The 48,088-nt window shown below is 46.8% G+C and carries 43 protein-coding genes, 1 pseudogene and 1 riboswitch; of the genes and pseudogenes, 24 read left to right on the top strand and 20 right to left on the bottom strand.

Annotation, left to right across the window (positions count from 1 at the left end; genetic code table 11):
* Positions 1–268: ISAs1 family transposase (locus tag QUA13_RS18345; RefSeq protein WP_333200725.1), on the top strand; the 268-nt coding region annotated here is incomplete at its 5' end.
* 306 nt (positions 269–574) lie between these two features.
* On the opposite strand, the gene trmD is transcribed toward QUA13_RS18345, so the two are convergent.
* Both trmD and QUA13_RS18335 read right to left on the bottom strand, forming a co-directional pair.
* Positions 575–1,249 carry a tRNA (guanosine(37)-N1)-methyltransferase TrmD gene (trmD, locus tag QUA13_RS18340; protein ID WP_172192804.1) on the bottom strand — a complete coding sequence of 225 codons (675 nt, stop codon included), beginning with the start codon at positions 1,247–1,249 and terminating at the stop codon, positions 575–577.
* Positions 1,250–1,409: 160 nt separating this feature from the next.
* Positions 1,410–1,583, bottom strand: coding sequence for a hypothetical protein (locus QUA13_RS18335; RefSeq protein WP_333200723.1), 174 nt, complete (start codon positions 1,581–1,583; stop codon positions 1,410–1,412).
* Here QUA13_RS18335 and QUA13_RS18330 point away from each other — a divergent pair.
* The 4 genes from QUA13_RS18330 (at position 1,582) to QUA13_RS18315 (ending at position 9,294) form a co-directional block, all read left to right on the top strand.
* Complete coding sequence (locus QUA13_RS18330; protein ID WP_333192946.1) at positions 1,582–2,475, top strand: cyanophycinase; 894 nt, start codon at positions 1,582–1,584, stop codon at positions 2,473–2,475. The genes QUA13_RS18335 and QUA13_RS18330 overlap by 2 nt on opposite strands.
* A 337-nt stretch (positions 2,476–2,812) precedes the next feature.
* The gene (gene cphA / locus QUA13_RS18325) at positions 2,813–5,533 is read left to right on the top strand and encodes a cyanophycin synthetase (protein WP_333200721.1); all 2,721 of its coding nucleotides are present in this window, start codon (positions 2,813–2,815) and stop codon (positions 5,531–5,533) included.
* A gap of 165 nt (positions 5,534–5,698) precedes the next feature.
* A complete protein-coding gene (locus QUA13_RS18320; protein WP_333200719.1) occupies positions 5,699–5,821 on the top strand; it encodes a hypothetical protein in 123 nt (40 codons plus the stop codon).
* Positions 5,822–5,853: 32 nt separating this feature from the next.
* The gene (locus tag QUA13_RS18315; RefSeq protein WP_333200717.1) at positions 5,854–9,294 is read left to right on the top strand and encodes a DNA methyltransferase; all 3,441 of its coding nucleotides are present in this window, start codon (positions 5,854–5,856) and stop codon (positions 9,292–9,294) included.
* A gap of 17 nt (positions 9,295–9,311) precedes the next feature.
* On the opposite strand, the gene QUA13_RS18310 is transcribed toward QUA13_RS18315, so the two are convergent.
* The 5 genes from QUA13_RS18310 to QUA13_RS18290 form a co-directional block, all read right to left on the bottom strand.
* The gene (locus QUA13_RS18310) at positions 9,312–9,737 is read right to left on the bottom strand and encodes a type II toxin-antitoxin system VapC family toxin (protein WP_333200715.1); all 426 of its coding nucleotides are present in this window, start codon (positions 9,735–9,737) and stop codon (positions 9,312–9,314) included.
* Positions 9,734–10,120, bottom strand: coding sequence for a DUF433 domain-containing protein (locus QUA13_RS18305; protein ID WP_333200713.1), 387 nt, complete (start codon positions 10,118–10,120; stop codon positions 9,734–9,736). Before QUA13_RS18305 ends, QUA13_RS18310 begins: the two co-directional genes overlap by 4 nt.
* A 287-nt stretch (positions 10,121–10,407) precedes the next feature.
* On the bottom strand, positions 10,408–11,616 hold the full coding sequence (gene cbiE, locus QUA13_RS18300; RefSeq protein ID WP_333200711.1) for a precorrin-6y C5,15-methyltransferase (decarboxylating) subunit CbiE: 1,209 nt from the start codon (positions 11,614–11,616) through the stop codon (positions 10,408–10,410).
* 20 nt (positions 11,617–11,636) lie between these two features.
* On the bottom strand, positions 11,637–12,134 hold the full coding sequence (locus tag QUA13_RS18295; RefSeq protein ID WP_333200709.1) for a GNAT family N-acetyltransferase: 498 nt from the start codon (positions 12,132–12,134) through the stop codon (positions 11,637–11,639).
* A gap of 167 nt (positions 12,135–12,301) precedes the next feature.
* Positions 12,302–12,706 carry a hypothetical protein gene (locus QUA13_RS18290; RefSeq protein WP_333200707.1) on the bottom strand — a complete coding sequence of 135 codons (405 nt, stop codon included), beginning with the start codon at positions 12,704–12,706 and terminating at the stop codon, positions 12,302–12,304.
* A gap of 204 nt (positions 12,707–12,910) precedes the next feature.
* Positions 12,911–12,990: riboswitch (adenosylcobalamin-variant (AdoCbl-variant) riboswitch) on the top strand.
* Positions 12,991–13,032: 42 nt separating this feature from the next.
* On the opposite strand from QUA13_RS18290, the gene cobG reads away from it, so the two are divergent.
* The 4 genes from cobG (at position 13,033) to psbA (ending at position 17,280) form a co-directional block, all read left to right on the top strand.
* Positions 13,033–14,484: a precorrin-3B synthase gene (gene cobG / locus QUA13_RS18285; protein WP_333200705.1), complete on the top strand. Its 1,452-nt coding sequence runs from the start codon at positions 13,033–13,035 to the stop codon at positions 14,482–14,484.
* A gap of 148 nt (positions 14,485–14,632) precedes the next feature.
* The gene (locus tag QUA13_RS18280) at positions 14,633–15,262 is read left to right on the top strand and encodes a precorrin-8X methylmutase (RefSeq protein ID WP_333200703.1); all 630 of its coding nucleotides are present in this window, start codon (positions 14,633–14,635) and stop codon (positions 15,260–15,262) included.
* Positions 15,259–15,969, top strand: a complete 711-nt coding sequence (locus QUA13_RS18275) for a precorrin-2 C(20)-methyltransferase (protein ID WP_333200701.1) — start codon at positions 15,259–15,261, stop codon at positions 15,967–15,969. Before QUA13_RS18280 ends, QUA13_RS18275 begins: the two co-directional genes overlap by 4 nt.
* Before the next feature lie 228 nt (positions 15,970–16,197).
* Complete coding sequence (gene psbA / locus QUA13_RS18270; RefSeq protein WP_172186093.1) at positions 16,198–17,280, top strand: photosystem II q(b) protein; 1,083 nt, start codon at positions 16,198–16,200, stop codon at positions 17,278–17,280.
* A 282-nt stretch (positions 17,281–17,562) separates the two neighbouring features.
* Here psbA and QUA13_RS18265 read toward each other — a convergent pair whose 3' ends face one another.
* The 3 genes from QUA13_RS18265 to QUA13_RS18255 all read right to left on the bottom strand — a co-directional run bounded on the left by QUA13_RS18265 (position 17,563) and on the right by QUA13_RS18255 (position 19,714).
* A complete protein-coding gene (locus tag QUA13_RS18265) occupies positions 17,563–18,213 on the bottom strand; it encodes a DUF3226 domain-containing protein (RefSeq protein WP_333200699.1) in 651 nt (216 codons plus the stop codon).
* A gap of 5 nt (positions 18,214–18,218) precedes the next feature.
* A complete protein-coding gene (locus QUA13_RS18260) occupies positions 18,219–19,367 on the bottom strand; it encodes an AAA family ATPase (protein WP_333200697.1) in 1,149 nt (382 codons plus the stop codon).
* Between the two features lie 197 nt (positions 19,368–19,564).
* Positions 19,565–19,714, bottom strand: a complete 150-nt coding sequence (locus tag QUA13_RS18255) for a hypothetical protein (RefSeq protein ID WP_333200695.1) — start codon at positions 19,712–19,714, stop codon at positions 19,565–19,567.
* An 81-nt stretch (positions 19,715–19,795) separates the two neighbouring features.
* Here QUA13_RS18255 and QUA13_RS18250 point away from each other — a divergent pair.
* From QUA13_RS18250 to larB, 6 genes and pseudogenes are all read left to right on the top strand, one after another.
* Positions 19,796–20,244 (top strand): annotated as a pseudogene (locus QUA13_RS18250) (IS1 family transposase); the annotation flags it as partial.
* Positions 20,245–20,378: 134 nt separating this feature from the next.
* Entirely contained in the window at positions 20,379–20,858 is a 480-nt protein-coding gene (gene ispF / locus QUA13_RS18245) for a 2-C-methyl-D-erythritol 2,4-cyclodiphosphate synthase (RefSeq protein WP_006635867.1), read from the top strand.
* 44 nt (positions 20,859–20,902) lie between these two features.
* Positions 20,903–21,421 (top strand): hypothetical protein, encoded by a 519-nt coding sequence (locus tag QUA13_RS18240; protein WP_333200692.1) that lies wholly within the window; start codon positions 20,903–20,905, stop codon positions 21,419–21,421.
* The gene (locus QUA13_RS18235) at positions 21,396–22,004 is read left to right on the top strand and encodes a PIN domain-containing protein (protein WP_333200690.1); all 609 of its coding nucleotides are present in this window, start codon (positions 21,396–21,398) and stop codon (positions 22,002–22,004) included. The genes QUA13_RS18240 and QUA13_RS18235 overlap by 26 nt, the downstream gene beginning before the upstream one ends.
* A gap of 40 nt (positions 22,005–22,044) precedes the next feature.
* Entirely contained in the window at positions 22,045–23,805 is a 1,761-nt protein-coding gene (locus QUA13_RS18230; protein ID WP_333200727.1) for an ABC transporter substrate-binding protein, read from the top strand.
* 144 nt (positions 23,806–23,949) lie between these two features.
* Positions 23,950–24,756, top strand: coding sequence for a nickel pincer cofactor biosynthesis protein LarB (larB, locus tag QUA13_RS18225; RefSeq protein ID WP_333200688.1), 807 nt, complete (start codon positions 23,950–23,952; stop codon positions 24,754–24,756).
* A 112-nt stretch (positions 24,757–24,868) separates the two neighbouring features.
* Here larB and QUA13_RS18220 read toward each other — a convergent pair whose 3' ends face one another.
* Entirely contained in the window at positions 24,869–25,480 is a 612-nt protein-coding gene (locus QUA13_RS18220; protein WP_333200686.1) for a hypothetical protein, read from the bottom strand.
* A gap of 329 nt (positions 25,481–25,809) precedes the next feature.
* Between QUA13_RS18220 and QUA13_RS18215 the strand changes: the two genes are divergently transcribed.
* From QUA13_RS18215 to QUA13_RS18205, 3 genes are all read left to right on the top strand, one after another.
* The gene (locus QUA13_RS18215) at positions 25,810–26,022 is read left to right on the top strand and encodes a chlorophyll a/b-binding protein (RefSeq protein WP_172191937.1); all 213 of its coding nucleotides are present in this window, start codon (positions 25,810–25,812) and stop codon (positions 26,020–26,022) included.
* Positions 26,023–26,164: 142 nt separating this feature from the next.
* Positions 26,165–26,704: a photosystem II reaction center PsbP gene (psbP, locus tag QUA13_RS18210; protein WP_172191939.1), complete on the top strand. Its 540-nt coding sequence runs from the start codon at positions 26,165–26,167 to the stop codon at positions 26,702–26,704.
* A 116-nt stretch (positions 26,705–26,820) separates the two neighbouring features.
* Positions 26,821–27,468 carry a nucleoside triphosphate pyrophosphatase gene (locus QUA13_RS18205; protein ID WP_333200685.1) on the top strand — a complete coding sequence of 216 codons (648 nt, stop codon included), beginning with the start codon at positions 26,821–26,823 and terminating at the stop codon, positions 27,466–27,468.
* A 90-nt stretch (positions 27,469–27,558) separates the two neighbouring features.
* On the opposite strand, the gene QUA13_RS18200 is transcribed toward QUA13_RS18205, so the two are convergent.
* Positions 27,559–28,470 carry a calcium-binding protein gene (locus QUA13_RS18200; protein ID WP_333200684.1) on the bottom strand — a complete coding sequence of 304 codons (912 nt, stop codon included), beginning with the start codon at positions 28,468–28,470 and terminating at the stop codon, positions 27,559–27,561.
* A gap of 298 nt (positions 28,471–28,768) precedes the next feature.
* Between QUA13_RS18200 and eno the strand changes: the two genes are divergently transcribed.
* Positions 28,769–30,049, top strand: a complete 1,281-nt coding sequence (eno, locus tag QUA13_RS18195; protein WP_333200682.1) for a phosphopyruvate hydratase — start codon at positions 28,769–28,771, stop codon at positions 30,047–30,049.
* A gap of 346 nt (positions 30,050–30,395) precedes the next feature.
* Here the strand turns inward: eno and argC are convergent, their stop codons facing one another.
* A complete protein-coding gene (gene argC / locus QUA13_RS18190; protein ID WP_333191790.1) occupies positions 30,396–31,454 on the bottom strand; it encodes an N-acetyl-gamma-glutamyl-phosphate reductase in 1,059 nt (352 codons plus the stop codon).
* Positions 31,455–31,898: 444 nt separating this feature from the next.
* Here argC and QUA13_RS18185 point away from each other — a divergent pair, with 444 nt between their 5' ends.
* On the top strand, positions 31,899–32,915 hold the full coding sequence (locus QUA13_RS18185; protein WP_333200680.1) for a sulfate/molybdate ABC transporter ATP-binding protein: 1,017 nt from the start codon (positions 31,899–31,901) through the stop codon (positions 32,913–32,915).
* A 120-nt stretch (positions 32,916–33,035) separates the two neighbouring features.
* Here QUA13_RS18185 and QUA13_RS18180 read toward each other — a convergent pair whose 3' ends face one another.
* Both QUA13_RS18180 and hisF read right to left on the bottom strand, forming a co-directional pair.
* Positions 33,036–33,377, bottom strand: coding sequence for a low temperature-induced protein (locus QUA13_RS18180; protein WP_333200678.1), 342 nt, complete (start codon positions 33,375–33,377; stop codon positions 33,036–33,038).
* A 441-nt stretch (positions 33,378–33,818) separates the two neighbouring features.
* Entirely contained in the window at positions 33,819–34,610 is a 792-nt protein-coding gene (gene hisF, locus QUA13_RS18175; protein ID WP_172191953.1) for an imidazole glycerol phosphate synthase subunit HisF, read from the bottom strand.
* Positions 34,611–35,124: 514 nt separating this feature from the next.
* Between hisF and QUA13_RS18170 the strand changes: the two genes are divergently transcribed.
* From QUA13_RS18170 to nadB, 3 genes are all read left to right on the top strand, one after another.
* Positions 35,125–36,114: an adenylate/guanylate cyclase domain-containing protein gene (locus QUA13_RS18170; RefSeq protein WP_333200675.1), complete on the top strand. Its 990-nt coding sequence runs from the start codon at positions 35,125–35,127 to the stop codon at positions 36,112–36,114.
* 251 nt (positions 36,115–36,365) lie between these two features.
* Positions 36,366–36,800: a photosystem II complex extrinsic protein PsbU gene (psbU, locus tag QUA13_RS18165; protein ID WP_172191957.1), complete on the top strand. Its 435-nt coding sequence runs from the start codon at positions 36,366–36,368 to the stop codon at positions 36,798–36,800.
* A gap of 322 nt (positions 36,801–37,122) precedes the next feature.
* The gene (gene nadB / locus QUA13_RS18160; RefSeq protein WP_333200673.1) at positions 37,123–38,787 is read left to right on the top strand and encodes an L-aspartate oxidase; all 1,665 of its coding nucleotides are present in this window, start codon (positions 37,123–37,125) and stop codon (positions 38,785–38,787) included.
* A gap of 10 nt (positions 38,788–38,797) precedes the next feature.
* On the opposite strand, the gene QUA13_RS18155 is transcribed toward nadB, so the two are convergent.
* The 4 genes from QUA13_RS18155 to btpA all read right to left on the bottom strand — a co-directional run bounded on the left by QUA13_RS18155 (position 38,798) and on the right by btpA (position 44,528).
* A complete protein-coding gene (locus tag QUA13_RS18155; protein WP_333191781.1) occupies positions 38,798–39,034 on the bottom strand; it encodes a hypothetical protein in 237 nt (78 codons plus the stop codon).
* A 569-nt stretch (positions 39,035–39,603) separates the two neighbouring features.
* Positions 39,604–41,742, bottom strand: coding sequence for a CHASE2 domain-containing protein (locus QUA13_RS18150; RefSeq protein ID WP_333200671.1), 2,139 nt, complete (start codon positions 41,740–41,742; stop codon positions 39,604–39,606).
* Positions 41,743–42,401: 659 nt separating this feature from the next.
* Positions 42,402–43,328, bottom strand: a complete 927-nt coding sequence (locus QUA13_RS18145; protein ID WP_333200669.1) for a vitamin K epoxide reductase family protein — start codon at positions 43,326–43,328, stop codon at positions 42,402–42,404.
* Positions 43,329–43,640: 312 nt separating this feature from the next.
* Positions 43,641–44,528 carry a photosystem I biogenesis protein BtpA gene (gene btpA / locus QUA13_RS18140; protein ID WP_333200667.1) on the bottom strand — a complete coding sequence of 296 codons (888 nt, stop codon included), beginning with the start codon at positions 44,526–44,528 and terminating at the stop codon, positions 43,641–43,643.
* 407 nt (positions 44,529–44,935) lie between these two features.
* On the opposite strand from btpA, the gene QUA13_RS18135 reads away from it, so the two are divergent.
* Positions 44,936–45,922 carry a GDSL-type esterase/lipase family protein gene (locus QUA13_RS18135; RefSeq protein WP_333200665.1) on the top strand — a complete coding sequence of 329 codons (987 nt, stop codon included), beginning with the start codon at positions 44,936–44,938 and terminating at the stop codon, positions 45,920–45,922.
* 358 nt (positions 45,923–46,280) lie between these two features.
* On the opposite strand, the gene QUA13_RS18130 is transcribed toward QUA13_RS18135, so the two are convergent.
* Positions 46,281–47,333 carry a Gfo/Idh/MocA family protein gene (locus tag QUA13_RS18130; protein ID WP_172192820.1) on the bottom strand — a complete coding sequence of 351 codons (1,053 nt, stop codon included), beginning with the start codon at positions 47,331–47,333 and terminating at the stop codon, positions 46,281–46,283.
* Between the last annotated feature and the right edge of the window lie 755 nt (positions 47,334–48,088).

Genomic DNA, 48,088 nt, shown 5'->3' with positions numbered 1-48,088 from the left:
GAGGCTAAAGCGGAATGGTCGTGCAGTTCGCCAACATTGGGGCATTGAAAACCAACTGCATTGGAGTTTAGATGTGAGCTTCAATGAAGAGAAATGTCGCATTCGTTCGTTGAATAGCCCCCAGAACTTCGCTTTGGTAAGACGGCTCGCACTTAATGCGGTCAACCAAGAAACAACTCTGCAACGTAGTTTGCGACAAAAAATCAAACGGGCTGCGATGAACAATGACTATATGATGCAGATTCTCAAATGCTTTTGTCAAGCATGATTGAGATGCTCTTACCCTGAGACTAGAAGAACTAGAACGGCTAGGCGAGGTAATGCTAGAGCGACTGGAACGATAACTACAACTAGAAGAAGACGATCGCGCGCTGCTCCTTCCTCCGCTGCTTCTTGCCAAAGCTTTCCGGTTAATATTTTACCATTTACCACTACTGCCAGCCGTTAAATTTACAGTAAATTCACCGGCTATCAAAAAAGCGATCGCCCCACAGCACAAAAGTTGATTGTTTAGCATAATTGAGTCGGTCAAAAATACGATGCTCAACCAAGACTATTAATAGTCAAGAGTTAACTAATCCGCTAGCAAATCCGGTCGGCGCGATCGAGTTCTTTCAATTTGCTGTTCCCTGCGCCAGCGAGCAATTTCTGCGTGATTACCAGACAGCAACACGTCAGGCACCTTCAATCCGCGAAAATCCGCCGGTCGAGTGTACTGCGGATAATCCAAAAGTCCGTCTTCAAAACTCTCAAACTTCAGCGAATCTTCCTTCGCCACAGTTCCCCGCAGCAATCGCAAAACCCCATTAATCAAAGCCAAAGCCGGAATTTCGCCCCCCGTGAGCACAAAATCCCCCAAAGACACTTCGCGAGTGACCAAATGCAGCACTCGATCGTCCACACCCTCATAATGACCGCAAATCAAAACCAACTGATCGCGATCGGCCGCCAACTGCCGAAACATCTCCTGCTGCATCGGTTCCCCCTGGGGAGTCAGCAAAATCACCTCCCGCCGCGGCAAAACCGGCAGCGACTCCACCGCAGCAAAAATCGGTTCCGGCTTCATCAGCATACCCACTCCGCCCCCGTAAGGCTCGTCATCGACTCGCTGGTGCTTGTCTGTGGTAAAATTGCGGGGATTGACAAAATTCACCTCAGCAATCTTTTTAGCTAAGGCTTTGCCCATCAGTCCCGACTCCAGGGGAGCCCGGAAAAATTCTGGAAATAATGTAACTACGTCAAATCGCACAATTATTGGAATTTATTGATACATCACCTCTAGTTTGACCCTTAGAGGGAGTTCAGTTTTCAGTAATTGCTTTATTCTTTATAATTTCTTATAATTTCTGAGAATTTTTGCAAGTTAAATTCTCTTCCTTTGTCGGCGGGCCCGTTTTGTACAACAATAATCAGTTTTTCATGACAGCGACTGCAAGTAAACTCGCCGCCAAACAACTGCGAGCGAGGTGATATCGGCGATCGCACCTCGCTGGCACAAACAAATATTTATTCTTAAAAAGCCCTATTGTACCCACAGCCACGGCAAAATTGAATTTCACATCCAACAGAGGAAGACACACCATGCAGCAGTTGACATCTCAAGCCCTCGAACACAATATTCCCCAGCGCACAAAAACCTCGATTATGGTGATCGGCGGAGCCGAAGACAAAGTTCACGGACGAGAGATTTTGAACACCTTTTTTTGCCGCGCTGGGGGTGCAAACGCTCGGCTGGCGATCGTTCCCTGCGCTTCGCGAGATCCCGAAGGAATTAGCAACCGCTACCGCACTATATTTGACGAAATGGGCGTTAGCGCCGTCAAAGTAGTGGACATCCGCGAACGCGAACAAGCTGAAAACCCCGTCTGGAAAGATTACTTAGAAGATTGTACGGGCGTATTCATCACAGGCGGCGACCAACTGAGGCTCTGCGGACTGCTGGCTGACACCCCGCTGATGGAGAAAATTCGCAAAGAAACTCTCGAAGGCAAGATTACCCTCGCCGGTACCAGCGCTGGTGCTGCGGTGATGGGATATCACATGATTGCCGGCGGCGGGAGTGGCGCGTCACCGAACCGGTCTTTAGTAGACATGGCAAACGGACTTAACATTATTCCTGAGATCATCGTAGACCAGCATTTTCACAACCGTAACCGCATGGCTCGCTTGCTGTCGGCTGTGGCTTGCCATCCCGATCGCATCGCTATTGGTATTGACGAAGACACTTGCGCCTTGTTTGAGGGAGACGATACTATGAAAATTCTCGGTAAAGGCACTGTGACTATTGTTGATTCTAGGGAAAATTTTTATACCAATGAGTCTCTGGTAGGAGCGACAGAACCCTTAAGTCTGTTCAATATGCGCTTGCACGTTCTTTGTCACGGAGATTGCTACAATATGCCCCTAGGCAAACCAATGCCATCGGCAGCCTGCTCCGAGTCTGGCTGGCCACCCGAATGCCGCACAGCCAACTAACGCAGAAAATATCTTCTCATTGATTCGGCAGATACTAGGCGGCATTCCGGCCGAATCATGGATACAACAATATAATAGATTGCGAAGCAGCCACGGCTGACGCCAGAAGGCAGAATCACAGAAAATTCTACCTTCGGGCTTCTAGTTTTTGCGTGCCATTGACCTGTACTTGTTTCTAGCCGATCGCTGGGAGATGAATTTTCTATTGGGTAGCCCATAACTGGAAATTCAGTCCCAAACTGTTCGCTGCGAACAGTCGATCGAGCAATCTAGATCGAAATTGAATAAATGCTTCAATTATCTATAAGATTTCGCGCCCCATACCCCTCTAACTGCCATGAAAATACTTAAAATCCAGACATTACGCGGCCCCAACTACTGGAGCATCCGACGCCACAAACTCGTCCTGATGCGTCTGGATTTAGACGAATTGGCAGATAAAACCACATCTGAAATTCCTGGCTTCTACGAAGGATTGACCGCCGCGCTCCCGAGTTTGGACGAGCATCACTGTTCTCCAGGCCATAAGGGAGGCTTCCTGCAACGTCTCAAAGCAGGCACGATGATGGGACACGTAATCGAACACGTAGCCCTAGAACTTCAGCAAATGGCAGGAATGCCGGTCGGGTTCGGTCGCACCCGCGAGACTGCGACCCCAGGTATTTACCAAGTAGTAATCGAGTATCAACACGAACAAGCAGGTCGCTATGCCGCCCGGGCGGGCGTGCGGATGTGCCAGAGCATTGCGGATACAGGCACTTATCCAGCAGCAGAATTAGTCCAAGATTTGAGAGATCTTAGAGAGTTTGCTGCGTCGGCGGCCCTGGGGCCGAGCACGGAAACACTGATCAAGGAAGCAGAATCTCGCGGCATTCCTTGGATACCTTTGAGCGCCCGGTTTATGATTCAACTCGGCTACGGGGTTCACCAAAAGCGGATTCAGGCAACTCTGAGCAACCGCACGGGAGTTTTGGGGGTAGAACTAGCCTGCGATAAGGAAGGTACTAAAAATATCCTCGGCAGCGCCGGCGTGCCGGTTCCTAGAGGAACGGTGATTAATTATTTGGACGAATTGCGCGGGGCGATCGAAGATGTCGGCGGTTATCCGATCGTCCTCAAACCCCTAGACGGCAACCACGGCCGCGGCATTACGATCGACATCAATTCCTGGGAAGCAGCAGAAGAAGCTTACGACTTAGCCAGCGCGGCATCAAAAACAAAAAGCGTGATAGTCGAGCGCTATTACGTCGGCCGCGACCACAGAGTATTGGTAGTCAACGGGCAAGTCATAGCAGTCGCAGAACGAGTCCCCGCTAACGTCGTGGGTAACGGCAGGTCTACAGTAGAACAGCTTATTGAAGAAGTAAACCGCGACCCGCAGCGGGGAGACGGACACGACAACGTGCTCACCCGGATCACGATCGACAAATTGTGCCTGGATTTGCTGCAAAAACAAGGATACGCCATGGACTCCGTAGTACCTGCAGGCGAAAGAGTATTCTTGCGCGCGACAGCAAACTTGAGTACCGGTGGAATTGCAGTCGATCGCACCGACGAAATCCACCCGGAAAACGTCTGGCTGTTTTCCAGAGTCGCCAAAATTATCGGTTTGGACATCGCCGGCATTGACGTAGTAACTCCCGACATCTCCCAACCCCTGCGCGATGTCAACGGCGTCATCGTCGAAGTCAACGCAGCACCGGGTTTCAGAATGCACGTCGCCCCGAGTCAAGGTTTACCCCGCAACGTCGCCGGCGCCGTCTTCGATATGCTTTTCCCTTCGCCTCAACCCAGCCGGGTGCCGATTTTAGCGGTAACGGGAACCAACGGCAAAACTACAACTACTCGCCTGCTGGCCCACATTGTTAAGCAGACCGGTCAGATTACTGGCTACACGACTACCGACGGCACTTACATCGGCGATTATTTGGTAGAAACCGGAGACAATACCGGGCCGCAGAGCGCTCAATTGATTTTGTCTGACCCGACGGTAGAAGTGGCGGTGCTGGAAACGGCTAGAGGCGGAATTTTGCGATCGGGCCTGGGCTTCGATCAGTGCGATGTCGGCGTCGTATTGAATGTCGCGGCCGATCACTTGGGAATTGGCGACATCGACACCGTGGAACAGCTCGCCAAACTCAAGAGCGTCCTCGTTGAGTCGGTAATGCCCAAAGGCTATGCAGTTTTGAATGCAGACGATCGACTGGTAGCACAAATGGCGCAGCGTGTCAAGGCTCAAATTGCCTATTTTTCGATGAACCCGGACAACGAACTGGTTGCCAAACATACCGCTGCGGGCGGGCTGGCAGCGATTTACGAAAACGGGTACTTGTCGATCTTGAAAGGTGATTGGACGCTGAGAATCGAGCAAGCCGTGAACGTGCCGCTGACGATGGGCGGGCGCGCGCCGTTTATGATTGCTAATGCTTTAGCAGCTTGTTTGGCGGCTTTTGCCCAAGGATTGAAAATAGAAGATATTCGATCGGCTTTGTCAAGCTTCCAAGCATCGGTGGGTCAAACTCCCGGACGGATGAATTTGTTTAAATTGGGCAGCTATCACGCTTTGCTCGACTACGCCCACAACCCCCACAGCTACAAGGCTTTGGGTTCTTTTGTGCTCAATTGGCCGGGAATGCGGATCGGGGTTGTCGGCGCCCCCGGAGACCGGCGAGATGAAGATTTTGTCACGCTGGGCAAACTTTCGGCCGAGATGTTCGATCGTATTATTGTGAAGGAAGATGCCGATCGGCGCGGGCGAGAACCCGGTGTTGTGGCACAGTTAATTTGCCAGGGAATTGCAGAGGCGATTTCTGCAGGAACCGCAAACAAATCTCAAGTTGAATACGAGTTGATTCTCGACGAAACAACGGCTGTTAACAAGGCTTTAGATGAGGCGCCGGCCGGCAGTTTGGTCGTGATTTTACCTGAAAGCGTGAACAAAGCTTTGAGTTTAATTGAAGCCCGGAAACCGATTAAGGAATCTGTGGAAGTTCAAAATGGTTTAGATCGATCGAAGTCACAGGAAAGTTTAAAACCGACTGTTGTGAATCAAGGCTAAACTCTTAAGTCTCATTTAATTGATAGGTTGGGTTTACTTGTGTTAAACCCAACCTATTTGTTTTAAAATTAATACTGTTTTTGAAAAATTTTTTGTGCATTGCATTGAACAAAGGGTAAAGAGATCGATCGACTTACTGACCAAATAGCTGATTGCGTTGAATCATTGTCATGCACTAGCAGCCTGTTTTTAGAGCCGAAAAAAGATAGAATATTTTTGAGATTGGTGGCGATCGCTCTCATGCCCGATCGCTCTCTCGATCGGCAATTCAAACCGATAGAAGTATAGAATCAGGAAAAAGCAAGCAGCAGGATTGAAGCATGAATGAGGCCGATCGGGCGCGAGTCGAAACATTCATCACGCGCTGGGCAGGTTCTAGCGGTAACGAACGGGCAAACTACCAGTTGTTTTTTGCGGAAATGTGCGATGCGCTGGGAGTCGATCGCCCTTTTGATAAAGGCAGAATTCCCAACGATCCCTACTGCTTTGATAAAGATGTCAAAATTTTTCACCCCAGCGGCAAGGTGACTCCGGGGTTTGTTGATTTTTACAAAGCCGCGCATTTTTTGATAGAGGCAAAACAGGGCGGAACAACGAGCAAAAAGGGAACAGCAAAGCGGGGGACAAATACCTATTTGCGAGAGATGGAAAAAGCGTTTGTGCAGGCGATCGCCTATACCCGCAGTCTCAGCAGCAAACCGCCGTTTTTGTTAACTTGCGATATTGGCGATCATTTTGAATTATGGATGGGTTTTAGCGGCGATTATGGCGGCTATGGGGCGCGGCGAGAAATCGGGCTAATCGAGTTGCGGAAAGCCGATGTTTTCGATTTGTTTGTCGATATTTTTAGCAATCCGCAGCAGCGCAATCCAGAGAAAATTGCGGCGCGGGTGACGCGGGAAGTGGCGGCGGATTTGGCAGAGTTGGCAAAGCGGATGGAGGCGAATGTCGATCCGCAGCAAGTCGCCCAGTTTTTGATGCGCTGTATTTTCACCATGTTTGCTGAGGATGTGGGGTTGCTGAAGGAACATTTGTTTACGCAGGCGCTGGAAACGCGATGGATTCTCAACCCGAAGACGTTTAAGCCGGAGGTAGAGGCGCTGTGGGAGGCGATGAATGAGGGGACGAGTTTTGGCTTTCATGGCAAACTGTTGCGGTTTAATGGCGGATTGTTTGCCGAGTCGCAGGCGTTTGCTTTGACAAAGGCGCAGTTGGAAGTGTTGTTGCAGGCGGCGAAGCGGGATTGGTGCAATGTGGAACCGGCGATTTTTGGGACGCTGTTGGAAAGGGCGCTGGATTCGAGGGAACGGAGTAAGTTGGGGGCTCATTATACGCCGCGATCGTATGTGGAAAGGTTGGTAAAGCCTGTGGTGATGGAACCTTTGGGCGATCGCTGGATTGCGGTACAAGCCGAGATTAAACAGTTGCTCAACGCGGGGGAATCGGAACCGACTGCAAATCAAAGGAAAAAAGCGAGCTCAGTTTTAGAAGCATTTCTGACGGAGTTACAACAGGTGAAGATTCTCGATCCGGCGTGCGGATCGGGTAATTTCCTTTATGTCACGTTGGATTTGTTGAAAGGGTTGGAGTCGGAGGTGTTGCGGCGCTTGGAAGATGTCACCGGGGCGGCGCAGTTGCGGTTAGATATTGCTCAAGTCAATCCCAGTCAGTTTTTGGGAATTGAGTTCAATCCTAGGGCAGCGGCGATCGCAGATTTGGTGATTTGGATTGGGTATTTGCAGTGGCATTTTCGGCGGTTTGGCGATATTCCGCCGATCGAACCGGTGTTGCGGGAGTACAACAATATTGAATGCTATGATGCGGTGTTGGCCTATGACAGGATGGAGCTTTTATATGATGATGAAGGAAATCCAATAACTCGTTGGGATGGTATTAGTTTTAGTAGCCATCCAGTAACGGGCAAGAAAGTTCCCGATGAGACAAAGAGAGTTCAGGAGAAGAGTTATATTCAACCCAGGAAAAGAGTTTGGCCTAATGCTGACTATATTATTGGCAATCCTCCTTTCATTGGAAAAATAAATATGAGAGATCTTCTGGGAGATGGATACGTCAAATCTCTTAGAAAAGTCTACAAAGAGATTCCTGATTCTGCAGACTATGTGATGTATTGGTGGCACCAATCTGCCGAACTACTGAAAAATCGCACAGTTAATCGATTTGGCTTAATTTCGACTAACTCATTGAGGCAGATTTACAATCGCAAAGTTATACAACTACATATTGATCCTAAGAATAATAAGGGTAATGTCTCTATTATTTTTGCTGTTCCCGATCATCCTTGGGTTGAGACTTCTGATGGTGCGGCAGTTAGAATTGCGATGACGGTCGCGACTTTGGGGGCTATGAAAGGGAAACGAGCAACTGTACACCAAGAAAGTTATAGTGACGATGATTCGGGAGAAGCTCAACTCATTTTTAATGAGATGTATGGAATAATTAAAGCCGATTTATCAGTAGGAGTTCCTATTCTTGATGCGCTACCATTAAAATCTAATATATTGCTTGCTAATACAGGATTAACTCAAGGAAGTCGAGGATTTATTCTTGACAAATCCGAACGAGATAAAATCGTTGCTGCCAACTCTAGGAGCCAGGACTTACTGTTCAGAATTTTAAACGGTAGAGACATTACAGAGAGAAATCGTAACCTATTTACTATTGATACATTCGGATGGTCTCAAGAAGATTTACTAAATCACGTTCCCGAAATATACCAACACCTTTTTGACAATGTTTATCCAGATCGACAAGTCAATCCCGATCCCAAGCTCCGTAAATTTTGGTGGTTGCCAAGAAGGAGCAATGAAAAGTTGAGAAATGCTATCTCAGGATTGAATCGTTACGTGGCTACTTCCTTAACGGCCAAGCATCGCGTATTTGTTTTCATAGAGACTGGTATCCGCTCTGAAATTAGCATTGCTATTATCGCTTCTGAAGATGCTTATCATTTAGGTGTGCTTTCTAGCCGAGTTCATGTTACTTGGTCGCTGGCAGCAGGCGGAAGATTGGGTGTTGGTAACGATCCGCGTTACAACAACTCCGTTTGCTTCGATCCCTTCCCCTTCCCCGACGCCACGGAAACCCAAAAACAAACCATCCGAGAACTCGGAGAACGCCTCGACAGCCACCGCAAACGAGTCCAAACCACTCACCCCGAAGTCACCATCACCGGGATGTACAACCTCCTCGAAAAACTCCGCCAAGGCGAACCCCTCAACGACAAAGACAAAGCCTTCAACCAAAAAGCCCTAGTCTCCACCCTCAAACAAATCCACGACGAACTCGATGCCGCCGTATTTGCCGCCTATGGTTGGGAACCCACCCTCACCGACGACCAAATCCTCGAAAACCTCGTCACCCTCAACGCCCAACGCGCCGAGGAAGAACGCAACGGACTGATTCGCTGGCTGCGTCCCGACTACCAAGCCCCAGGCGAAACCTACGTGCAACCATCCCTTGCAGGCATCACCACCGAAACCGAAACCCCGATCGCCCCCACGGAACAACAACCTTTCCCCAAAACCCTCAAAGAGCAACTTTCCGCCATCCGCGACTTATTCCGCACCCAAACCGGCGAATGGACAGCCGCCCAAGTCACCGCCCATTTCAAAGGGGCCAATCGCAAACAAAAAGTCATTCTCGATTGTCTAGAAAGCCTGGAAGATTTGGGGATTTTGCTCAGTCATAATGAAGGTGGCATCACATTCTGGCACTTCGCAGAAGTTGGGAATGCCGGATAAGCTTGGCTTGGCAATTGTTATGTCCAATCCTCCAAAACCAGTCCTGGCACTTGTGCAAAATCTTGTCGATTTCGGGTCACGAGAATTGAGTTATTAACCAAAGCAATGGACGCAATCCGCAAATCTTGTGTCCCAATTCGTATTCCCTGACGGCGCAGCGCCAAATATTGCTCGTAAGCTGACTCGGTAAAATCCAGAACGAGAAAATCGTTGAGAAATTTAACAGCCGAACTCAAACCCACATAAGCCCAAGTTAAGCGTTGCTTCTGTCCGGGTTGCGAAGCTTGACGAATTGCATTGAACCAGCCCTGAATCAATTCCTCAACATTGATGACAGTAATAGCAACATCGCTGGTATGGAGAGTTTCAAAACGTTGCAATATGAGTGAATTAGATTGTTGCAGAAGTGTGATATGGTCGGTATCGAGAATATATTGAGTCATAGAGTCTCAGACTCAGGAAAATCGATATCGGCATTTCGATCGTGGCGATATACTTCAACATATTTCGTGACTTCATTCAGCAACGGATTACATCTCAAAAGAGGTGAAACATTCAACATCGGACGCGCCTCATACCAAGCAATCCGATCGTCTATTTCTGGCTGATTGTCCAGATAAAAGCTAATCGCATCAAACACTTGAGCTGCCGTCACGAGTTGCAGTAACTTCTGTGGAATTTCTTCAGGCTTGATTCCTGATTTCCAAAACACCACAATATCCCGTACAGTAACTTGAGTGTCTGCAATAATCGGTTCTCCCTGCAAAACTTCAGGATTGCGGGTGACATAGCGAGAAATGCTTGTAGGAGACAGCGAACTGGTCATAACGACCTCATCAGAAAATGTAAACCAGCCTTCATCTTAGCATAGTGGACAGAAGACGCCTATCGGGTATTCTATATTGCTAGATTTGAAGAAGCTATTACGTTATCGCCGTGTTTATAACTGCTTCATTCACTTAGATATCAAAGATGGAAATAGATCGATCGCCTTTTACCTTTTGGCTTACGCATGGGGGCCCAGAAAGCGGGTTTTTTGCCCAGAAGACACGTTACAGCCCGCAGATTTCGTCAAAAACCCGCTTTCTTCGATCGTGCCTTGGGTAAGTCCTTTTACCCCTTAACTACCGCCCACTGAGTCACCGGTGCAAGCGGTTTCCAACCCTGAAAAGAACCGATCGCCCCTACTCGCTGAATCCCAATTCTAATTAGTTCCCCACCATAACGATCGTGCCATTGCAAAACTTTAAACTCGCTCTCAACAGTCACCGCATTAACAACTAATCGGCCGCCTTCACCTAAAGCATTCCAGCAAGTTTCCAGCACAGCTTCTGCGGTGACACCGCCGCCGATGAAAATGGCATCCGGTTGAGGCAAATCTGTCAGGGCTTCCGGCGCTTCTCCCGCGACAATTTGGAGTTCGGGAACGCCGAAAGTAGAGGCATTTTCGGCGATGTATTGCAGCCGAGTTGGGTGGCGTTCGATCGCGATCGCCCTGCACCGAGGATGACTCCGCATCCATTCGATCGCGATCGAACCGCAGCCAGCCCCCACATCCCAAAGCAACTCTCCGGGAATCGGTGCTAACGCTGACAGAGTAACGACTCGAACCTCCCGCTTGGTAAGTTGTCCGTCGTGGTGATATGCAGCATCCGGCAAACCCGCAGTTCGGGGGAGGACAAGAGTTTGTCGATCGGCTGCAACTGCAATCGCGATCGTGTTCAAATCCGCCAAATCCGCTGCATTCCAGGCTGCTGCTACCCCCTCGATCCGCCGTTCCGAGTTCCCTCCCATCCGCTCGAACACGGTCATCAAACTGCTGCCAAACCCCCGCTGTGTCAACAATTCAGCCACCTTTCCCGGCGTGTGTCGATCCGCGCTTAAAACCAGCAACCGCGCGCCGGGAGACAAAGCAAGGGCGATCGATGCGATCGGGCGATTTGTCAAACTGACAGTCTCAACATCCGCCAAAGCCCAGCCCAGACGGGCGCAAGCAAGACTAAAAGCCGATGCAGCCTGAATTACAGTCATTTCCGAAATAGGAATCTGGCGCGACAGCGTGACGCCAATACCGTGACACATGGGATCGCCGGTTGCGAGCACGCACACAGATTGTCCCCGGCGGCGGATGATTTCCTCGACTGTTGCTTGTATCGGCGAAGCCCAAAGCAATTGTTCGCGGGTGTCGTCGGTTGGTAGCATTGCTAGGTGACGGGCACCGCCGACAACGACTTGAGATCGATCGAGTAGGGAACGGGCGATCGCACTCAATCCCGAAAGTCCGTCTTCGCCAATCCCCACCACCGAAAGCCATTTGTGCATTGCGCCCTTACTGCTAATTACTACTTATCGATTCTAAAGAATAATATCGGATTTCCATTCATAATTCTTTCTTCTACTTGCCTCATTCCGAGTCTTTCTGCGGCTTTAAGCGACTCAATGTTTGGGCGATCGCAGCTTGCGACAATATAGTCCAAGCCAAGTTCATTCAAACCATACTCCAATATTTTGGTTGATGGTTCAGTAGCGTAACCTTTTTTAAGTGCTTTCGGCAGCAGTGCGTAAACTAACTGGGGCTGTGCTTCTTCAAAAAAATACCACAAACCAACAAATCCAATAGTTTCTCGATCGTTCTTTGTCTCGATAAACCACAAACCGAATTTGTTTTCTTCAAAAAGCTTTTTGTTTTCTGCCAGCATTTCTTCCACTTGTTGTAGCGACAATATTTCGCCGTCACATAGATATCTCCTCACATAAAAATTAGTCAACATTCCGTGGAGCGTGTTGAGGTCGCTCTCTACAATCGGTTTCAAAACCAATCTCTGAGTTTCAAGTATCATGCGAATTATTTTTCTCAGGTTCAATAACGATCGCACTTATCAATATTAGTCCAGGACGCACGGGTGGTCATAAACCGGGTTTTTCGACAATACTTGGTTATCGCGCGCAGATAAGGCAAAAAACCCGGTTTATGCAGGTTTTGCGTAACTCTAATTAACAAACAGCGTTAAACCACCGTAATCACTGGGTAATTGTAACTTTCCTTGACTACCAAACCATCTTTCCAATAGCCGATCGAGATTTGGTTGCTTTTGGAATCAATGATTTGACCTTCAACTTTAACGGTGTAATCATTGTACCAATTGGAAATTACTACAAAATCATAATTTTTGTCGGCTGAAACAGCGATGTCTTGACTAATTAATTTTGATTCTCGAAACTCAACTAACATTTCTTGAAAAAAGATTTCTCTTCCTTGGCGGCAGTTTTCTTTGCCGCTAGTAATCGTACCATCTCCTTCAATCATCACAGTGTCATCCGAGTAGTATTTTTCCAAACCTACTGATGTTTGGAATGTTTCAACAAGGTGATTGATATCTGCGAGTTTGATTTGCAATTCTTCAATTGTCATAAATAACGCGATGGCAGGTTTTATAGCAGAAGTTAGAACTCACGCACTCTTAGAGTGATTTTGACTTCGATTATAGATTATAAAAAATTATTCAGGAATCAGCAAGATAATAAAACGAATTTCCCCCCTAACAGGCGAGCTCGCCCGGAGATTTGTTAAGAAACTCGATCGATCTGGCTGATGCCGATCGACTTGTGATAGATTTCTTAAACCTGAAAGCGGGAAAGTCCGGTGCAATTCCGGCGCTGTGCCGCAACTGTCAAAGTCAGAATGCCGATTTCAGGAGTTTACTTTAGATTCCCTGCGTCGCACGGGGAGGAGTTTCTTTGTTAGCTTTGAGTGAATTGCCGACTTGTCCTGGTTTATTTTACGGTTCCCGCGCCCGAGACGGAATATTATCGAGAATGCGGATTCCGGGGGGAATTTTAAACGCGCAGCAGTGTCGGACGATCGCGGATTTGGTCGATCGATACAGTACCGGTTGTTTGCAAGTAACGAATCGGGCGAATTTGCAAATTCGAGACTTGAATTCGCCAGTTTCTGATGAACTTTGGCAAGATTTGCTGGAATTGGGATTGGCATCTCGCCGCGTTGAAGTTGACCCGATTCGCAATATTATGGCAAGTCCGACAGCAGGGATCGATCGACAGCAACTACTCGATACTCGCCCGCTAGTGAAAGCTTGGGATGATTACCTGCAAACGCATCCCGAATTGTCGGAACTTTCGCCTAAGTTCAGTATTGGCTTTGACGGCGGGGAATCGGTTTCGATTCGCGATTTACGCAACGATATTTTATTAGCTGCTGAAGGGCGTTCAACCCAATCAGAAATCGTTTTTCGGCTGTATTTAAACGACGAGACAGGGATTTTAATCCAAGAATCGCAATGTATTTCAGTATTAGCAGCCCTCGCTAGCACCTATCTTGAATACACAAAAAATCTGCCTATAATTAATGGCAAAAAACCGCGTTTGCGTCACCTGCTGGCAGATTGGGGCGCTGAAAGTTATCTAGAAAGGGTAGAGAGGAATTTACCGTTTGTAGTGCAGCGAAGCCCGATCGCCTCATCTGAAAAATCCATCCCCAATCACCAACATCTCGGCATTTATCCTCAGCAACAGTCCGGTTTCTCCTACATGGGAATTGCACTGCCCCTAGGTAGGCTAGAATCAAAACAACTGCGGAGTTTGGCAAATTTAGCCCAAAATCTAGCCAGTGGTACCCTGAGACTTACGCCGTGGCAAAATCTGTTGATTTCTGACATCCCCAACTCCCAGCTTTTTGAGGTAACACAGCAAGTTGGCGATTTGGGATTGCACTCATCGGCGACTCGCCTAGATTCGTGCTTGGTGGCTTGTGCCGGCAGCAGCGGCTGTGCGTCGGCGGCGACAGATACTCAAAGTCACGCCTTAGCGATGGCGAGGGATTTAGCGCAAAAATTGACGATCGACTTGCCGATTAACATTCATTTCAGCGGTTGCGAAAAGTCCTGCGCCCAGCACCGGCCAATTGATATCACGCTGGTAGGAATTCAGATTGAGCGAGGAGACGAGGCGATCGAAGGTTACAAGATTTATGCGGGTAGAAAAGATTTGCCCTTCGGGCGACCAATTTGTGCGGCGGTTAGTGCCGCCGAGATGCCCGGTGCGATCGAGCGAATGTTGCAGGTGTATCAGCGGTTTCGAGAGCCATTGGAGTCATTTGGCGAGTTGGTCGATCGCCTGCCGATCGACCAATTGCAGGAGTTGTTGAGCACCGAAGATGGGAATTTAAAGTGAAAAAAGATTCCATTAAAACTGACAAGTTTTAATCATTTCTCTTTCTATATCTCTCGATGTTTCTTCCTTCGCGTCCTTTCCATCTTCGCGGTTAATTCAAAAAATCTATTTCACAAATCCCACAAACTTCCCATAGCAGTTTTAAACAATGATTGACTACATTCGAGACGGAACAGAAATCTACACCAAATCCTTTGCCACAATTCGAGCCGAAACAGATTTGTCAACCTTGCCGCCCGATTTAGAATCGGTAGCCGTGCGACTAATTCACAGTTGCGGCATGACCGATATTGTTACAGATTTAGCAGCTTCGCCGGGGGCCGCAACCTGCGGACGCCAAGCCCTCGCCGCCGGTGCGCCGATTCTCTGCGATGCCCGGATGGTGGCCGAAGGCATCACTCGCAAACGCCTTCCCGCTGACAATCCGGTGATTTGCACCCTCTGGCATTCCGAAATCCCGGAGTTGGCGCGGCAAATGGGAAATACTCGATCGGCCGCGGCGCTTGATTTATGGCTGGACAACTTGCAGGGTGCGGTTGTGGCAATTGGCAATGCCCCGACTGCTTTGTTCCGACTGCTGGAAATGCTGGATGCCGGAGCACCCAAACCGGCTTTAATTCTGGGTTTCCCGGTAGGATTTGTGGGGGCTGCTGAATCCAAAGCCGAACTGGCTGCTAACAGTCGGGGAGTGCCATTTATTACGTTGCACGGGCGGCGCGGTGGCAGTGCAATGGCAACGGCGGCCGTGAATGCGTTAGCGAAAAAGGATGAATTATGACTGAGGCTACTGGTAAATTGTACGGTTTGGGTATTGGCCCTGGCGATCCTGAGTTGATTACTTTGAAAGCTTATCGGATTTTGCAATCGGTGCCGGTGATTGCCTATCCGGCGATGGAAAATGGTAAGGTACTGGCGCGGGCGATCGTCGCAGATTATCTGCGCCCGGAGCAAATTGAGATTCCGATGCCGCTGCCTTTTAGTCCGACGCGATCGTCTCAACCTTATTACGATATTGCAGCGGAGAAAATTGCGGCACACCTCAGCGAGGGACGGGATGTGGCGGTCTTGTGTGAGGGCGAACCTTTTCTCTACGGCTCGTTTATGTATCTATTCAACCGTTTGTCGGCGACATTTACCACTGAAGTTGTGCCGGGAATTTCTTCGACAATGGCGAGTGCGGCTGCGTTGGGAGTGCCGCTGACTTATCGTAACGATGTGTTAAGTATTATGCCTGCGACGCTGGATGCTGAGGTTTTGCGCGATCGGCTGGCGGTTGTTGATGCTGCGGTGATTATTAAGCTGGGCAGGCATTTTGCGAAAGTCCGGGACGTGCTGATTGAGTTGGGACAGTTCGATCGAGCACTGTATATAGAACGCGCAACTATGCCGAATCAGCGAATTCGGGCGATCGTAGATGTCGATCCCGCTGAAGTTCCCTATTGGGCTCTGATTATGATACCCAGTCAGCAAAAGTCTGTATCTTAATATTTCCATGCCTGAAGGCGACGCGCTTCCAGGCTTTCCCTACTTTTTTGTGCATTCTTGCCCATTTATCCAGCTTTCCTCATATTGATAACTTAACCTTATAACTTGCATCAGTTAATCTGTTGTTAAAATACTTTACAAACCTTAGAATATGCTTTATATTTGTTTACATGGCGGAACACAAACCCGTCACGAACATTGACAAATCAATAAAGCAATCATAAAACCATGACAACAACCTTACAGCAGCGCGAAAGCGCCAACCTGTGGGATCAGTTTTGCAACTGGGTCACCAGCACCGAGAACCGCATTTATGTAGGTTGGTTCGGCGTCTTGATGATTCCCACCTTGCTCAGCGCCACCATTTGCTACATCATCGCCTTCATCGCTGCCCCTCCCGTGGACATCGACGGCATCCGCGAACCAGTAGCAGGTTCCTTGATGTACGGCAACAACATCATCACAGGTGCAGTTGTTCCTTCATCCAACGCCATCGGCTTGCACTTCTACCCCATCTGGGAAGCAGCTTCCCTCGATGAGTGGTTGTACAACGGCGGCCCTTACCAATTGGTAGTATTTCACTTCCTGATCGGCATTTTCTGCTACATGGGTCGTGAGTGGGAACTGTCTTACCGCTTAGGTATGCGTCCTTGGATCTGCGTCGCTTACTCTGCACCAGTTGCAGCAGCCACCGCAGTATTCTTGATTTACCCCATCGGACAAGGCTCCTTCTCTGACGGTATGCCCTTGGGTATCTCCGGCACCTTCAACTTCATGATCGTGTTCCAAGCCGAGCACAACATCCTGATGCACCCGTTCCACATGTTGGGAGTAGCTGGTGTCTTCGGCGGTTCTTTGTTCTCTGCAATGCACGGTTCTCTCGTTACTTCCTCTTTGGTTCGCGAAACAACCGAAACCGAATCTTTGAACTACGGTTACAAATTCGGTCAAGAAGAAGAAACCTACAACATCGTCGCAGCCCACGGCTACTTCGGTCGTTTGATTTTCCAATACGCTTCTTTCAACAACAGCCGTTCTTTGCACTTCTTGTTAGGTGCATGGCCAGTAGTTGGCATCTGGTTTACCGCTTTGGGTATCTCCACGATGGCTTTCAACTTGAACGGTTTCAACTTCAACCAATCGATTATCGACTCTCAAGGTCGTGTCATCAACACTTGGGCTGATGTCATCAACCGCGCTAACTTGGGTATGGAAGTAATGCACGAGCGCAACGCTCACAACTTCCCTCTCGACTTGGCTGCTGGCGAAACAACTCCCGTAGCAATGGTTGCTCCTTCTATCAACGGCTAAGTTTTAGTCTTTGAGTAACAAAAAGCGCTCCTAGTAATAGGGGCGCTTTTTGTTTGTTTGCTAAGACTACTATATAATCATAAAATTAATACTCTCCAAAGGAAGTCAGATTAAGTTATTATTCCAATAAAGGTGACAAAAATTGGTTTTATATTCCTCAATCAAAATTAATAGTAATTCTAAATGGGATTGTATGTTGGTGTTAGAGCGATCGTACTACCCTATATCGGATGTCTTTACCTTGCCAATCACGTTACCATAACTGGAAGCTGATCGGGAGTATTACATCGTTGATTTTTCCCCAAATAAACGTATTAACCAATTAGTGAATTTTACTGCGACATCTGTGTGAGGACGAAGAGCTTGACTTGTAATTGCTTTTCCCAAGGGATAACCAGGTTCATCATGCCAAGCAAGATATGTATGAATCACTGCTTTACTGCGATGCACTTCTTTGAATGTTGTTACCTGCCTTGCCTGCGCCTGTTCCACACATTCTCGCGCAAGTGCCAAAGATTCTGGCTGTGCAAGTTCCGCACAAAAGTCTTCTAACATACCAGAATCTTGATTATTAGGCATGAGCCAAAATCCCAGTTTAGGTTCTTCATCTGAAGAGCTCTCGACTACCGTTCCATCAGCATCAGGTTTGTTCAGGAACGTATAACTGTAATGTTGTAACTTGCTTTTTATACTTTGCCATCGGCCTTGAACAGAAGTGTCAGCATCAAGCATAACTCCTATTACTTGAGGAGGATTAGGACGTATAATCAGCGCATTTAATCGTTTTAAAACGCCGACATTTGAACCACATTCATATATACCGAAAGTCTCAGGAACATTATGAGCTTTACATAAAGCCATAACAACATGGCAATCATTAACTCCTTCAACAAGTAAAACTTTATCTGTATCTTGCTTGCAAACATCGCTCATACTACTTACCGCACTTCCACATCCATATCCATCGAATCATTTAGGGTCTCCGATGTATATTCTGTAGCTTTGATTAACCCATTCTTTTCATCAAGTCTAAAGAAAGCACCAAGCGTAGGATAGTTATTCCATGCCTGGTCGAAACCTTTTATACAATCGCGGCTGTGAGTGGTTGCAAAGACTTGAACATTAAGTTTATCTGATAGCTGAAAAACTATATCCCAAACTTTGGGTTGAACACTCCAGTGCAATCCATTTTCAAATTCATCAATTAAGAGCAGTCCGTTTCGAGCATTTACAAGTGCAACAATTATATGGAACAAACGAGTCATACCATCTCCCATACTCTTGAGAGGTAATGGCTCATCTATGCCTTTGATTTTTACAAGAGCAATACGCTGATCGTTTTCTCGAGTTCTAAAGTCACTTGCATTATTCTCTACAAAAGCCACTCCAGTAACTCGATCGTTAATTAGGCCAAGAGCAGAAATAACCTCCGACTCTAAATCTGTCAAGCTCGTTAAATCCCAAAGAGCAGCTAATTTTCGATTGGGCATATTTTCGGTCGAAACAATCTGCCATGTGTATTTTAACTCGGATTCCTTCCTTTCAGAACCAGAAATCATTCTATTGCGACGTCGGATCTCTCTCAGATCTTTATTGTCTAAGTCTAAACTAAAAAGCCTTCTAGTTCTTTCACCTTCCTCTGCTATCAGAAAAATTTCAACATTTGATAGGTTTTCATCAAGTTGCACCTCAGAAATACGAATTTTCCTGAGCGTGCCTTCATCATCATTTTTATTCTGATATGCAGCGGCACTGATATGAAGCTTTGTGTTTGAAGCGACTTCTCCAAGAGAAATACCCTTTTCTCCAATTATAGGTAATTTGTGACCGCAGAAAAGATGTCGCACAGAATTACTAATAAAATTTTGGGAATGTGGCTGAGCTTCACTAAACCAAGTCTCTTGCCTAGACTCTACAAGGTCAAGCAGGACTGTAGGGGAAGCATTGCTGGCATAGAGTTCTACGGCTTCAAGAAACGTACTCTTTCCAGCATTATTTTTGCCAACAATCAGGTTGACACGATTCAGCTTTCTAACTTCAAGGTGTTGAAAGAGCCTAAAGTTGTGTATCTGAAAGGACTCCAGCATACAATATTCCTATAAGTTTTTCTAACTAGCTTATATCATATCTTGGTATAACTTCACACAAAATAATTTAACAAAATCTTCCGAGATACCGTAGACAATAATTGCCCGTATCCCGCAATCTCAGCATCTTGCAGAGTGCGAATAATTACATCTCGTAGCAAAGCACACCCGATACCTGTGCTTTGCCGATCGCAATATCATCGATCGCACTTTCCTGAAAAACCCAGTTTCTGAAAAAACTCGGCAATCGGGAGAGTAAAGCCGGGGACGATTTCTTCGCCATCTAGGGAATAACTAGATTTGAGGAGGCGATCGGGTTCTTCTTGGGACGATCGATAAACTAACACATACAGGACTTACGCAAGCACACTATATGTAGCGTGCCAAAAAAGGGATCTCGGTTTTCAAACTTTTGAAATATCGTCCGTCCAGACACAATTCCCGAGGTCGTAGAACTAGATGAATTAGAAACATTTATTGGCTCAAAAAAAACTTGCGTCTGGTTGTGGATAGCAGTAGACTACTTCAACGCCGATATTTTAGCCTGGGCTGTAGGAGACCATGATGCCCAAACATTTAAACATTGATGGGATGTTGAAAAATAAAAATGCTATTTTTATGTAACAAATTGCCTGAAAGTTTATTCAATGTTTATTCCAGATGGTCACTCAATCATCGGTAAAAATTATATGACTTGCAGTTGAAGGTGAAAATACAAGACTCAGACACTATCTTGCTCGATTGAAGATAAAATCTCTTTGTTATTCTCAATACGAAGAAATTCTCAAACATTCAATTCGTTTACTAATTCACGCTCCTCAAATTCTCGGACGTTCCCATTCAATATTCAAGTAATTATTTAGATACTCTGATTTGAACGCTCTTCGACCTGTCTCCGTCAGCGGTGAGAGCCAAATCACACCTCAGTTCACCAACGCCAAAATTTACTTATCTCCAGACTGAATGTAAAATAATTGTCTAGTCTCGGCTTGTCCCCAACCTTAAATTCACATGAACATCCGCATCGGCAACGGCTACGACATTCACTGCTTAGTTCCAGAACGCCCCCTCATCCTCGGCGGCGTGCACATTCCCCACGAATTAGGCTTATTAGGACACAGCGACGCCGACGTACTTACCCACGCTATCATGGATGCGATGCTCGGAGCTCTCAGCTTAGGAGATATCGGTCTTTATTTCCCGCCAACTGACCCGAAATGGAAAGGGGCTGATAGTCTCGTATTGCTGGCACAAGTCAATCAGTTAATTTTAGATAAAGGCTGGGAAATCGGCAATATTGATTCCGTGGTGGTGGCGGAACGTCCAAAGCTGAAACCGCATATTGAGCAAATGCGCGATCGGCTTTCTACTGTCCTACAATTAAAACCAGACCAAATCGGCATCAAAGCTACTACAAACGAAAAGTTAGGGCCGGTGGGAAGAGAAGAAGGAATCGCAGCTTACGCTGTAGTTTTGTTAGTGCTAAAATAGCTGTCAAGTTATGAATATTTTCTACTTAATTAGGAGTCGAATTTATGATCGCCGAAGACTTGGAAATCGAAATGCCGATCGACGTTGACATCATTGCTCTAGATAAGGACGATCGCATAGTCGCGCTAATCGAGGTCAAAATTATTCAAGCTCAAGAAACAGCAGCAAAGCAGAGGATTGCTGCTTACATGATATCTTGGATGAAAGCTGCGTTAGCGAAGATGTCTGAACAACGCACAGTCATTCCCTATGCTATGTTTGTTGACACCGAACAAATTCTGATTTTCAAATGGGACGGCGTAAATTTATCTGAACCTGTTTGCTCTCTAAACACTGGTGAAATACTTCGTTATTATCAGCCTGACTTTGGTAGCAAAAGCATATTTGGACATACGATTGAAACGCTGGTAGAAGCGTGGCTGCATGACTTAGCCTATCACTGGAAATCAGAAACTCCCCCAGCGTCTAAACAGATAGCAGAAATCGGTTTGCTGCCGATGCTAGCAGGTGGAACAACAAAATCCGAAGTGAGATTAGGTGGCAATTTTATATATCGAGACTAACTTTTTGATGAGTATTGCTACAGGGCGCGAGGCTGAAGCAATTATGTTGCTGCGGGATTTATCGTCATCAGTTCAGTTGGTCATACCCAGCATTTGTTATATGGAGTCTCTGTCGGCTTTAGAGGACGAGGTGAAGCGACAAAACAAGTTTAAGGAACAGCTAACGTGTCAAATTAGTCAAACAAAGCGAGATGTGACATCTGAACAGGTCGCATCTCTATCTTTTAACCTAGAACAGTCATTGATTTACTATAGCAATCGAATAGATGAAATTCAATTTCGCTTGCGTGAAGCAATTTATATTCTGTCGCAAAATGCAGAAATGATTGTATTAAATACAGAGATTATCGAAGCAAGCTTAAACACAACTATCATCGAAAAAGACCCAACAGATAATTTGATTTTACACTGTATCTTGAGTCATGCCCGCTTGCGCCCCACAGAAACCAAAGTATTTCTAAGTGGCAACGTCAAAGAATTTGGCAAACTACCAGAAGTTCAAGATGCTTTGCGGGAAGTAGGGATAACAAAGTATTTTTCGCGTACTGGAGACTTTCTCGGTTGGTTACAATCTCAGTCATAGTTGCACGCAGGTGGTAAACTAAAAAATTATGAAAATTTCTATGATGCTACATTCAAAACTGCGCTGGCTGGCGATTGTACTGGCGGCAATTGCCACTATAACTCTGTCTGCGTGCACTCCAGCCCGATCGAACTTAGTAAACAGACTCATCGTTCCCACCCCCAGCGGCCCGGCCACCTTCAACTACCCCCTAAATCAATCTGCATACAGCGTTTTTGGCTATATGTACGAGGGATTGATCAACGAAAATGGCTTGACATCGGAGTTAGAACCCGGTTTAGCCGAGTCCTGGGAAGTGTCTAAAGATGGCAAAAAGATTGTCTTCACCCTGCGAGAGGGTTTGAAATGGTCGGACGGGGAACCGATGACTACTGATGACATTATCTTCAGCTATGAAAAGATTTATTTCAATGACAAAATTCCTAGCGGTTTGAAAGATACTCTGAGGGTGGGCATGAGTCGCCAATTCCCAAAAGTTAAAAAAATTGACAGCCGCCGCGTTGAATTTTCCGTTGCCGAACCCTTTGCTCCTTTTATTAGATATGCTGGGGGAATCCCTATTTTACCAGCTCATATTTTACAGGAATCTGTAGAGAATACAGATGCAGATGGCAAACCTAAATTCTTGACTACTTGGGACACGGATACTGATCCTCAAAAAATTGTCGGCAACGGTCAATATCGAATGCTGAGCTATACTCCTAATCAGCGCGTTGTTTTGGAACGAAATCCGTATTTTTGGCGCAAAGATGCTGAGGGAAACCTTCAGCCTTACATCCAGCAAATAGTTTGGCAAATTATCGAAAATACTGACAATCAACTGCTGAATTTTCGCTCTGGCGATTTGGATACTCTGGACGTGCAGCCGGAAGTGTTTCCGCTGCTGAAACGGGAGGAAAAACGCGGCAAATATACGGTCTTCAACGGTGGCCCGGATACTGGCAGCGTGTTTATGTGTTTCAATCTGAATAAGGGGCGCAATGCTCAAAATCAGCCGTTTGTAGACCCGGTTAAGTCTCGGTGGTTCGCGACTAAGGAATTTCGGCAGGCGATCGCCTACGGGATCAACCGATCCGCCATGACTAACAATATCTATCGCGGACTTGGGGCACCGCTGCATTCCCCAATTCCGGCGCAAAGTCCATTCTACCTTTCCCCAGAACAGGGATTGAAAACTTACAGTTACGATCTGCAAAAAGCCAAAGAGTTGCTGTTAAGTGCTGGTTTCAAATATAATAGTGAGGGTCAATTATTGGATGTGGAGGGCAACAAAGTCCGATTTACTTTGTTGATGGCTGCGGGTAAAAAAGTTCGGGAACAAATGGGAACGCAAATTAAGCAAGATTTAGGCAAACTGGGGATGCAAGTTGATACACAGTTCCTGAGTTTTAACACTTATGTGGAAAAGCTGCGGTTGACGCGGAATTGGGATACTTACCTCGGCGCTTTTACGGGAGGTACTGAACCGCACAGCGGCTACAATATTTGGTCGGTCAATGGGACTTTGCACAGTTTCAACCAGGGCCCGCAAGCCGGAGAACCGCCGATTAAAGGTTGGGAAGTGTACGACTGGGAGCAGAAAATCGATGACCTTTATGTGAAGGCTTCCCAAGAGCTTGATGAGGCGAAGCGCAAGGAACTTTATGGGGAGACCCAGCGGATTATAGCTGAACAAGTGCCTTTTGTTTATATGGTGAATCCGCTGACTTTTGAGGCGGTGCGCGATCGCATTTCGGGAATTCGCTACAGTGCCCTCGGCGGTGCTTTCTGGAATTTGTACGAGCTGAAGATAACAGAATAGTTATTAGTCAGCACTCAGCACTCAGCATTTATTAGTCTGTAGGGGCCGGTTTTACCAGGGTATGTGCGATCGACCGATCGGATAAATAAACCCGCCCGGAGCAATCTATAGCAGTCAGCAGTCAAATTCATCAGTCATTAATTAATGGAACCTGAAATTTTACAGAATTTACTCGAATCTGTGGCCGCCGGCGATGTGAGTCCGATCGCAGCTTTAGATAAATTAAAGTATTTTGACTTTGAACAAGTGGGGGATTTTGCAAAAATTGACCACCACCGTACTTTAAGAACGGGTTTTCCTGAAGTAATCTGGGGCCCAGGGAAAACCCCAGACCAAATTGTTGAGATTATCGAGGCGATGCGCGGGCGAAATTCTGCGGTGATGGCGACGCGAATTGAACCGGAAGTTTTCAAGCAATTGCAGCAAAAAATACCCGATTTATGCTACTACCAAAAGGCTCGAATTTGTGCAATTTCTGCTGCTAATTCCCCAACTCCGCAGCATCCGGGTACTGTGACTATTATCAGTGCGGGAACGGCGGATTTACCTGTAGCTGAAGAGGCGGCAGTTACTGCGGAACTTTGCGGTTTTCAGGTGCGACGTTTGTGGGATGTCGGAGTTGCCGGCATTCACCGCTTGCTGAGCAATCGGCACGTAATTGCTGATGCTGATGTGTTGATTGCGGTGGCGGGTATGGAAGGCGCTTTGGCGAGTGTGGTTGCGGGTTTGGCAGATTGTCCGGTGATTGCTGTGCCGACGAGTGTGGGTTACGGCGCGAGTTTTGGCGGGATTGCTCCTCTTTTAACTATGCTCAATTCTTGTGCGGCTGGTGTGGGTGTGGTGAATATTGATAACGGGTTTGGGGCGGCAATTTTAGCTTGTCAAATTCTGAGAACTGCTGGCAGAGTGGGGAGAATGAAAGAAGGGGAGAATGGAACAGAGGGGGAATAGTGAGAAACCCCCTCGATTAGACTCGGCGGTTGACACCGCGTCTACAAAAACTGTCGTCCCAGCAGACAGGGACTAAACAATATAGGAGGTATTATTAAAGCCGGATTTGATATTACTTGCTGCCCAGCCAAATCGGATAAGCCGAAGAATCCTCAACTTTCAACTTTTGCGCCTGATAGCTCTTGCTAGTCCAAGTAGCCACTGTTTGCAGGCTTTCTGTCAAAGAACTTTCGCTGCCAAACGCTTCAAATCCCAAAGTCCACCACGCGCTGCCGTTAATGTTCAACTGAGTAAGTTCCACGGTGCAACCTTGGGGAATTGGGGCTTCCACAGGCACAGACATCGGGGAACCAGGGGCCGAAACTTGGTAAAGACGCTGCGCTCGCTTTTTCCTGACTCCCACCCACTTTCCTGTCGCCACAATATCCGCCGGTACCGGGGCCATAGTGTCGGCACATACCCACTTCAGCCACTTCTCGGCCTTGCCTTCCCAGCGGTTGCCGAACTGCATCGCCCCCAACTCTGCCTGCCGCCACTTTACCTCTAATGTTTTCCCGCGCAGCTTCACTCCCAAGTAGTCGCAGCCAGGGACTAGCAAATATATGTCTTCCCGCTCTTCGGGAGGTGAAAGATACCCGCCGAGACTGTCGCTTCCAAACCATTGAGCGATCGATTTTGGCAGCGCACCGCTATAAAACCACCGCATTTCCAGACTGGCCCGCATAAATTTTTCCTCCGTTCCACAATTTTCGTCAAACCCAGACTGGATTTGCCACACACCATCGACTTTTGCGCCTCTCAACTCTATCCTCCCCCCTCCGGGGCCCAGAGTCTACTGTCCACAGTCATACCCTTTTAAATTTTAGATTTTAGATTTTAGATTTGGGAAAGACTGATTATATAAGGGTTTAGAGCTTGCCGACAGTTGCATTTATTTTTGAAAATGGTGTCATATTGAGGTCTTTTTTAAAAAAAAGCTCACAATCCTTTACATATCTTCACAAGTCTGTTACATTTATTTACAGTAGACCAAACGCAATTTAGGAAACAAACATGACTAACAGAGGCTTAATGCTGGACGACCAAGGCAAAATGAACAATTTTGCGATCGAACCGACAGTATATATCGATGACGAACCCCGCACCGGCTTCACCCCCTACGCAGAACGCTTAAACGGCCGCCTTGCCATGATTGGTTTTGTTTCTCTCTTGGCTTTAGAAATTTCTACCAAGCACGGACTGATTAGCTGGCTGACTCACCTGTAATGATTTTGTTAAAAATTAGACTATACGGCTATGCCTCGCGGGCGGTACACAAACGGCGAGCATAGCTTAACTATTTTTAGGGGCAAGGTTTGGTGAGACAATTAAAATTAAATATTTTAGTGTTACCCTACCCGTAAAAATAATGCTCAAACGAATTGCGGCAATACTTCTGGTTGTTCTGAGCCTCACCTTGACCGGTTGTGTATCTAAAGTCACCGGACTCAAAAGCTACGTTGATACTGGCGACGGCTATCAATTTCTCTATCCTAACGGCTGGCTGCCGATCGCGGTTTCTAACGGGCCTGATGTGGTGTTCCGCGATTTGATTCAGCAAACCGAGAACGTCAGCGTGGTAATCAGTCCAGTCCCCAAGGACAAAACCCTGGCGGATTTGGGAACGCCGACCGATGTGGGATACAAGCTCAGCAAAAGTGCGATCGCCCCGAGTGATTCCGGTCGCGAAGCTGAATTAGTCAATGCAGAAGCTCGCGAATCGCGATCGAAAAACTATTACATTTTAGAATATGCCGTTAAGTTGCCCAACCAAGAACGGCACAACTTAGCGAGTGTAGCAGTCAGCCGCGGCAAACTTTTTACGCTTAACGTTTCCACTACAGAAGAACGCTGGCCCAAGGTAAAAGAAGCTTTTGAGAAAGTCGTTAAATCTTTCTCTGTTTATTAGGTTAAAAAGTAGTTAGGAATGGGGAATAGGGCGCAGTGCCTTGGGGATGGGGAATAGTTTATTTTTCTTCCTTCTTCCTTCTTCCTTCTTCCTTATTCCTTCTTCCTTCTTAACTTATGAAAATTCCAACTTTTGTGTTAGCTTCAGCTTCTCCGGCGCGCCGCAGCCTGCTAGAAAATGCTGGCATTCAAGCTGTGATTTGCCCCAGCGACTTTGATGAAGGGCAAATACAAATGAGGGATGCCACTAAATTAGTGCAGGTTTTAGCATCGGGAAAAGCTGAGGCTGTAGCTAAGTTTTTGCTGGCTAATTCTCACCCGCAAATCCCCAATCCCAAATTGTGTTTGGTGTTGGGATGCGATTCAATTTTGCTCATAGATGGCGAAATTCACGGCAAACCGAAGGATGCGGAAGAAGCAATCTCGCGATGGCAAAAAATGCGCGGTAAGGTTGGGGAATTATATACGGGTCATGCTTTAATTGATACTAGATTCGATGACTTTGATGAGGCAAGGTCGCGATCGCTCATTCGCTGTCAAGTTACAAAAGTTCATTTTGCGGAAGTTACCTCGCGCCAAATTGCGGCCTACGTCGCTACCGGAGAACCCCTCGCCTGTGCAGGCTGTTTTGCACTGGAAGGTAAAGGCGGCTTTTTTGTGGAACAAATCGAAGGATGTCACACCAATGTGATCGGTTTGAGCTTGCCTCTGCTGCGGCAAATGCTCAGCGAAATGGGATATGATGTGGCGGATTTTTGGTCTTGAAATGCAGAACTTGGAAACGAATAAAATTTTTTGTAGTAAGGACTAAAGTTCTGATAGAGGACTTTAGTTCTTACTATAAACCTCTGAGGATTATCCAAGGGCGATCGAGCTTTCAGACACAGAGGTAAACTGAAGTTGAGCCGGCGACACATCTTTCACCAAACCCAGAATATTTCCGGTACTAGCTTCCCTAATCACCGTCGCCTTAGTATTTAAAATTCTAAAATCAGCGGTTCGAGGCTGTCCCGGAGGAAAAGGGCCATTGCTATCGTAATCTCTGGCATCACCAATTGTTAAAAACTTTTCAGTCAAAACAATGTCATTTTGCGTTAACCCTGAAGCTAATCCAATGACATCTCCTTGAGCTGGATTGTAATCCAGAATAAAATCTGCAGGCACTTCATCTGTATTAAAATTGGGAACTGAAGGCGGTTGATCCGAACCAATTTCCCGCGATGTTGCTTCCGCTTCTCTTTTGATGACAAACAAATCTGCGCCTTCTTTTCCCCAAAGTCTATCAATTCCAGCATCACCGATTAGGGTATCGTTTCCACTGTCTCCGACTAAAGCATCATTCCCTTTACCGCCGCGAATAAAGTCATTGCCCGTGCCTCCGTAAGCGTAGTCATCGCCTTGATCTCCGCTGACTAAATCGTTGGCGCATTCTCCGTAAAGTATGTCAAAATCTTGACCGCCGCGAATAGTATCGTTGCCGCAACCTCCGATTAAAGTATCTATGCCGCTGTTGCCGTTCATCAGTTCTGCACCACCTGAACCTCTGACGAAATCGTTGCCGGCTAAGGCCCGCAAACCTCCCGGAGTGTTGCGCAGAATTCCATTTGCTAATAAAAATGCGTCGTCATTGGGAGTTAAGTCAAAAAAGTTGGGGTCGCTGGGATTTGGCAATGGGGCTGTTAATAATTGAATGTTAGGCGGATCGGGAATAATTGGGTCTGAATTTTCAGCTAATGCTATAATTTCTCCGACGGTTGTTTCTAACATCTTAGGTCTCTCCTTTGTTAAGTGACTTTGTTGATATTCTGATTTTAACAAATGTTTCAATTAGAAACTCTGCGTGAATGGGCGGTTAAAAAATTTAAATTACTGTCAAAATTGCCTCTGGTCGTTCGGCAACAAGCCTAGCTTATTGACACCAAGCTGCCCAAATCCGCAAATATTTTGAACTGTGCAGCAATAATTCTGGGGATCGCGTACTCTATTACCCGTCAGCAGTCAGCGTGGGAAAGCCAACAGACTGCCAAATGTCATCAAACCGTGAGTAAGGTCAGGAATCGTTAATATGCTAGACACTGCGATCGAATTTATTAAAGCCAGAGAAATCCTCGACTCCCGCGGCCGCCCCACCATTGAAGCTGAAGTTTACCTAGCTAACGGTGTTGTCGGGCTCGCACAAGTGCCCAGCGGCGCGTCTACAGGCTCTTTTGAGGCCCACGAACTCCGCGACGGCGACAACAAACGTTACGGTGGCAAAGGAGTCCTGAAAGCCGTCGCTAACGTCGAACACAAAATTGCCCCCGCTTTGGCTAATCTGGATGCGATCGACCAAGCGCAGGTAGACAAAACCATGATTGACTTGGACGGTTCCCCCAACAAGTCCAACCTCGGCGCAAATGCCATTCTCGGAGTCTCCTTAGCCACAGCAAAGGCTGCTGCCGAGACTTTAGGGCTCCCCCTTTACCGCTACTTGGGCGGGCCCTTAGCTAACGTTTTACCCGTGCCTTTGATGAACGTCATCAACGGCGGCGCCCACGCCGACAATAATGTGGACATTCAAGAATTTATGATTGTCCCTGTGGGTGCCCCATCTTTTAAAGAAGCTTTGCGCTGGGGTGCAGAGGTATTTGAATCCCTGAGCAAAGTCTTAAAAGCTGAGGGTTTGCTGACTGGTGTTGGTGATGAAGGCGGTTTTGCGCCTAATCTTAAATCCAATCAAGCAGCTTTGGATTTGTTGATTGCAGCTATTGAAAAAGCTGGCTACAAGCCAGGTGAACAAGTTGCTTTAGCTTTGGATGTTGCTGCTAGCGAATTTTACAAAGATGGACAGTACACTTACGACGGTGTGGCTCATTCGCCAGCAGAATTAATCGATTATTTGGATGGTTTGGCCGGAAAATATCCGATTGTTTCCATTGAAGATGGTTTGCATGAAGACGATTGGGACAGTTGGGTAGCGCTGACGCAGAAAATGGGCAGCAAAGTTCAATTGGTGGGTGACGATTTGTTTGTTACTAATCGCACGCGGCTGCAAAAAGGGATTGATTTGAAAGCTAGCAATTCGATTTTGATTAAGCTGAATCAAATTGGTTCTTTGACGGAGACTTTGGATACGATCGACCTCGGTAAACGGAACAGTTATCGATCGGTCATCAGCCACCGTTCCGGTGAAACTGAAGATACCACAATTGCCGATTTGGCGGTAGCGACTCGTGCCGGCCAAATCAAGACCGGTTCTCTGTGTCGCAGCGAACGGGTGGCTAAATACAACCGTTTGTTACGGATTGAGGATCAATTGGGCGATCGGGCAATTTATGCTGGGTCGATCGGTTACGGGCCAAAATAACACTGGATAATTGGTAATTGGGCATCTGGCAATTTTAGATTTTAGATTTTAGATTTTAGATTGAAGAATTGATTAGTAACTTCAATCTAAAATCAGCAATCGTAAATCTAAAATCGGATGGGCATCGGGCATCGGGCAATTTTAGATTGAAGAATTGAAGAATTGAAGAATTGATTAGTAACTTGAATCTAAAATCTAAAATTGGAAATCTAAAATCGGATGGGCATCGCGCATCGGGAATTTAGATTCTGTAGATACAAGGGGCGGGTTTTACAAACAATGATTGCCTAAAAACCAATCATCTCGTAAACCAGCCCCGACCCAATTACCAATTACCAATTCTCAATTAAGGATAGAAAGCCAATTGAGGCAAACCCAAAGTTTCTTCCCAACCCATCATCAAGTTCATGCACTGGATGCCTTGACCGGCTTGTCCCTTAATTAAATTGTCGATCGCCGATAGCACAATCACCCTGTCAGTACGCGGATCGACTTCGATGCCGATATAACAAAGATTCGTACCGCAAGCCCATTTTGTTTGCGGATAAACCCCAGCCGGTAACACTTTTACCCAAGGACAATTGCGGTAAAAAGCGCTGAAAATCGTGATTAAATCTTCCCGCACCAAACCCGGATCGCGCAAAGTTGCGTAAACAGTCGCCAGAATTCCCCGTACCATCGGAATTAGGTGAGGAGTAAACTGAACTTTAATATCGTGTCCGGCTAAATCGCCACAAATTTGCTCGATTTCTGGCGTGTGGCGGTGGCGGCCAACACCGTAAGCGCCCAGAGAACCCTCTGCTTCAGCCAACAAGAGATTAACTTCGGCTTTGCGGCCCCCCCCAGAAGCACCGGATTTGGCGTCGATAATTGCTGTTTCTGGCACGATCAGACCTTGTTTGAGCAAAGGTGCCAGGGCTAATAAACTAGCAGTAACGTAGCAGCCGGCACAGCCTACTAACTGAGCGTCTTTAATTCGATCGCGATACAATTCTGGCAAACCGTAAACAGCCGTTGCAGCCAGTTCAGAGTCCGATCGCTCGCCGCCGTACCAAGCTTTGTAAGTTTCCAGATTTTCAAATCTGTAATCAGCCGACAAATCCAAGACTTTGCAGCCTTTTTCTATCAGCGTCGGTGCCATTTTGCAAGCTAAACCGTTCGGCAGCGACAGAAACACAACTTCACATTTTGCCGCTATTTTTTCTAGGTCGATCGCCTCGATTGTCAAATCAATGCAGTTAGTCAGATGCGGATAAAGGCTGGAAAAAGGTTTTCCCGCACTGCTATCCCCACCCAAATAGACTACTTCAGCCAGTGGGTGATCCGCCAGCAGTCGCACAAGTTGCACGCCGCCGTACCCTGAAGCGCCGATAATTCCTACAGGCACACGTCCAACATCTCCCATTTTCCTTTATCCCCTCAGCCTTTGAAGTCAAAAACGCTTGAACTTTTGCTGCATTGTAGTACCAAACGCCAACTTTGGGAGCAAAGAATTGTGTCGTTTTGTTTGGGAGGTGCATTTTTGTGAATTTTCGGGTGTTTGACCGCGCCCAAAAACGGATACAAAGCCCCGACTCCTTTCCTGGAGAGTTCAAAATTTTAGACCAAAGTTCCACCTTCCAGATTCAAAGCTGCAAGTAAATCTAAAATCTAAAATCTAAAATCTAAAATCGACTGACCGATCGCCAAAACCCTAAAATTAACAAACGGATCTGCGATCGTGCTATAAAAAACTTACTTTAACCCATCCCCAAACCGGAGATTAACCTTTTTCGCTCGAAGCTCGAAGCTCAACCTCCATCCGTTAAATCTGTTAAATTTTGTACACGGCTTCGTTGCCGAACTTCCTATGGGCATAGTTGTAGAAAACGTATCAAAACAGTTTGGCAGTTTCCAAGCACTCGATCGGGTCAGCTTAGAAATTGAATCCGGTTCCCTAGTCGCATTGCTGGGCCCGTCTGGTTCCGGCAAGTCTACGCTGCTGCGGCTGATTGCCGGTTTAGAAATGCCCGACTCCGGCAAAATCTGGCTGACAGGACAAGATGCGACCAATACTAGCGTCCAAGACCGCAAAATTGGGTTCGTGTTTCAGCACTACGCGCTATTCAAGCACATGACAGTGCGAAAAAACATCGCTTTCGGGATGCAAATTCAGAAAACACCGCCCGCGAAAGTCAAATCGCGGGTAGAAGAATTGTTGAATTTAGTGCAATTGGGAGGATTGGGCGATAGATACCCGTCGCAACTTTCTGGAGGCCAGCGACAGCGGGTGGCCCTCGCCCGAGCCCTGGCTGTGGAACCGAAAGTTTTACTGCTAGACGAACCTTTTGGAGCTCTCGATGCCAAAGTTCGCAAAGATTTGCGTGCTTGGTTGCGGCGGCTGCACGACGAAGTTCACGTTACCACAGTCTTTGTGACGCACGATCAAGAAGAAGCAATGGAAGTTGCCGATCGCATTACAGTAATGAATAAAGGTAAAATCGAACAAGTAGGCACACCCGCAGAAATTTACGACCATCCAGCCAGTGCTTTTGTAATGAGTTTTATCGGCCCCGTCAATGTATTGCCCAGCAGTTCGAGGATGTTTCAAGACAACGGCTTTGACTCAGCCAACCCAGAGATTTTCTTGCGCCCTCACGACGTAGTAATTGAAACTACAGAAAATAGTGCAACAGTGCCTGCAAGAATCAGTCGCTTGATTCATTTGGGATGGGAAATTCAGGTAGAATTAACCTTAGATGACGGTCAAGTAGTAAACGCTAATTTGACGAGAGAAAAATTCGATAGCTTGCACTTGCAGCCCCAGCAAAGAGTGTTCGTAAAGCCGAAAGATGCCAAGTCCTTTCCACTTTTTTATTCAATCTGATACCAATTCTTAAAAAAAGACCTAAATTGAGATTGGATACGACATTTCAAGGGACACGGCATCGTGCCGTGTCCCTAATCTTTTATACTGACAAATGTCGGTTGACTACTGCGCGCTGAGTTAGTCTTTGATTTTACCAACAGCTTTTTTGACTTGTTGCTCAAAGGATGTAGCGTTTGTGTTGGAAGGATTTTTCATTTTTTCAATGTCAGCGTCTCCCTGAACTTCGTTAGGTCCTTTGTTCGCTTTTTCTTGAGTTTCTTCCAAGGACATTGGTTTTTTCAGTACAACTTCTTGAGATTCTTTTTCAATCCCTAAAAGTTGGTCTTCACCTTTGGTGGTGCTGCTGGTAACGGCAAAAGCCGGGAAAGCATTAGAAACAAACATTAAGGCACAAAAACAAACAGCTATTAAAGTGCGAACTAAACGCTTGGTAGGAAAGTTAAAGCTGATAAAAGACATACAGAATTTCTCCGTTTTTAGAAGTTTTGATCGTCGCTAAGATTGTTAACAGGCTGAAACTAACTCAAATTCTGCACAATCTTTAACTTAAGTTTGAGAAAAGCAACCGTTGCTCTCTCTCAAATCGAGCTAATATATAATATCTAGCTGAAAAAGCTGAGATTTGAAATCCTTCTCAGGGAATATTTCTAGATGACTGGCGCGGGTCGCCCCAACACATTTATGTAGAAGGCACTTGTGTAGAATCACAAAAATTCTATATAAGTGCCTTCGGATGCGCCTCACATATGGGTATCAATGTCAGTAACGGGTTTTATCGTGGGGTGGGGGCGGATTTATTTAGCCTGTTTGCACTGTGAGAGGGCGCTGGAGTGAACCTGCAGAGCGGTTTGTTGAAAATGTTGCAAGATATTGAGATGCGCCCGACTATCCACCCACTGACTAATGACTAATGACTAATGGCTGCTGCTGTCGCACGGGAACTTGACATTTTGCTAGATAAGTTTTAATTTCTCCTACACTGAGCTGCCCGTAATGCAGCAGGGAAGCCAGCAGTGCAGCTTCTGCTTTGCCCTGTGTCACGGCTTCGTAGATGTGGTGACAGTTGCCGGCGCCGCCGGAAGCAATGACGGGAATTTCGACAATTTCGGCGATGCTTCGGGTTAATTCCAAATCGTAACCGGCTTGAGTGCCGTCCGAGTCCATGCTTGTCACCAGAATTTCGCCAGCGCCGCGCTGTTCGGCTTCTTTGGCCCAGGCGATCGCATCTTTGCCGGTATTTTCTCGCCCTCCGCGCACGTACACGTCCCAACCGGGATTATCTGCATCTTGCCGTTTGCGGGCGTCGATCGCGATTACAATGCACTGATTGCCAAATCGATCGCTGGCTTTGTCAATTAAACTCGGATCGCGCACCGCCGCCGAATTAATACTCACCTTGTCTGCGCCCGCCCTCAATAAACTTTTAATGGTGTCTAAGGATTGGATGCCGCCGCCCACCGTCAAAGGGATAAATACTCGATCGGCCGTTCGGTACACCACATCAATAATAATGTCCCGGTCTTCGTGAGTCGCGGTAATGTCCAAAAACACCAACTCGTCAGCACCCGCATCATTGTAAACCTGAGCCATTTCTACGGGATCGCCAGCATCCTGAAGGTTGACAAAATTGACACCTTTGACCACGCGACCGGCTTTCACATCCAGACAAGGCAAAATTCTTTTCGACAACATAAAATTCTCGTGTTTCTAATTTATTGACCGCCGCAGCGAGGAAAAGGCTTTGTTGATATCTTCAAAAACCAGAAGTTAAGCAACAAATCTTAAAGATACCTTGTGTTTAACAATTATCGGTCTGAGCCGGAGAGCCATTTTTCAGTTTTTTTACGCCCCCTCAACATAAATAAAACTTGGCTCGCAGTGGGAGCCGTGACATTAGGTAGAATATTGGTACACAGTTATATTTTCGGCAAAAAGCAGCAAATTTAACTCCCCAGATACATTTTTGGGGTGAAAAATATGGCACTTTCGCTTATGATCTAACAATAACTACCTTCGCTGGCGATCGAATTGTGGTTCGGCAATCCTGTATGGGTCCGGTGCATCGACGATCGACTAAACAATTTTAGATTTGAGAACGGCAGATTTGAGGTTTTTTAGCAGCAATCTCAGTTATAAGCGGCGCGGTAAAGTTAAAATTTTAAGTTTAAAACCTCAAATCGGTTGACTTGATGTAGTTTCTAGGGCTGTGGTGACTTTGCAAGCCAATCCACATTTGGTACTTCGTACAGAAAAAAGCGGCAATCGCTACTTGCCGCTCTCCGGCAGCAATTGCTGGACAGTAGGCCGGAGCGATGACAATAATTTTGTACTGACCGATCGCTGGATTTCCCGTAATCACGCGATGTTACAGCAAATGGAGACAGGAGAGTTCTACCTGATCGACTTGGGCAGCCGCAACGGTTCCTTTGTCAACGGGCGGCGCGTCAGCATTCCTGTCACTCTCAGAAATGGCGATCGGATTATTTTTGGTCAAACCGAATTGGACTTCTACAACCCAACCGGCGGCCACCGGATAGAGCCAATACACGACACAGACTCTGACGATTTTACGGCGACTTTGACGGTGCGCAGCCTGATTAGCGTCATGGTAATGGACATCCGAGACTTTACTATTTTGACTAGGCAGCTAGACGAAACCCTACTCTCAGAAGTCATCGGCAGTTGGTTCCGCAAAGCAGGACTGATCATTCGCGAACACGGCAGTTGGGTGGACAAATACATCGGCGATGCCATCATGGCCGTCTGGTTCCACAAAACCAGCGGTGTCAGCAGCGACGAAATGATGCGGATTTGCCAAGCTTTGAGCGAACTGCACCAGGCAACAGACGAACTCAGCAGCCGTTACCCCCTGCCTTTTCCTTTGCGAGTCGGGGCCGGCATCAATACCGGTTATGCAATGGTGGGAAATTCTGGCAGCAGCGACCGATCGGACTATACCGCCTTGGGAGATACTGTAAACGCAGCATTTCGCCTGGAATCTTGCACCAAGCAACTCGGCAAGGATATCGCTGTGGGAGAAACGACCTACAAATACCTGACGCAATTGGGTGCCCAGGACGCTTTCGAGCAGCACACAGTTTCTTTGAAGGGTTACGACACTCCCACCGTGACTTACGGCGGTACTTATGCTGACTTGAACGCTTTTCTCAAAATGAAAGGAAAGAATTCTCGATAGCTACAAAATTGGGTGGGGGCAAAAATTAACCCTTTAAAATGCCAGTCCGAGCTGTTAATTTGGAGGGTCTTCTATAAACTTGCCTGCGATGCCTAAATTGGCAGAGGTATCATATATCGTCCGTGATGTCAATACCTTAATGTAAAGTTTATAACAGCCCTCTACGTGTTGCGGATTTATCTGAAAAACTGCATAAGCAAAATGGTAGTCTCTACATAAATGCTGTGTATGAAATTAGGAGACAAAACTTCATGAAACGATTGGGTCGTCTATTGGCAGTATTGGGCTTAGTGCTGGGCTGCTTTGCATGGGCTGGAGACGAAAGCGCGATCGCGGCGACCTTGAGCCGTATCGTCTTGCCATCATCCTCGCTCCTAGCTGTTGAAGCTCCGGTTAGAACCAATCGCGCCGATGACAAGCTTGCCACAGAATACGGCAAAAAACTTGATTTGAACAACAGCGCCGTCCGGGACTTTCGGGACTTTCGAGGGTTGTATCCCACTTTAGCTCGAGTAATTATTAAGAATGCTCCTTACGAAAAAGTTGAGGACGTACTCAACATTTCAGACTTGACGGAAGCTCAGAAAAAAGTGCTGCAAGCTAACCTGGACAAATTCACCGTAACTGATGTTGAATCAGTCTTTATTGAAGGAGACACCAGATTAAATAATGGTCTCTACGACTAGGTAGCAGCGGGCCTCATTTAAAGGCAGAAGTCATTTGGCAGAAGGCATTCGGTAGAAAGAAAAGATTTTTTTTCTAGAGGCTGATGACTTCTGCCTTTAATTTATCAAAACTTACTTTCAACCACTATTCGGAAAAAGCCTGCCAAAATTCCCTAGATTGAAATAAGCGGGTTCCCCAGATTCATCTGTATACTCAATTCTTTAATCTAAAATCTAAAATATAGACTCGATCGACAGACATTAGTTCTACTCCCCAGATTCATCTGTGGAGTTAATTCTAAAATCTAAAATCTAAAATCTAAAATCGACTGGCGGCAGACTTATGACTGACAAATTTGACGTATTGGTAATAGGTGCTGGCGCGGCGGGTTTGTACACAGCACTTTGCCTGCCAGAGCATTTGCAGGTGGGCTTGATCAATAAAAATACCCTTCCTGTTTCTGCTAGTGATTGGGCTCAAGGAGGGATTGCCGCGGCGATCGCCCCTGAAGATTCGGCAGAGCTGCACATTCAGGATACACTGGCTGCCGGAGCCGGTCTTTGCGATTTGGAGGCGGTGAAATTTTTAGTCGAAGAAGCTTCAGCTTGCATTGACTCCCTCGTGAAAATGGGCGTTGCATTCGATCGCACCGGCCCAGATTTAGCCCTCACCCTAGAAGCTGCCCACTCCCGCCGCCGAGTTCTCCACGCCGCCGACACTACGGGCAAAGCCGTTATCAGTACGCTGACAGCAAAAGTATTGGGCCGCAAAAACATTCAACTCGTATCCCCTGCCTTTGCTTTGAGTCTGTGGCTAGACGAAACCGGGCGCTGTCAGGGGATTAGCTCGATTTGCGGCTCACAAGTCAAGTGGCTGCGGGCCCAGGTAGTGGTGCTGGCAACAGGCGGCGGCGGACAGGTTTTTGCTCAAACGACCAATCCGTCGGTAAGTACCGGGGACGGGGTGGCAATTGCTTGGCGCGCCGGGGCGCTGCTGCGAGATTTAGAATTTGTGCAGTTTCACCCGACAGCGCTGAGCACTGCGGGCGCGCCTCGGTTTCTCCTTAGCGAAGCGGTGCGGGGAGAAGGAGCTCATTTGGTTGACAGTAAAGGATATCGCTTTGCTTTTGACTCTCACCCCAGCGGGGAACTCGCCCCTCGAGATGTTGTCAGCCGCGCTATTTTCCGCCACTTGCAGAAGACGGGAGAGCCTCATGTTTGGCTGGATATGCGCCCGATTGCTGTCGATCGACTGCGCTACAGGTTTCCGAATATTATTCAAGTGTGCGCTGATTGGGGAATTGATATTTTTTCCGAACCGGTGCCGGTGACGCCCGCTGCCCATTACTGGATGGGAGGGATTGTGGCTGACAAGTTCAACCAAACGTCGATTCCGGGTTTGTACGCGGTGGGAGAAACTGCGAGCACGGGGGTACACGGCGCTAACCGATTGGCGAGCAATTCGCTGCTGGAGTGTCTGGTTTTTGGGGCGCAGATGGGACTTTTGCAGCTAGAAGGTGGAAGGCCCGAGGCATTCGCAGATCAGTTTGAGGCGGGGGAAATCTTAGAAAAATCGATTTCTGAAAAGGACATTGAGGCGATCGAAAAGTTGCGGGTCGAATTACCGAATTTGGTGTGGCAGAGTGCGGGAATTTGCCGGGGACAACGCGATTTGGAAAGTGCGATCGTCCAAGTTGAGATTTGGCGGCAAGAATTTGCCTCGTTGCCTTTGAGTCAAACGCTTGATAATTTGCAGCCCGGACAAATTATTGATTTTTCGCCTGCTGATGCGGAGAATAGCTCGATTTTGCGAAATTGGGGAGAAGTTGGCAATTTATTGGATATCGGCTACTTAATTGTCAAAAGTGCTGCGTTTCGCACGGAAAGCCGCGGCGGTCACTACCGGGTGGACTATCCTCTCACAGATCCGGATTGGTGCACGCACACCTTAATTCACTACTGCAATTGGTACAAATCTGCTGCTCGATCGGGGCAAATAGAAGATTGAAAAATGGGGGTCAGCGCGTCCCCGTACCGTCACTTTTGGGGTTCCCGTTCGGGGCTGGTTCGTATTTTTCGTAAGTTCCAAACCTAGATGTTGGTGTAAATGTCCCAACTGTGGAGGTCGATCGATCTTTTGTTAAGTTGGTAGTGGAGTTGCTGGCAAGTCGAGCCGCATTTGCGGTCCCGACTGTATTTACTTGCAGGCAGGCAGCCAGAGTTGCCGTTGTTGTGAGCTTAATCAAAGTACGCATATTATTCACAGCCTTATTCAAATCACCGAAGTAGATGCACGTCCCTACCGCCTATTATATCTATCAATTTCCGTAGTTCCACTGATATATTTACATTTTCTTTAATTAACTTTCATAAGTTTACGTAAACTGGTTTAATTTAAGGCTTTTTGACGATTATAATTGGGTTTCCAGTATCAGGTTTTGATTTTTTTAATAATTTGTAACATTTAGATGAAACGGCAATTTGCTGTAAAAATTTTCATATTTTTGTAAGTCTATCTAATGACAGATGACAGACCAGACAAGTTAAGAGTATACATTTCAATTTTTTGGACATTTTTGTGAACGGTTTCAAAAAGTTTACATGGCTTACGGTTTCAGGAGCTATTTTTTCCAAGCTAGCTGCACATCGGACACCTTAAAATAATATCACCCCACGACTGAATCAGGGTTTGAGGTTTAAAACTTGCTCAAATTTTGTCCGAATTATTGAGAATTTTAAATTAAAAAATTGAATAATTAGGAATGACTGATGAAGATCGTGGTTTGGAGTTTACCTACAGTAGCATTATTGTTTTAAAGTGGTATTAATTAAAAAATTGATATTGATTTTTTCCGCATTCCTTAGCACGATACATCGCAACATCGGCATTCTTGACTAAAATGTCTGGCTCTGAACCGTCAATGGGATATAAACTAATGCCAATACTTGTAGTTACAGAAACGGTATGTTCTTCTAAAATGAAAGGCTGCACGATGGCGTAGCAAATTTTTTCAGCTACTTTCGCAGCTTCCTCGCGACCTGGAATTGCGGGCAGAATGACTGTGAACTCGTCGCCGCCCAGCCGCGCAATAGTATCGCTGCCGCGCAAGGATTTTTTGAGCCGACTGGCAAAAGTTTTTAACAGCAAATCGCCCACATTGTGTCCGAGAGTGTCGTTGATTGACTTAAATCCATCTAAATCTAAAAATAGTAAAGCTACCAATTCCTGATTGCTGGAGGCTCTTTCGAGAGACTGATTCAAGCATTCGTAAAACATTTTGCGGTTGGGCAAACCCGTGAGAGCATCGTGATCGGCTTGGTGGCTGAGTTCAGCATTTTTTCGTTCTAGGGCATTTTCCCGGAGTTGGCGCTCGGTAATATCTCTGATTGCTCCGACTAAAAATAGGTTGCCGGCAGCATCTTGATGCAGGGATCTTTTAGTAGCAATCAGATGCGTAATTCCGTGAGCGTCAGTAAAATATTCTTCATTTTCTCGCGGCTGGTGAGTTTGAAATACTAATTCGTCTTGCTGCCAAAATATCTCGGCTTCAGCTTGGGGAAATAAATCGTAATCAGTGCGGCAGGTTAAAATTTCTAAAGGATAGCCGATAAAGCGACAATATGCCTGATTCAAAACAAGGCAGCGGTGATTTCGATCTTTTACAAAAATGGGGTCGGGAATTGTATCGATTAGCGATTGTAAAAATTCTTTAGACCGTTTTAATTCTTCTTGCAAGTGAGCCAGATAACCCACAACAGCGGCACCAGAACCCACAAGACTGAGGATTGGAGGAATTAACGGCAGCCACCAACCAGCTAAAAAAGCTAAGTATAAACAGGCACTCAAACCGAGACTGATACTTGACAAACAGTAAACCGATCGACGTAGCGATCGCAAATTCCAACTCACACTTGCTCCCGCCCAAGACCAGAGTAAAATCCACAGCAACTCGGCAACCTCTGGCCAGACATTGATCCCCCCGCGCCCGTCGAGGGCTGCACTTAAAATTTGGCTCAAGAAATGAGCCTGAAGCTCGACTCCCGGTATTTGCTGGGGAGGAGCAAACCAACCCGAGCTGTAAGAATTTTGGTAAAAGTCTCTGAGGCTGGGGGCAGTTGAGCCGATCAAGACAGCGCGCGATCGCACAAAATCAGCGGGTACTTTGCCAGAAAGCACGTCGCTCATCGATACAGTGCGGAAACGGCCTCGCGCGCCGCGCAGGTTGGCCAAAATTTGATAGCCGCGGCTGTCCGCTCTAACGTAAGCACCGTCGTTAGGTTGAAAAGGCTGAAAAACTCCCTTACCTAACTGCAAGTATTGAGGATTGACTGTTGCTGGTTGAGGGAAAATTTTTTCGCTTTCGAGGTAACGCAAAGCCAGTGTCAGCGCTAAACTTTCATGAGTTTCGCTGTCTCCGGGCCAAGAATAGAGCAAAGTTCGGCGCACTTTTGAGTCAGCGTCGATGACAACGTTGTTGAAACCGATTCGATCGAGCTTGTCAAGTACCGGAGGTGGCCGAACTCCGAACCTGGCTTCGTCTGGCATCAACTCAATGCCGATTAAGTTGGGAATAGTTTGAAAAGTTTTGAGCAATTCGGCGTTACCCGGTTGAGTTGGTAAATCTCGGTAAACGTCGAGGCCGATCGCCCGCGGCTTGCCAGCGTGCAATTTTTTCAGCAATTGGGCCAATACAGCATCGGAAATTGGGTAGCCGTATTTTTGCAAGTCAGCTTCCTTAATTTCTACAATGACGATGCGCGAGTCAATTGGTTCGGCCGGCCGCCAGCGCACAAAGTAGTCGAAAGCAGCCCATTCCCACACCTGAAAAAAGCCGAACCAGCGCATTACAATGACCGTACCAGCAACGGCACTCGCAGTAATCAATACTCGGCGTTCTCGATCGAGCCATTTTTTGAGAGTTTTTAGCATATTTTCGGGATTTTTGCCTCGCTCTTCGAGCATCTAAGCTACTACTACATATAGCTTTTAGATCTCCGGGACTATCGGCTCAGTCGATTTTATATTTTATTTTTTATTTTTTAGATTATCCAATTTTTTGATTTTTCGGTGCGGGCAAGTCGATTTTAGATTTTATTTTTTATTTTTCGGTGCGATCGGCCTGCAACAACATAAACCGGGTTGCTCAACCAAAATATATGATTTCAACAATGAGTCTGGAAGCAGAAATCCGGTTTCTTGAGTTTTTGTGTATAGCAGATGTTGAAAGCCCTTAGGCTCCGCGAGCGGGCAAGTCGCGGTTCGTGAGCGAAGTCGAAGGACAGGGTAAAAAGAAGGAAGAAGGAAGATCGAAGTTGCTATCAACGGCAATGGTTTCAGCAATTAAGAACTTTCTCAACATCAGGCACAGTTGCTATAGAGGTTTTTGGGTAGATGAGTTACATAATCACACTTAAAAAGTAAAAAGCTTAGCAACACTGGTTTCGGCGTATTTGATTTTTGCGATCGCCGCTATCTACCTAGTTTGTACTAATTTTTTATTGATTATAGAGGCAAGATTTTAGATTGATTTCGCAGCACTAGACAACTATCAACTAAGCTAAAAATCAGGACATTTCCTGGCAATAAACCTAAAATCTGCCATCTATAATCACAAACTTTTTCTATCTGTTTTGAAAGTTGCGCGGGCCGGTGTAACCCGATAATTCAGCGAGTTTATCCAAAGATTGCGTCCCGGAATAAAACTGACCTTTAATCTCCCAAGTAGGGAAACCTTTAATATTCGCAGCAGCAGCTTGGCAAATTTCAGCGCGGGAATTTTGCCCCTTGGGATCGCATTCAACGTAATCGATTATCGCAGCACCTTCTTTACCAAAAAGCATTTTTTGGTCGTGGCAGTGGGGACACCAGTAAGCGCTGTATTGTTTCGCCCCGATTTGTCTGAGGTGGCGGGCTAAAGCAAGTTGTGCCGGGCCGGAGGTTGTAGTGACGGCAGGGGGTACAATTCCGGGGGTAGAGACAGAAGCAGCAGGTGAGTTGACACTGTTATAAAGTCCCAAGGCGCCGATCGAACTGACCATTGCCACCAAAATGCCTGTAAATACTAACTGTCCGATATCTTCCCACTCGCGCCCGACTAGCACCAGCACAAACAGCGACAGTGAAATTACGGCGGAACTGATGCAATAAATGCACAGTTCCTTAATTTCAAAAGCCATCAAATACATCAAATAGCTGCTGAAAATTACCATCGCAGCGGTGATGATAAATAGCGCTTGCCAAGTTTTGTTTTCTAGTTGAGAGTGCAGTCCTTTATTGGTGTTGGGATTGACGGCTTTGGGAGCCAATGCCAGGATTGCTATGCTCAGGTAAGCCAGACAGCCTAACAAACTTAAAGGCACTGTGCCAAAGACTGTAGCGTAGGGACTGTTGAGAACTTTGTCGCAGCCGCTGGTGGGACAAATGACCGAGCCTGTCGTGAATTTAGCGATCGTGAGATAGGCCGTTTCTACGACGCCGATGGCTGCGATCGCTCCTATCACAGTCCTAGACCAGCGATGAATCCAAGGGGTTGAACGTCGGCGAATCATTTTTTGATTTGGTAATTGGTAATTGGGACGTTGAAAGAAGAAAGAAGTTGAGCAACCAGCAATGTACGGGATTTAACAAATTAAACGGATGGATATTGAAGGAAAAAGTCAAAAGTCAGAAGTCAGAGCAAAAAAAGAGCTATCCGTTTATCTGTGACTTCCTGTCGTGAATCAAGGGAATTGATAATTGGAAATTGGTAATTGGGAATTGATAATTGATAATTGGGAATTGATAATTGGTGCTTTCTTTCACTATTAGGTCTTTGTTTTCAGCTATTACCGATTACCGATTACCGATTACCCCTTCCCATTTTACGTTTTACTTTTGACTTTGCCCGGTTCTGGTGTTGACCCTCTTGAGCCATTAGCGTCTCTGTTTTCCTGTTCGCGTTCTTTCTGTGACAAGCTGCGGCGGGCGGCTTCTACAAACTGACTAACGCGGATCGGATCGATCGGCTGCTCGATGCGGCCGTTTCGCTTCAGGGAACTGGATACAATTACGCCGTCAGCCGCCTGCATGAGGGTGGAAATGTTTTCCCACGAGGCGCCGCTGCCGATGAAAACTGGAATTCCCGCCGCTGCTGCACTCGCAAGTTCTAAGTCTTCGAGATTGGGAGGGCTGCCAGTTGTCCAGCCGGAAAGGATCACGGCGTCGGCTAAAGCCCGCCCGATCGTCTCTTGGACGGCTGTGGTCAAGTTGGGGCTGCCTAAGGGTCGCCCGTGCTTGACTAACACGTCTGCTAATATTTTGACATCGCTGCCCAATTCCCGGCGGTAGCGCAGTAGCTGGTGAGCTTGGCCTTCAATTAAGCCCTGGTCTGTAGCCATGATGCCGTTGAGGACGTTGACACGGATGAATTGAGCACCACTGCAGGAGGCGATGGCGATCGCGCTGTGGGCGTCGTTTCGCAGCACGTTAACGCCGATCGGCAACGTCACGAGATTTGTTAGCCTCTCGACTACCAGAGTCATGGCACTTACCACAGCCGGGTCTACGCTGTCTTTGGCAAAAGGAGCGTCGAAAAAGTTCTCGACTATGATACCGTTTGCGCCACCAGAAGCCAGCGCTGTAGCCTCTTGCTCGGCTCTTCCGATAATAGCTTTGAGGTTTCCGCCCCAGCGGGGAGAAGTTGGCAAAGGCTGTAAATGTACGACACCGATTATGGGATTCGGCGTTTTGAATATTTGTTTTAAGTCCACGGATTTTCCTGAAACCACCAAGTTCACTGACGGCTGACGGCGGATTTTGACGGTATATTCTAGAATTCTATATCCACGGGGGCGATTCGGTTGAGTTAATCGGGCGGCCAAGTGCCTCAAACCCCTAAGCTATAACATTTTAGATTTTAGATTTTAGATTTTAGATTTTCCAAGGGCGACCTACTGATTTCACTCAAAGACGGATACTTGCTTCAAGACAGGAATCCTGTAAAGCAAAAAAGTTGAGATTTTAGGGAGATATCCCAGATTCATCTGTGGAGTGAATGCTTTAATCTTTAATCTAAAATCGACTGGCCACAATCGGGTTTGAGAGCTTGAGTGCAGTTGCATTCTTTTTTATACCTTGGTGTCGGCAGGGGTTTTTCCTTCTCTATCGAGGTTAAGTGGTGAAAGTTGTTCTCATAATTTTGGCTGTAATCTCCGGATTGTGGGCAGCAATCGAAGTGCTGCTGCGGGTGCTGCTGGGTTTTGGCAATCCCTTGATTTACATTGCCGATACCGAGTGCGGCTATTTGTTGGCGCCCAACCAGAAGGTGCGTCGCTTGGGCAACCGGATTGAGATTAACGAGTATTCGATGCGTACCGGAGCGATCGCCCCTATACCCCCTCCAGAAACTCTGCGTGTCTTGCTGTTGGGAGATTCTGTCGCCAACGGCGGTTGGTGGACACATCAGACCAATACGATCTCGGAAATTATGACTCGGCAGTTGAGACTGCAAGTACAGAATCTGGCGAGCGATGTACAATTAGCTTCAAAAGTCAAGTATTCAGATTTTGAAGTTCTCAACGCCTCAGCCAATTCTTGGGGGCCGAGGAATCAACTTGCTTACGCCAAGCGGTTCGGTGTTTTTGGGGCCAAGGCTTTGGTGTTGCTGCTCAATACGGACGATTTGTTTGCATCCGCTCCCTGTGGGGAGGTTGTGGGCCGCGATCGATCTTACCCGGATCGCAAACCCCGATCTGCCACACTAGATTTATTGAGCCGCTACCTGTTACCTGCAGTGCCGGCTCGCCAATTAGCAGAACCCGGAGCTGAAAGCTCAGATGTAGTCGGCTGCAACTTAGAAGCTATTCGCCAAATCCAGAAAATAGCTATATCCGCCAACGTCCGGTTTTTGCTTGCGGTGACGCCCAAGCTGGGCGAATTCGGCGACCTGGGCCCTCGCGACTGGGAAGTCAAGGCTAGAGAGCGTCTCGCCGAACTCGTGGAAACAGAGAAAATTACTTACATAGATTTTCTTCCCATTTTCAATTGTGCGGCGCAACTTCCAAGTTTGTATCGAGACAGCATTCACCTGAGTCCTCAAGGAAATCAGCTAGTGAGCAAAACCATCAGTCGTCAAATAGTCGCTCTTTTTTGGCACAAATCGTGATTTCACCCAAAAACGGATACTTGCCCCCGGATTAGATTGTGGAGAGCAAAAAAATTTAAACCTTAGTTCAAGCCCCCAAATTCATCTGTGGAGTCAATCTCTAATCTGGAATCTCAAATCTAAAATCGACAGTTTAATCCCCCAATGGGGATATCGAGTCAATCTCAAATCTAAAATCTACAATCTAGAATCGACAAATCAAGCCCCCAGATCGATCTGTGGAGTCAATCTAAAATCTAAAATCTACAATCTCAAATCGACTGACATCGAATCCGGTTGCATGGGAACAGTTACCGTCTTCAACAAACAACAAACCCAAACTGTAAAAGCACCCGGAAACGACACGATTTGTCTCGATTTAGCTAACTTGCAAAGTAGACTCTAGCTCTTTGGGATACCAAGCTTGACCGTCGAGAGCCATTTGCTCGATCGAACTCGCAAGCCGCAGAGCTTTGAGAGCTTGTTCTCCTCCCACAGAAGGCTGATTTCCACCCCGCACGCAATTAATAAAATGCTCCAACTCTGCGTGGAGCGGTTCAATATTGCTGGTGTAAACTTTCTCGATCAACCCATCTTGACGGTAAAGCACCTGACCGTAATCCGTCACGTAGTTGGCGGTTGTTTGTCGGTGAATCAAGATTTCGTTGTTGAGAAAATCTGCCTCTGTCAGAGAATTTTTGCAGTGAGCCACGATTGAACGGAGTTTGCGGTGCGTCACCTTACTGGCAGTCAAGGTGGCGACAATGCCGTTAGCAAAGTTCAGCGTCGCTGTCACGTAGTCTAAATAACCTGAATCTGAGGCTCTGCTGCCGCTGGCCGTCAGCTTCACCACTTGGGAATCTGCCAATTCCAGCAGCAAGTCAATGTCGTGGATCATTAAATCCAAAACTACCGATACGTCGTTAGCCCGCTGGGAATAAGGACTCATCCGGTGAGCTTCCAATGCCAGTAACTCTTCAGTTTTCAGCACTTTGCCGAGTTCCTGAAAAGCTGGATTGAAGCGCTCGATGTGACCCACTTGCAAAATCCGGTGGGCCTCAGCAGCCGCGTTGACCAAAGATTCGGCTTCGGCAATGCTAGCCGCGATCGGCTTTTCAATTAAAACGTGAACTCCCGCTTGGAGACAAGACATCCCCACAGCGTGGTGCAGGCGAGTTGGAACGGCGACGCAAACTGCATCTACGTGGGCGAGCAAATCCCGGTAGTCTTCAAAGAAGCGAACCCGGTATTTGCTTGCTACATCTATTCCCCGCTCTACATTTATGTCTGCAACACCCACGAGTTCGATATCTTTTAGCAAGCTCAGAACTCGCGTGTGGTGCTGGCCCATATTGCCAACCCCAATCACCCCAATGCGGAGGGGTTCAGGTTGACTTCGCTGGGCGAAAACGTTTGCGTATCCCAATGACATCCTATCTAGCACTCCTGGATTCTCCTCCACCACCACAGGAATCAAGCCCCTTGGCTTCCCTCAGCTACTCACAGCCATCCAGATAGTACCACAGTCAAACTATTTGTGAAGAATTTCTAAGTTCAGTTTTAGGATTATAGCGTCAGGCAATTAAACAGAAGCTACTCATACACAAGGGCAGAATACCGGGGTAAAATTTGTGGACATTACGTATTGACAAAAATTATTAAATATGTAGTAACAGCGGGGCGATCGTCCGCAGCATCGCAACAACACAAACCCGTCGAAATATTTGGCGATTACGATCAAACATTTTTCTGGTTTCTGTTCAAAAGTAATAGTGAAAGCCCTACATTATACAAGCACAACAGATAACGCATCCGTATTAGTTCGGTTATTTACATTCGACAATCTTTGACTTCAAAAAAATTTACTTTAAGAATGTGGATTATTACGGGCGATCGCTCACTCAAATAAACTAGACTGACGTAAAGCTTAATATAAAAAACAATGTGTCAAAAACTAAGGCCCAGATTAGGAAGTGCGATCGCTACGACAATTTTAAGTTTGTGTTCATCTGTGTTATTGGTAGGAGTAGACAAAGCACAAGCCGCCTTACTCACCTACACTTTCGATGCGGGCAATCCCTTCTATTCCCCCCCTGGGTCTAGAAGTTTTGGTAGTGCCCTGAAGGAAAGGATCGAGAGAATAAAACTGAATTCAAAGAAAAGTAGGCATTTAGAGTTGTAAATTAG

Origin of the sequence: Microcoleus sp. S28C3, assembly GCF_036700785.1 — a bacterium.
In the GTDB taxonomy this organism is placed as follows: Bacteria; Cyanobacteriota; Cyanobacteriia; order Cyanobacteriales; family Microcoleaceae; genus Microcoleus; species Microcoleus asticus.
This window is presented reverse-complemented; position numbering and strand designations above follow the sequence as displayed.

What these genes read in the sequence shown, in the direction of transcription:
- QUA13_RS18330 (WP_333192946.1), top strand. Translation starts at nt 1,582, where the DNA reads ATGCAGCAGTTGACATCTCAAGCCCTCGAACACAATATTCCCCAGCGC.
- QUA13_RS18335 (WP_333200723.1), bottom strand. Translation starts at nt 1,583, where the DNA reads ATGGTGTGTCTTCCTCTGTTGGATGTGAAATTCAATTTTGCCGTGGCT.
- cphA (WP_333200721.1), top strand. Translation starts at nt 2,813, where the DNA reads ATGAAAATACTTAAAATCCAGACATTACGCGGCCCCAACTACTGGAGC.
- QUA13_RS18315 (WP_333200717.1), top strand. Translation starts at nt 5,854, where the DNA reads ATGAATGAGGCCGATCGGGCGCGAGTCGAAACATTCATCACGCGCTGG.
- QUA13_RS18310 (WP_333200715.1), bottom strand. Translation starts at nt 9,737, where the DNA reads ATGACTCAATATATTCTCGATACCGACCATATCACACTTCTGCAACAA.
- QUA13_RS18305 (WP_333200713.1), bottom strand. Translation starts at nt 10,120, where the DNA reads ATGACCAGTTCGCTGTCTCCTACAAGCATTTCTCGCTATGTCACCCGC.
- cbiE (WP_333200711.1), bottom strand. Translation starts at nt 11,616, where the DNA reads ATGCACAAATGGCTTTCGGTGGTGGGGATTGGCGAAGACGGACTTTCG.
- QUA13_RS18295 (WP_333200709.1), bottom strand. Translation starts at nt 12,134, where the DNA reads ATGATACTTGAAACTCAGAGATTGGTTTTGAAACCGATTGTAGAGAGC.
- QUA13_RS18290 (WP_333200707.1), bottom strand. Translation starts at nt 12,706, where the DNA reads ATGACAATTGAAGAATTGCAAATCAAACTCGCAGATATCAATCACCTT.
- QUA13_RS18280 (WP_333200703.1), top strand. Translation starts at nt 14,633, where the DNA reads ATGATTGACTACATTCGAGACGGAACAGAAATCTACACCAAATCCTTT.
- QUA13_RS18275 (WP_333200701.1), top strand. Translation starts at nt 15,259, where the DNA reads ATGACTGAGGCTACTGGTAAATTGTACGGTTTGGGTATTGGCCCTGGC.
- psbA (WP_172186093.1), top strand. Translation starts at nt 16,198, where the DNA reads ATGACAACAACCTTACAGCAGCGCGAAAGCGCCAACCTGTGGGATCAG.
- QUA13_RS18265 (WP_333200699.1), bottom strand. Translation starts at nt 18,213, where the DNA reads ATGAGCGATGTTTGCAAGCAAGATACAGATAAAGTTTTACTTGTTGAA.
- QUA13_RS18260 (WP_333200697.1), bottom strand. Translation starts at nt 19,367, where the DNA reads ATGCTGGAGTCCTTTCAGATACACAACTTTAGGCTCTTTCAACACCTT.
- ispF (WP_006635867.1), top strand. Translation starts at nt 20,379, where the DNA reads ATGAACATCCGCATCGGCAACGGCTACGACATTCACTGCTTAGTTCCA.
- QUA13_RS18240 (WP_333200692.1), top strand. Translation starts at nt 20,903, where the DNA reads ATGATCGCCGAAGACTTGGAAATCGAAATGCCGATCGACGTTGACATC.
- QUA13_RS18230 (WP_333200727.1), top strand. Translation starts at nt 22,045, where the DNA reads ATGATGCTACATTCAAAACTGCGCTGGCTGGCGATTGTACTGGCGGCA.
- larB (WP_333200688.1), top strand. Translation starts at nt 23,950, where the DNA reads ATGGAACCTGAAATTTTACAGAATTTACTCGAATCTGTGGCCGCCGGC.
- QUA13_RS18220 (WP_333200686.1), bottom strand. Translation starts at nt 25,480, where the DNA reads ATGCGGGCCAGTCTGGAAATGCGGTGGTTTTATAGCGGTGCGCTGCCA.
- QUA13_RS18215 (WP_172191937.1), top strand. Translation starts at nt 25,810, where the DNA reads ATGACTAACAGAGGCTTAATGCTGGACGACCAAGGCAAAATGAACAAT.
- psbP (WP_172191939.1), top strand. Translation starts at nt 26,165, where the DNA reads ATGCTCAAACGAATTGCGGCAATACTTCTGGTTGTTCTGAGCCTCACC.
- QUA13_RS18205 (WP_333200685.1), top strand. Translation starts at nt 26,821, where the DNA reads ATGAAAATTCCAACTTTTGTGTTAGCTTCAGCTTCTCCGGCGCGCCGC.
- QUA13_RS18200 (WP_333200684.1), bottom strand. Translation starts at nt 28,470, where the DNA reads ATGTTAGAAACAACCGTCGGAGAAATTATAGCATTAGCTGAAAATTCA.
- eno (WP_333200682.1), top strand. Translation starts at nt 28,769, where the DNA reads ATGCTAGACACTGCGATCGAATTTATTAAAGCCAGAGAAATCCTCGAC.
- argC (WP_333191790.1), bottom strand. Translation starts at nt 31,454, where the DNA reads ATGGGAGATGTTGGACGTGTGCCTGTAGGAATTATCGGCGCTTCAGGG.
- QUA13_RS18185 (WP_333200680.1), top strand. Translation starts at nt 31,899, where the DNA reads ATGGGCATAGTTGTAGAAAACGTATCAAAACAGTTTGGCAGTTTCCAA.
- QUA13_RS18180 (WP_333200678.1), bottom strand. Translation starts at nt 33,377, where the DNA reads ATGTCTTTTATCAGCTTTAACTTTCCTACCAAGCGTTTAGTTCGCACT.
- hisF (WP_172191953.1), bottom strand. Translation starts at nt 34,610, where the DNA reads ATGTTGTCGAAAAGAATTTTGCCTTGTCTGGATGTGAAAGCCGGTCGC.
- psbU (WP_172191957.1), top strand. Translation starts at nt 36,366, where the DNA reads ATGAAACGATTGGGTCGTCTATTGGCAGTATTGGGCTTAGTGCTGGGC.
- nadB (WP_333200673.1), top strand. Translation starts at nt 37,123, where the DNA reads ATGACTGACAAATTTGACGTATTGGTAATAGGTGCTGGCGCGGCGGGT.
- QUA13_RS18155 (WP_333191781.1), bottom strand. Translation starts at nt 39,034, where the DNA reads ATGCGTACTTTGATTAAGCTCACAACAACGGCAACTCTGGCTGCCTGC.
- QUA13_RS18150 (WP_333200671.1), bottom strand. Translation starts at nt 41,742, where the DNA reads ATGCTCGAAGAGCGAGGCAAAAATCCCGAAAATATGCTAAAAACTCTC.
- QUA13_RS18145 (WP_333200669.1), bottom strand. Translation starts at nt 43,328, where the DNA reads ATGATTCGCCGACGTTCAACCCCTTGGATTCATCGCTGGTCTAGGACT.
- QUA13_RS18130 (WP_172192820.1), bottom strand. Translation starts at nt 47,333, where the DNA reads ATGTCATTGGGATACGCAAACGTTTTCGCCCAGCGAAGTCAACCTGAA.